The organism is Halanaerobium polyolivorans (assembly GCF_020711195.1).
Classification (GTDB): domain Bacteria; phylum Bacillota; class Halanaerobiia; order Halanaerobiales; family Halanaerobiaceae; genus Halanaerobium; species Halanaerobium polyolivorans.
Genome location: NZ_JAJFAT010000003.1, coordinates 1 through 57,671 on the forward strand (window position 1 = coordinate 1; position 57,671 = coordinate 57,671).

A 57,671-nucleotide genomic window follows, 5' to 3' on the forward strand; every position below is an offset into this window, starting at 1 on the left:
AGCAATAAAAGCATTAGCTTTTTAAAAAATATATAAGGGAGTCTTATCTCATTTCCAAAAGTTATTTGACACAATCGGATGATTTTTTGGTTTGCAAAAAAAAGTTGAGTGCTATATAATTATGATAATTAAAATTATCTTCAAATTAATTATCTAAGCAATTAAAATGATATAGATTTTGATAAATCAAGAAATATTTATACAGGAGGTTAATAAATGAGTACTTTAATGTATAGTTTTTTGGCTGGAATTTCAACTTCGCTTGGAGTTTTTGTCTTGATAATTTTTGGTGAACCAAGTAAAAAAGTATTATCTTCTCTACTGGGATTTGCCGGAGGTATTATGCTGGCTATTTCGGTATTTGAATTAATGCCAGAAGCTGTGGAACTTGGCTCACTTAGCATAGCTTTAATTGGATTTTTATTGGGTGCATTAATGATGTATGCTTTAGATATATTTGTTCCTCATTCTCATCTTTCTTCTTCTGAAAAACTAGATGTAGAAAATCCAGAAAAATTAAAGGTTAAAGATCCAATGTTAAGAACAGGTTTTTTGATCTTTTTAGGAATAGCCCTTCACAATTTGCCCGAAGGTCTGGCGATTGGGGCAGGATTTGAATCAAGTCCAGAAGCAGGTATTTATATTGCAATGGCTATAGCTCTGCATAATATTCCTGAAGGACTTGCAATAGCAGGACCTTTAAAATCTGGAGGAAGCAAAACATTAATGTTATTTGCATTTACTTTATTTGCTGGTTTGATGACACCTTTAGGAACCATGATTGGAATGTTTATATTTAATGTTTCACCAATATTTGTTGGTGGCTCACTGGCATTTGCAGCTGGAGCTATGGTTTATATAGTAAATGACGAATTAGTGCCTCAATCTAACAATATGCACAGTCATTTTGCCAATGCAGGGATGATCAGTGGCTTGTTATTAGGCTTTACAATACTATAATTAGCTAAGAATATTAAAGGGCTCCTCATGCTGAATAATTTTACTTTGCAGGAGTCTTTTTTCTTTCAAAATACTATTTTCGGAGGTATGGTCATGGGGACTGTAACTTATAGTTTATTAGCAGGTCTATCAACTTCAATTGGAGCAGTATTATTAATATTTTTCGGTAAACCAAGTGAAAAAATCTTAGCTGTTTTAATTGGTTTTGCGGCTGGTATTATGACAGCAATTTCTGTATTTGAGCTTTTACCTGAAGCATTAGAATTATCATCTATAACTAATGCTGTTTTTGCCTTTGTTTTAGGTGCTCTATTAATGTATGCTTTAGATAAATTTCTACCTCATTCTCATCTATCTTCTTCTGAGCATTTGGTAACAGAAAATCCGGAAAAATTAAAACTTCAGTCTCCATTGATGAGAACAGGTTTTTTGATCTTTTTGGGAATAGCCCTCCATAATTTACCGGAAGGCTTGGCGATTGGGGCAGGATTTGAATCAAGTCCAGAAGCAGGTATTTATATTGCAATGGCAATTGGTCTGCATAATATTCCTGAAGGACTTGCAATAGCAGGACCTCTAAAATCTGCTGGTGCTTCTAATCTCAAAATATTGTTTTTCACCTTATTTGCAGGACTGATGATACCACTGGGAACTGTAATTGGCCAATTCTTCTTTAATATTTCTCCCCTTTTTGTAGGAGCAGCTTTAGCTTTTGCAGCAGGGGCTATGCTTTATATAGTAAATGATGAATTAATACCACAATCTAATAATATACACAGTCATTTATCTAATTTTGGAATATTATTTGGAATACTACTTGGTTTTACATTATTGTAATTTTTAAATTTGACTTCTTGACAAAGTGAAATTTATAATATATACTTAAAAAAATTAGAGATGAGAAGAGCCCAGCTTAGTAGAGATGAGATTTAGTTGAGATTAGATTAGCAGATAGATTAGTATAAACCAGGCTGTGGGAAAATAGCGTGGTTTTAGTTTTTTTTATTTTAGATTATTAATTTAATTATTTAAAATAATTATATATTTTAGGGGTTATTAGAGCTATTTTCGCGAACCTTATAATTCTTAAACTAAAAATATCTATCTCTAACTCAAAATTTTAAATTTTAAATTCTACGGTCAGGCTTATTATAAGCTTTGGCCGTTTTTTGTTTTTAAATAGATTGGGTTCTTGTCCAAGGAGGTAGAAATGATAACTTTAGAAGAATTTTTAACCCAGGCAGAAGAATATGATCTGATTCCGATTTATGAAGAATTTATAGCTGATACCGAAACACCTATTTCGCTTTACAAAAAGTTGGCTGCTGATAAAGATTACTCATATCTTCTGGAAAGTTCTGAGAATGATCGCTATTCTTTTATTGGTTTAGAGCCTGCTGCTGTATTTAAGAATTATGAAGATCATTTTGAGATAGTAAAAGCAGATAAAATTGATAAAGAATATGATCAAGACCTGATTTCATATTTACAGGCTTATCTAAAAAATATTAAGGTTTATGAAAATGAAAAATTGCCCCCATTTTCAGGTGGTTTTGTTGGTTATTTCAATTATGAGATGATAGAAAAATGGGAAGATATATTCCATTCTGAAAAAGACAAAACACTGTTTAAAGATGATAAAGCATTAAGTGTTTTGGTAATGACAAAAATAATTTTAGCTTATGATCATCTGCATAATACTGTTAAGATAATAAATAATCTCCAGCTAGATGAAAATATGGGCTTAGCAGATAAGAAAAAATTATATGCTCAGGCTCAGCAGGAACTTAAAGATATCAAAAACAAAATAAAAAATACTAAAAGCACTCTAGCAGCTGTTGGTGAAAAATACAGCAGTGAAAAGGCTGAATTGATATCAAACACCAGTAAAAAAGAGTTTGAAACAATGGTCAAAAAAGCAAAAGAGCATATTAGACAGGGAGATATTTTTCAGATTGTTTTATCACAGAAATTTTCAATAGAAAATGATCTGCCACCCTTTAAAATTTTTCGTGCTCTGCGCTCGGTAAATCCATCCCCTTATTCTTTTTATTTAAATTTCCCTGAAACAAAAATTATTGGGTCTTCACCGGAGGTTTTAGTCAGGGTTAGAGATAATAGAGTTATGACTCGCCCTTTAGCAGGGACTAGAGCCAGAGGTAAAACTAAAAAAGAAGATTTAGAATTAGAAATGGATCTGCTTAATGATGAAAAAGAAAGAGCCGAACACACAATGCTGCTTGATTTGGGCAGAAATGATTTGAGCCGTATAGCTGCCCCCAGCAGTGTTGAAGTAACTGAATTGATGGAAGTTGAATATTATTCTAAGGTTATGCATATTGTCTCTCAGGTGGAAGCTGACTTGAAAGAAGGTTTAGACAGTCTTGATGTTCTTAAAGCTGTTTTCCCGGCAGGAACGGTTTCCGGGGCACCTAAAATAAAAGCTATAGAGTTAATTAATAACTTGGAAAAAGAAAACAGAGGAGTATATGCAGGAACTGTTGCCTATTTAAGCTTTAATGGTAATCTTGATAGCTGTATAACAATTAGAACTTTTTCACTAACAGAGGGAAAACTTAATCTTCAGGTTGGAGCAGGTATTGTTGCAGATTCAGATCCAGCTAAGGAATATCAAGAAACATTGAATAAGGGAAGAGCCTTATTTGATGCATTAAAAGTCGTCAGGGAGGATGGTATCCGTGATTTTAGTAATAGATAATTATGATTCATTTACCTATAATCTGGTCCATATTTTAGAAGAGTTTGATGAGGTAAAAGTTATCCGTAATGATAGAGTTTCAGTTGAAGATATAGCTTTAATGGCACCTGATAAGATAGTAATTTCTCCGGGGCCTGGTAGGCCTGATGATGCTGGAATCTCCAAAAAAGTAATAGACTATTTTAAAGATAAAATTGAAATACTAGGAGTTTGTTTAGGCCATCAATGTATAGCTGAAGTTTTTGGAGCTGAGGTTATAATAGCAGATGAGTTAGTTCATGGTAAGGTTTCAAAAATTAATAAAATTGCTGAAACCGAGCTGCTCTTTGCTGGAATTGAAAATGCTTTTCCTGCCACCCGTTATCATTCACTCTTAGTTAATAAGAATAATCTTCCTGAAGAATTAGAGGTTTTGGCAGAAACAGAAAAAGGTGAAATCATGGCAATTAAACATAAAGATTATCCTGTTTATGGTGTGCAATTTCATCCCGAATCAATTTTGACAGAAGCAGGAAAAATAATTTTAGCAAATTTTTTAGAGCAAAAAATTAAGTAGGTAGTATAGAGGAGGAGAGAGAATGTTTAATAAACATTTAACAAAAGTAGTTAGCAGAGAAGATTTAAGTTTAGCTGAGATGGAAGATGCAATGGCCATGGTAATGGAGGGCAAAACAACTGACAGCCAGTTAGCAGCATTTTTAATTGCTTTAAGAATGAAAGGAGAAAGTATAGATGAAATAACAGGAGCAGCAAGTGTAATGAGAAATAAAGCGGCTCGAGTTAATACATCTGCTGGAAATTTAATAGATAGCTGTGGAACCGGGGGAGATCAAAAAGGCACCTTTAATATCTCTACAACTACTGCAATTGTTATGGCAGCTGGAGGATTAAATGTTGCCAAACATGGTAATCGCTCAGTATCTTCTCAAAGTGGAAGTGCTGATCTTTTAGAAGCACTTGGAGTAAAAATAGATTTAAGTCCTGAGGCAGCAGCTAAATGTCTGGATGAAATTGGTATCTCATTTTTATTTGCCCCCTATTTTCATAAAGCAATGAAATATGCGGTTGGTCCTCGTAAAGAACTTGGTTTAAGAACTATTTTTAATATTTTAGGACCACTTACAAATCCTGCTCAGGCAGAATATCAGATTCTTGGAGTTTATAAAGGAGAGCTTGTAATGCCGCTGGCCCATGTCTTAAAAAATCTTGCTTTAAAATCAGCAATGGTGGTCCACGGTGCTGGTGGAATTGATGAATTATCTTTAGCAGGTTTAAATAAAACTGCCTATTTAAAAAATGGAGAAATCAAAGAATTTAATTTTAGAGCCGAAGCAGCCGGTTTGGATTCTGCTCCAATAAGTGCAATATTGGGAGGTAAGCCAGAAGAGAACAAAAAAATTACTTTGGATATTCTGGATGGAAAAAAAGGTCCTAAAAGAGATGTAATACTGCTTAATGCAGCTGCTGCATTTTTGGTGCATAACAAAGTTTCTGATCTTAAAACAGGGGTTAAACTGGCAGCCGAGATTATTGATTCTGGAAAAGCAAAAGCTAAACTGGCAGAACTTATTCAATGCAGTAATTCGGTGCTTTAAAGATGATCTTAGATAAAATTATAAAAGAAAAAGAAAAAGAAGTTAAAGCATTGAAAAAAAGCAGGCACTCTTTAATAGAAAAATTAAAAGCTGAAGAATTGACTTTAATAGCCGAAATAAAAAAAGCATCTCCCAGCAAAGGTTTGATCAGAAAAGATTTTAAACCTGTTGAACAGCTAATGGCCTATCAAGCTGGAGGAGCTGATGCAATATCTGTTTTAACAGATCAAAAATTTTTTCAAGGAAGCAATCAACTTTTAGAATCTTTAAGAAAATTAACAGAACTGCCGATTTTACGCAAGGAATTTATAATTGATCCTATTCAGGTTTATCAAAGCTTTTTTATTGGGGCTGATGTTATTTTATTAATTGCAGCAGTCCTGGATTTAGAGCAGCTAAAGGAACTATTGGCTACTGCTGAAAAATTAAAACTTGAGGTAATAGTAGAAGTTCATAATGAAGCAGAATTAGATATGGTATTGAATACTGAAGCAGAAATTATTGGTATTAATAATCGAAACTTAAATAATTTTGAAGTGGACTTAAATACTACAGCAAAATTGCTTAAATTACTGCAGGAAAAAACACCGCGCCAAAATTATTATATTATCGCTGAAAGTGGAATAAAGAGCGCTGCAGATATAAGTTATTTAAAAGAGCTTGGTGTAGATGGAGTCTTAATTGGAGAAACATTGATGAAGGCTGAAAGTCCAGCAGCTAAAATAAAAGAATTGAGTCTAAGCAAAGGGGAATCTGATCATGACAGCTAGAGTGATGGTTAAAATATGTGGGATGACAAGAAAAAGTGATATAAACTTTGCTGTTAAAGCAGGGGTTGATGCACTTGGTTTTATACTTGCTAAAAGTCCCAGACAGCTTAATCTTGCTCAAGTAAAAGAACTTTGTCAAGACCTCCCCCCTTTTATCAGCAGGGTTGCTGTAGTTGTAAATCCTGATCTGAATGAATTGCAGCAAATAACAGCAGCCGGACTTTTTGACTATATTCAGTTTCATGGTGATGAGCCAGCTGAATTAATCACAAAAACAGAACTAAAAAAAATTAAAGCTATTTCAATTAATAAAGCAAAAGATTTACAAAAAATAAAGCTTTATAAAAATCTAGTTGATTATTTTTTATTCGATACTAAAATTGGAGATGAAATTGGGGGTACAGGTAGAAGTTTTGATTGGTCATTATTGAATGATGAGGCTCTGCAAGCTAAATTCATTTTAGCAGGTGGACTAGGGCCTCATAATATAGAACTTGCTTTAAAAAGCTTAAAGCCTGCAGCTGTGGATTTAAATAGTCAGCTGGAAATTTCTCCAGGGATTAAAGATCAAAAATTAATTGAAGAAAGTCTAGTTAAAATAAGAGCTTTTGAAAAAAATAATTATTAAACTAAGTAAAGGATTTAAAGACTGGAAAGGAGTAATTAGCATGGAAAATCAAGCAATAAAAATGCAAAGAAAGACTGACTTAAATAAGGGCTATTTTTCTCAATTTGGGGGGCGTTTTGTTCCAGAAACTTTAATGCCTGTTTTAGATGAATTAGAAGCGGTTTACAATCATTATAAAGATGATAAAGAGTTTAAACAAGAGTTAAAGTCTCTTTTAGCAGATTACAGTGGTAGACCGACCTCTTTATATTATGCTGAACAATTAAGCAAACATTATGGAGGAGCTAAGATATATCTAAAAAGAGAGGATTTAAATCATACCGGTGCTCATAAAATTAATAATACCTTAGGTCAGATTCTTTTAGCAATAAAAATGGGTAAGCAGAGAATTATTGCAGAGACCGGGGCCGGTCAGCATGGTGTTGCAACTGCAACTGTTGCTGCTAGATTTAACTTAGATTGTGAAATATATATGGGAGCAGAAGATATGGAAAGACAGGCTCTTAATGTATATAAGATGGAAATGTTAGGAGCCAAAGTAACTGAAGTAAATTCTGGCACTCAAACCCTTAAAGATGCTACTAATGAAGCTATTAGAGATTGGGTAAGGAATGTGGAAGATACCCATTATATAATTGGCTCTGTAGTTGGTCCCCATCCCTATCCTGTAATGGTCAGGGATTTTCAAAGAATAATCGGTGATGAATGCAAAAAACAAATAATTGCTAAAGAAGGAAGGCTTCCTGATTATATTTTAGCCTGTGTTGGTGGAGGAAGTAATGCAATGGGAATATTTTTTCCTTTTGTTGATGACAAAGAAGTTAAAATGATTGGGGTTGAAGCCTCAGGTAAGGGAATTGATAGTGGTAAACATGCAGCTACTCTTTCTGCAGGAAGGGTGGGAGTCTTACATGGTAGCAAATCATTTTTGCTGCAGGATGAAGATGGTCAGATAATTCCAGCCTATTCAATTTCTGCCGGTTTGGATTATCCAGGTGTTGGTCCTGAACACAGTCATTTAAAATCTATTGATAGGGTAGAATATCATTCGGCTACTGATCTGGAGGCTGTTAAAGCATTTAAATTATTATCAGAAAAAGAAGGAATAATTCCAGCTCTGGAAAGTTCTCATGCCCTATCTTATTTAGAAAAATTAGCCCCTCAGCTTTCTGAAGATGAGATTATTGTTGTTAACCTTTCTGGTCGGGGCGATAAGGATATTAATAATTTTAAAAAGATCAAGGAGGCAGAGAAAAATGTCTAAAATAGCAGCTCAATTTAAGGATAAAAAAGCTTTAATAACTTATATTAGTGGAGGAGACCCCAGTTTAGAGATGACCGAAAAATTAATTTATCGGCTGCAGGAAGAAGGGGTAGATATTATAGAAATTGGAATTCCATTTTCTGATCCATTAGCAGATGGTCCGGTAATTCAGGAAGCTTCACAAAGGGCATTGAAAAATGGATGTACTTTAAAAAAACTAATTGAGATGCTGACAGATATTAAAGATAAAGTAAAAGTTCCCATAGTTTTAATGGGTTATTATAACTCGGTTTTAAATTATGGAGAAAAAGAATTTGTAGAGGCAATTAAAAAAGCAGGGGTTTCAGGAGTTATTATACCGGATTTGCCGGTTGATGAAAAAGCTGATTTAGCTTATTACTTAAAAGAAGCTGCTTTAGATCAAATCTTATTAGTTACTCCCAATACATCAGATGAGCGATTAAAAGAAATTAGTAATTCGAGCTCTGGCTTTCTTTACTGTGTGGCTCTGCTGGGAACTACAGGTGATGCTAGAGGCCCATATCCTCAATTAGAAAGTTATTTAAAGAGGGTTAGAAAAACAGCTGGAGATATCCCCCTTGGTCTCGGTTTTGGAATTGATGGCCCTGAAAAAGTCAAAAAATTTATCGATTATCCTGATGGGGTTATAATCGGTAGTGCCTTAATTAAAGCTATAACAGCTGGTGAAACAGAAACAGAAAAGTTAGAGAATGCAGGAGAATTCGTAAGAAATATAAAAAAAGTTTTAGCTAATTATAAATAATCCTTGACAGAGCTATATCAGAGTGCTATACTTTGACAGATGGAGAAAAAAACGAGTTAGAGTTCCATCGTTAAAAAATAGGAGGAATTTATTTAATGATTTACACAGGAACAGTTAAGTGGTTTGATGGGAAAAAAGGTTTTGGCTTTATTGAAAGAGAAGATGGAGACGACGTGTTCGCACACTTCTCAGCTATCGAAGAGGAAGGTTTCAAAAACCTTGACGAAGGACAGGAAGTAGAATTCGAAATCGTAGAAGGCGACCGCGGCCCACAAGCTGCTAATATTGTAAAGTTATAAAGCAAATAAAAGTTTTATAATAGAATTGAAAGCCCTGAATACTTTTTCAAGTGCTCAGGGCTTTTTTGCGCTGATTTTGCCAAGAAAAAAATTAAAATAATGGTTGACATGAGATATTTATCATGCTAAACTGTATTAGATGGAAAACAAAATATAAGTAACAATTCCATCGTGAAAATAGGAGGAATTATTTAAATGATTTACACAGGAACAGTTAAGTGGTTTGATGGGAAAAAAGGTTTTGGCTTTATTGAAAGAGAAGATGGAGACGACGTGTTCGCACACTTTTCCGCAATTCAAGAAGACGGTTTCAAAAATCTTGAAGAAGGTCAAGAAGTAGAATTCGAAATCGTAGAAGGCGACCGCGGCCCACAAGCTGCTAACATTGTAAAGTTATAAAGCAAATAAAAGTTTTATAATAGAATTGAAAGCCCTGATTGCTTTTTTAAGTAGTCAGGGTTTTTCTGCTTTAAAGCTGCTCTGGGCAGCTTTAATAAAGAATCAATTTTATATATTTTGATCAAAAAATAAGGAAGTTAAGTTAACTTTATAAGAGAAAGGATTTTAAAATGAGTAAAAAAGAAATAATAAATTTAGCAGTAATTGCTCATGTAGATGCTGGCAAATCAACCCTTGTTGATGCTTTTTTAAATCAGAGTGGTGTTTTTAGAGAAAATGAAGAAGTTGTAGATTGTGTTATGGATAGTAATGATCTTGAGCGGGAACGGGGAATCACAATTTATTCCAAAAATTGTGCTATAGAATATAATGGAGTTAAAATCAACATTGTAGATACTCCAGGCCATGCTGATTTTTCATCTGAAGTTGAGAGAGTTATTAAGGCGGTAGATTCTGCAATTTTGATTGTTGATGCTGCTGAAGGTCCAATGCCTCAAACTAGATTTGTCTTAAAAAAATCTTTAGAAAAAGGCATAAAACCAATTGTATTTATCAATAAAATAGATAAAAATAATCAAAGAGCTGAAGAAGTTCGTGATGAAATTCTTGACCTGTTTATAGATCTTGCTGCTGATGATGAACAGCTTGAATTTCCTGTGATTTATGGAATAGCAGTTGAAGGAAAAGCATTTTATGATTTAGATGGAGATAGTGAAGATTTAAGCCCCTTATTTGAAACCATAATAAAAACTGTGGATAGCTATCCCGACTTAGATGATAAAGCTTTAAAAATGCAGGTTTATGATCTGGCCTATGATGATTATTTAGGTAGAATTGGGATCGGCAGAGTATATCAGGGAACTATCAGAGATGGCCAGGAAGTTTCTGTTTTTAAAAGAGATGGTTCGATTGAAAAAGCTAAAATAAGCAATTTAAAGGTTTATCATGGTTTAAGTCAAAATAATGTAGAAGAAGCTAAAAGTGGTGATATAGTATCAATTGCTGGTATAGCTGATATTTCGATCGGAGAAACCCTTTCTGAACCAGGTAAGGTTGAGGCAATGCCTATGATTGAAATAGCTGAACCTACTCTTGCCATGTACTTTTTGGTAAATGATTCTCCCTTTGCTGGCCAGGAAGGTGAATACCTGACAACAAGACATTTAAAAGCAAGGTTAGAGAGAGAACTTGAAGTAAATGTCGGTTTAAGAGTTGAGAAAGCAGAAAATACTGAAGCATTCAAGGTTTCAGGTAGAGGAGAATTACACTTATCTATTCTTTTAGAAAATATGCGGAGAGAGGGATATGAGGTCTCAGTTTCCAAACCGGAAGTTTTGATGAAAGAAATTAATGGCAAAAAACATGAGCCAATAGAAAAGGTAATGATTGAAGTTCCAGAAAAATATTCTGGAACAGTAATCAACAAACTAAATCAGCGCAAAGGAATTATGCAGTCAATGTTACCAGATGGTAGTTATCTTCATTTAGAATATCTAGTACCTACCCGTGGTTTAATAGGTTTTAGAAGTGAGTTTATCAATGATACTAGTGGAGAGGGAACCTTAATCCGTTCTTTTTCTAAATATGAAGAGTTTAAAGGTGAAGTTCCCAAAAGGCAAAATGGAGTCTTAGTTTCCAATCAAATGGGTACTGCTATGGGATATGCTCTCTCTAATTTAGAAGAACGAGGTGTACTATTTATAGAGCCGGGAACTAAAGTCTATGAAGGAATGATTATTGGGCTTAATAATCGGGATAATGATTTAGCAGTGAATGCCTGTAAAAATAAAAAATTAACCAATGTTAGGGCTTCAGGTTCTGATGATAGTATAAATCTTTCTCCAGCTAAAAAATTCACCTTAGAACAGGCCTTAGAATTTATTGAAGATGATGAGTTGGTAGAAATAACTCCTGAGGCAATTCGCCTTCGTAAAAAAATCTTAAATGAAAAAATGCGGCTGAGAAATAGTAAATAAAAAAATTATAGTTAAAAATTGTTAAATCTCAAGCAGGAATTAAGGCTTTTTAATAGAAAAGTAATCTATAGAAGCTTAAAATTAATCTATAAATTTATATTAGCTTTATATGATATAATTTATATTCTTGACAAAGTTTGCTAAATAATGCTATAATTCTACTAGTAATAATTATCTATATTAAGAGTACAATGGTTGCAGGTTCAGCTTGTGACCGTTTACTATAAATCAAAGTTGCATAAATCAATAAGGAGGAATTTAAAAAATGGGTTATTATGATCTCAACAAGTTAGAAAACACTGGTGATGACAAGACTGCTCTGGAGAAAAAGCATGTTCCTTATATTCAGGCACCTGATCAGGTAAAAAAAGGTGAGACTTTTGAAGTAACAGTTACTTTTGGTAAGGAAATTGACCATCCTATGGAACCTGGTCATTACATTCAGTATTTTGATCTTTATGCAGAGTATTCAAGTCTAGCTAGAGTGACATTTACTCCTCATATGAAAGCTGAAGCAACTTTACAAGTTAAATTAGAAGAGTCAGCTAAGTTAAGAGTTTATGCTTTCTGTAACCTTCATGATCACTGGGAAGGTTATGTAGAAGTAGAAGTAGTGGAGTAGTAGTCTAAAGCTTAATATTTTTAACTAGGGGCCGTCTTTTTATCAAGGCGGTTCTTTTTTTTATCTTTTGCTTTTCTTAATCTTTTGATACAATATATATATATTTAATAAATTATAATAGAGTGGTGATTAAAATCAAGCAGAGAAAGATCGCAGTTGTAGTTGGAGGGGCCAATCTAGATATCAAAGGCTATAGCAATAATTATATTAGATATAGTTCCAGTCCCGGCTATATAGAAGAAAGCCCAGGTGGAGTAGGGAGAAATATTGCCGAAGATCTTGCCTTACTGGCTAAAGATGTTTATTTACTCACGGTTTTGGCTGATGATCATAATGGTGATTTTTTGGCAGATATAACTGCAGCTTCAGGTGTTAATTTAGACCATATTAAAAAAATAGCTGCCGATAAGATTCCAAGTGGCCGCTATTTAGCCCACCTTGATCAATCTGGAGATTTAATGGGGGCAGTTGCTGATATGAGAATTTTGGCAGAAATTGATTTGGATTATTTAAAAAGCAAAATAGAATTGATTGCAGGAGCTTCAATTTTGATCTTAGATACAAATTTAAAATTAGATGCTGTAAGATATTTACTAAATTTTTGCGAAGATAGTAGTATAATTACTTTAATCGATGCGGTTTCTGTTGAAAAAAGCTTAAAATTAAGATCACAGTTAAAAAAAATAGATTATCTTAGGGCTAATCTTGATGAAGCAGAGATTATTTTTTCTATAAGAGAAATAAATGAAACAGTAAAAACAAAGAATTTAAAAGGAAGACTTAAAAAATTAAATGAAGTATATGCTGAATTGGATATTTCTACTGTTGTTATCATCAGTCTGGGAGCTAAAGGTTGTTATCTATTAGCCAAAAAAGAAGGCAAGCTTTATCATAAACTTTTTGCAGCCGAAAAAATAGCTAGAGAAGATATAGTAGAAAGTACCGGAGCTGGTGATGCTCTAACTGCAGGTATAGCTGCTGCTTTAATGGAAGAAATGGAAGTCGAAGCAGCAATTAAACTTGGTATAAGAGCTGCTTCAATTACCATCCAAAGCAAATATAGTTCAAATCCTGAGCTAAAAAAATTAAATAATCATTAAAGATGGAGGTAGATATCATGAATCAATTAAATAAATATCTTGATATTAAAAAAGATGTTGCAGAAGCTCTGCAACATAATGAGGCAGTAGTTGCTTTAGAATCAACAATTATTGCTCATGGAATGCCTTATCCTGAAAATATCAATACAGCTTTAGAAATAGAAAAGATTATTAGAGCCAAAGGTGCAGTACCTGCTACTATAGGTATTATAGATGGCAGAATAAAAATCGGTTTAAGCAAAAAAGAAATTGAATTTCTTGGCCAGTCAGATCAAGTTGTCAAAGTAAGCAGAAGAGATCTGCCCCTGGTTTTGGCAGCAAAAAAACATGGGGCAACAACTGTTGCTGGGACCATGATTGCAGCTGAGTTGGCAGCAATAAAAGTTTTTGTAACAGGTGGAATTGGTGGTGTTCACAGAGGTGCTGAGAAAACTTTTGATATTTCTGCAGACCTAGAAGAATTAAAAAAGACCTCTGTTGCAGTTATTGCTGCTGGAGCAAAATCTATTTTAGATATTGGCTTAACCCTGGAAAAATTAGAAACATATGGAGTTCCAGTCCTCTCTTATCAGACAGATGAATTTCCTGCTTTTTACAGCAGGCAGAGTGGTTATCAATCTGATTTGGCACTGGAATCTGCTAAAGATGCAGCAGATATTATGCTGGCAAAATGGGAAGTTGGGCTGGAAGGTGGAATATTAATCGCCAATCCGGTTCCAAAAGAATTCGAAATCGATTCTGAAATTATAGAAGCAAAGATCGAGCAGGCACTTAATGAGGCTGAAAAGAAAGCTATAAAAGGCAAAGAATTAACTCCTTTTTTATTGGATAGAATTAAAGAAATTACCGGTGGAGATAGTTTAGAGACAAATATTGCCCTTGTCAAAAATAATGCTGCAGTTGGAGCTGAAATTGCAGTAGAATATGCTGAGCTAATCTGATTGATCGAAAAAGAAAAAAATACTTATTAATACCATTTTTTGCAAAAACTATGTGAGTATGATAACATATCATACTAAACCATGATTAAACTGAAATTTGGGAAGTGAAAAAGTGAGAAATTATATTATAAAAAGAATTTTACTTGTTATCCCTGTAATTATTATTGTTGCTTTAATAGCTTTTTTTATAACAAATCTTATGCCTGGAGACCCTGTTAGAGTTATTTTGGGAAACTTTGCTACTGAAGAACAGGTAATTAGATTAGAGCAGGAATTAGGTCTTGATCAGCCACTGATTATTAGATTTTTTAGCTGGTTAAGTAGAGTAGTTAGAGGAGATTTTGGCAATTCAATTTATTTAGATGCTCCTGTTTCAGAAATTCTGTTAAGTAGAATTAAACCAACCTTTATGATTGCTGTATCATCACAGCTGCTTGGTTTGGTTATGGGCCTCACATTAGGGATAACAGCTGCAGTTAACCATAAAAAAATATTGGATCAATTATCTATAGGAGTTTCTTTGCTGGGGATTTCTATACCTAGTTTTTGGCTCTCATTGATTTTGATCTATATATTTGCAGTTAGATTAGGCTGGCTGCCTGTTAGTGGTTTTAGTTCTTTTTCAGAAGCTGGATTGGGTGCTTTAAGGTATCTGATACTTCCTTCAGTTACCCTGGCATTTATGCAGGCAGGATTGATTGCAAGGATGACCAGAAGTGCGATGCTTGATACCTTAAAACAGGATTATATTCGTACTGCCCGCAGTAAAGGTCTTTCAGCTAAAGTTATTGTTTTAAAACATGCTTTTAGAAATTCATTGTTCCCGGTTATTACTGTTATTGGACATAGTTTTGCCGTTTTGCTTGGTGGTACCTGGATAATTGAAACAATCTTTGTGATACCTGGCACAGGCTTTTTGGCAATAAATGCAATTATGAGAAGAGATATTCCTGTTATTCAGGCCTGTATAATTTTTGTTGCATTTATATATATAATCTTGAATTTACTGGTTGATTTAAGTTATGGTCTTATAAATCCTAAAATAAAGTATAATTAGAGGTCGATAAATTTGTTATTTAATAAAAATTCACGTATATTTAAAGAACCTTATATAATTACAGCTCTTATCATTTTATCAATTATGCTTTTTCTAGCTATTTTTGCTCCTTTTATAACAGAATATAAGCCTAATGCCACAAATCCACGCAATCGCTTACAGCCACCTTCTTCAGAACATTTTCTTGGCACTGATGAATTTGGCAGGGATGTTTTCACAAGAATACTTTATGGGATCAGGGCCTCACTTCAGGTTGGTTTTTCAGTTGTTATTTTAACCCTAATCTTTGGAGTTTTTATAGGTGTGCTTTCTGGTTTTTATCCTAAATTAGATCGAATAATTATGAGAATTTTAGATGGGATGATGGCCTTCCCCGGGATAATTATTGCTATTTCATTGGCGGCTATCTGGGGTGGAGGAAAAATAAATATAATTTTAGCTTTATCTTTTGCTTATTTCCCGAAAATGGCTAGGATTGTTAGAAGTTCTGTTATTTCAATTAAAGATTTAGAATATGTAGAATCAGCTAGAGCAGTAGGAGCTGGTGATTCCTATATTATATTTAAATATATATTGCGTAATGCAGCTTCACCAATTCTTGTTCAGGCTACCTTTAATTTTGCCCTTGCTATACTGGATGAAGCAGCTTTAAGTTTTTTAGGAGTGGGTATTATGCCTCCTGCTCCCAGTCTTGGTGGAATGATAACAGATGCAAGAAGTTTTATGACCGTAGCACCATGGTTGATTATTGCCCCAGGTTTAATGATTATTTTTTCCGTCTTAGCTTTTAATCTCCTTGGTGATGGTCTAAGGGACTTTTTAGATCCTCATTTAAGAGGTAAAATTAATTAATGAAAGAGGTGTTAATCTTGAAAAAATCAATTTTCATAATTACAATTCTATTATTGATAATGATGACTTTTAGTACAGCAGCTCAAAATGAGACAGAGGGAGTATATGGAGGCAGGTTAAATGCGGCTTTAAAAATGTCTGCTCCCCATCTTGATAGTGATAATTCTACTGATTCACAGATTACTGCAATGATGAACCATGTTTATGAAGGCTTATTTGAATTTGATGAGAACCTTCAGCTTCAACCTCATCTGGCTGAAAGTTATAGTGTTTCAGATGATGGTAGAGAATATATTGTTGAACTTAGACAGGATGTAATGATGCATAATGGAGAAAAAATGGATGCAGATGATGTATTGGCTTCATTTGAGAGATGGGTGAATATCAATGGGGCCGGCAATCTTATCAAACCATATTTTGATCAAGCCGAAAAGTTAGATGACTATAGGATTAGATTTAAATTTGAGGAACCATATGCACCATTCTTAAATATTATGGCATCACCAGTTTCCAATCAAAAATTTGTAGTGAGAGCTAAAGAAATAATTGATGTATTTGGTGATAATGTGATCAACCGCCATGTAGGAACTGGTCCTTATCAGGTAAAAGAATGGATACCAGATCAAAATCTAAGCTTAGTTAGATTTGAAGATTATTCACCAAATCAAATGGAAGCCTCATTTTTCGCTGGTAAGCGGACTCCATATTTAGATGAGATAGTACTGAATTTTATTACTGATGCTCAGGTTCGTGTTTCTGGTGTTCAAACAGCCCAGTTTCATTTTGCAGAAGAAGTTTCAAGAGACCAATACCAACTCTTTGAAGCTGATGCAAATATTAATACCCAGATTATTTATCCAGATCAGATGGCTGTTTTTGTGACCAATAATGGAATAGCTCCTTTTGACAATAAATATGCCAGAAAAGCAATGGTTTATGCTCTTGATTTAGAAGAAATGGGCTTTTCTATGGTCGGTAATCCAGATTTTTGGCGCTTAGAACCTTCTCTGCATGAAGAGGGTAACCCCTGGTATGCCGAAAATGTAGGTGAGGGTATATATAATGTATATGATCCTGATAAAGCTAGAGAATTATTGGAAAAAGCAGATTATGATGGTACACCTCTGGTGATTTTAAGTGGTCAGGATAGTCAAGTAGAAAGACAGGGAGCTATCGCTATTAAAGATCAGCTTGAAAGAATAGGTATTGAAGTTGAATTACAGCTTTTTGATAGACCAACTGTAGTTGAAAGAAGATCAGAGCTAGAAGGATGGAATATTCATCTTTCCTCATTTATTAAGACCGTACCTGATCCCCAGATCCATCAGGGATGGACAGGCACTAATAAATGGATAACAAATTGGAATTCTGAAGAATCAAGAGAAATGGATGCAATTTTTGAGAGAATGGTTAGAGAAGTTGATTATGACCAACGCTATCAAATAGTAGAAGAATTTTATGAAAAAATGTGGGAGACTGTACCCTATTTCAATATGCTTGATTACAGTCGACTTCATATCACAAGGGCAGAACTTAAAAATTTTGAACCTGCCTGGCAGACATTTTTCTGGAATACTTGGCTTGAAGAATAAAAATATATTATAGCAAATAAAAAAGCACCAGCAGCTGCTGGTGCTTTGTTTTTAATCTACTTGAGGAATTTTATAATCGATCTTGGAAAAGAAGTTACCCAAAATAATTGAACTGATAATTACTAAGGGAAGAGAAACCCCTATTCTAATTGCTGTAAATTTAATTCCTAAGATTGAAGCTTCCATAATACTCATTGGTATCATTACAAGTGAGGCAGCAGTTACATAGGTGAATATAGAAGAATAATTTGCCCCTTTGTGATAAAGACTATTAGCTACTGGAAAGGCAACAAAGGTTCCACCCACTGTGGTTGCTGCCAGTAAAATTGCGTAAATATACTTTTTAAAACCAGAAGTATTACCAAAGTTATTTTCGATTGTCTCTCTACTAACCCAGACATCAAATAATCCTATTAAGACAAAGGCTGGAGGTAAAATTGCGATCATATCTCGAGCAAAAATCATAAAGTTTTCACCAATTCTTTCCCCAAGTTCAAAATCTATAATATATGAAACTAAAAGAAAAGCTGTAAAAAGACTAAATAAAATATAGTTAGTTGTATTTTTGTTTTTAGTTTTATCCATTATATTAACACCTCTCCATAAAGAATCCCGGTTGCCAGTGCAATAAGAGCTGAAATTAGAAAACCGGCTATATTTCTCCAAATAGTTGCTTTAATCCCGAAGAATTCTTTTTCTACCGGATAAGTTGCGACTCCAACCAGCATCAAAGTTGTAATAAAAGCAGCTACAACCATATAATTAACCCCTCGCGAAACCAATATACCTGCCAGTGGATAAGCTATAAAGCCCGGCATCATTGTTATAGAACCGATAATCAAACCTAAAATCAAACCAACAAATGGAGCCTGTCCACCCAGGTAGTTAATTATAAATTGATCAGAAATTAAAAGAATAAAAGATAAAATAATTAAAAGTTTAAGATAGGTTCCCAGTATTTTGCTGAATTTTTTCCAGCCGACCTTTAATCCCTGAATAGTTTTTTCTTTATTTGATACAAATGAAATTATTGTTGCTATACCTGCGATATAATAAAGTGTGTACATTAATATTCCCTCCTTTAATACCCCTTACGGGTATCTATGTAAATATCATATGATTAAAATGCTTGAAAAAAAGTTAAGTGCTTAACAAATTACAATAATATTTACTTTTTTTTTACATCAGCACTTAAATACTATATAATTATAAGGTAAGTTAATCTTGCAAAAGTGAAGTTAAAAATATATACTTGTGATAGTATTAATTTACTATTTATAAGTGATATAAACTCAGAAGGGGGAATTAATATGTCTGAAAAGAAAGAAGAACTAAGAATTAGGTTGGATATTAATAACATATTTGAAGAGATGGTAGGGTATGAAGGTTTAAAACTTGAAGAATTAGAAGAGTATAAGGCTGAAGCAGAAGCTGCAAAAGAGAATATTTTAAAAGCTGAAGCAGAAGGTAAGATGGGTTTTATGGAGCTTCCCTATAAACAAGAAGAAATAATCAAAGAACTTAAAGCAACTGCTGAAGAATTAAAAGACAAATTTGATAATATAGTAATTTTAGGGATTGGTGGCTCTGCTTTAGGTAATATTGCAGTTCAAACTGCTATCAATGATCCTTATTATAATATGTTTGCAGAAGCAAGAAATGGTTATCCACGTCTTTTTGTAAGTGATAATGTAGATCCAGATGGTATTAAAGCAATGGTTGATAAACTGGATATTGAAAAAACCGTATTTAATGTTATTTCTAAATCAGGTAGTACAGCAGAAACTATGAGTCAGTTCTTATTATTAAGAGATCTGGTTGCAGATGCTGTTGGAGAAGATAAGGTTGGCGAACATTTTATTGCTACAACAAGTAAAGATTCCGGTTATTTAATTGAGATTGCCAAAAGAGAAAATATGAAAACCTTCCATATCCCAGATAATGTTGGAGGAAGATTTTCTGTTTTAACTCCAGTTGGTCTTTTGTCTGCTGCCTTTACTGGGGTTGATATTGAGCAGTTACTTGCTGGAGCTGCCTATATGGATAAAATATCTAGAGAAGCAGATTTCTGGGATAACCCAGCTTTAATAAATGGCTTAATTCATTATCTGTCCTATAAAAAAGGTAAGGTTATGTCTGTAATGATGCCATATTCTGATCGTTTAAAAGATCTAGCTGATTGGTATAGACAGCTTTGGGCGGAATCACTTGGTAAAGAGGTTAATAGAGATGGAGAAGTAGTTAATGTAGGACCTACTCCAATCAAAGCATTAGGAGCAACAGATCAGCATTCACAGGCCCAGTTATATATGGAAGGTCCTTATGATAAAATTGTTACCTTCCTTGAAGTAGAAAACTTTGAAAATGAGCTAGAGATTCCTGCTGCTTATGAAGATTTAGCTGGACTTGGTTATTTAGGTGGACATTCTTTTGCCGAACTGATAAATACCGAGAAAAAAGCAACAGAACTTGCTTTAAATAAACGTAAGCGAATGAATCAAACTATTTATGTTCCAGAGGTAAACGAATTTACTTTAGGTCAGTTATTCTACTTTTTCGAATTCCAGACTGCTGTAGCTGGGGAATTATTTGATATTAATGCTTTTAACCAGCCAGGAGTTGAATTAGGTAAAAATTATACTTATGGAATTTTTGGTCGTGATGGTTATCAAGCTAAGAAAAAAGAATTTGAAGAATCTGCTGAACACAAAGAAGATTTAATACTATAAATTAATTTAATCAAAACACAGAGCTATAATATAATAATTCCACCTGAGAATAGATAATTTTTAGGTGGAATGCTCTGTGTTAAGATATAGAGTATGGTGGGGATTATTAATGGTTGAAGAAAAATTTGCTGAAAAAAATCTTAATAAGGAAAAACTATTTCAAGATTTTAAACCCCGATCAAAAGTACAGCTTGAAACTGTAAAAGATATTCAAAGAGCTATCAAAGATTTAGGAACAGAGCTGCCTGAAAAAATTATTAGTTATCAGGCAATTGAAAGAGAAGCAGGAGAATATTATTTATTGACAACTGCTAGTGAAGATTTACTTCCTCTAAGAGAACACTTAGAAAATAACTCTTTTAATTTTAAAAAACTGCTTAATGAATTTAAAGCTGTTTTTGAACTTTTAGAAGAACTGGATTTAGAGCAGAAAAAACTTTGTTTCAGTGATGGTCTCAATGCAGCTAATTTCTGGTATGATCCTCAAAAAGATAAAATATATTTAATGCCTCAAATTTTTGTTGATTTAAAAAGAAACTATGGTAGATATGATTTTGCTGATCAGGGCAAAGATTATTTTAGACCACCAGAAATCATTGCCGGAGAAGCCTGGCAGGATAAAGCCTATGTTTTTAATTTAGCAGCTGTCTTTTATTATTTTATAAGTTCTAAAAAAATATTTAATGATAAAGATACTGCTAAGGTATTAAATAAGATTCAGAGTGAAAAAATAATGGAGATTGATCGCTTAATACCAGAAATTCCCGAAGCAGTAAATCAACTATTTAAAGAAATGCTGCAAAAAGAAGCTGCTCAGCGACCTGATTACAGTGCAGTTATTAAAAAACTACAGTCATTAGAGCTTGATTCAAATAAGAATTTTGATTTAAAATCTTTTCAAGCAAAGAATACTAAAGCTAGAGATAATCTGATTGCTAAAAAAAATAAAAAAGATAATATTAAACTTTTTTTCCGGCTGAACTGGAAGTCAATAGCTTTTTTTGCTGTGCTTGGGCTAGCAATATTATATAGTTTAAGCTCAGGACCACCGGCAAATGTGACTGAAGAAACAACTGCAGAAGAAGTTGTTGAGTATTTTTATGCTGGTATTGCATCAAAAAATATCACTTTAATTAATGAGAGCAGTGAGATAGATTTAGGTAGAATGCAGAGAATTATAACTGAAAGTCATGTTATAGAAAGTATGCAGGCAGCTTATGGTGATCCAGAAGCAGAGCCTGAAGATGACCAATCAGTTTACAGCCTGGAAGAATTTGAATTTAGAGAAATATCGGCAGCTGAAGAAAATTATATTTTTGAGGCAAATTATAAATTTAGTTTTAGAGATGAGGATGGAATTTATTCTTTTAATCATCAAGATCGACTTTATTTAGAGAAAAGAAATCAAATTTGGACTATTGTTGAGATTGAAGGCAACTTTAAAGAAATGATTGAGGGTAACTTTCCCTGGAGGGAATAAATTATGAATGAAAATAAAAATTTCAAAAAAATTTCAGCTAATTTAGTTAACTGGCTAAAAGACAGGGTAGCTGCTGCCGGTGCAGATGGTGCTGTAGTAGGGCTTAGTGGTGGTATTGATTCTGCTGTTACAGCTAGATTGGCTCAAAAAGCTTTTGCTGATAATGTTATGGGGATAATTATGCCCTGTAATTCAAGTAGTGAAGATAGAGAAGATGCCCTGCTTTTTGCCAATAAATTTGGCTTAGATTATATTATAACAGACCTCTCAGGTGTTTATGCTCATCTTTTAGATGAGCTGCAAAAGAGTGGGATTAAAGGTAATAAAATGGCAGAGATTAATATTAAACCTCGTCTCAGAATGACTTCTCTCTATTATTATGCAGCTTCTTTAAATTATCTGGTTATTGGAACTGATAATAGAAGTGAATTAAAAATAGGTTATTTTACTAAATATGGTGATGGTGGAGTTGACCTTGCTCCTCTTGGTTCTTTAGTAAAACATGAGGTAAAAGCATTGGCCAGAGAGTTAAATATACCAGAGAAAATCATAAATAAAAAGCCCAGTGCTGGACTCTGGAGCAATCAAACTGATGAAGATGAAATGGGCTTTAGTTATCAAGAATTAGATCAATATATTTTAAGTGGTGAAGCTGAAGCGGAAACAAAAGCAAAGATTGAAAGATTAGCTCAAAAAAATCAACACAAAGTTAAAGCAGTTCCTATTCCTGAACGATCAGATATATTTGACGAATAATTACTCTAAAAAGTGAGGAATTTAAGTGAAAAAATCATTAGTTTTTCTATTAACTATCAGCATAGTTTTTCTTTTGCTTTCTGGTCTCAGCCAGGCTCAGGAATATCCTATCTATTATGAAGATGATTTAGGTAATGAAATAATAATTGAAAAAGAAGTTGAAGCTATAATTTCTTTAGCCCCAGGGACAACCGAAATAATATATGCTTTGGGTTTAGAAGATAAGCTGCTTGCCGTGAGTACTGCAGCCAGTTATCCCGAGGAAGCTCTGGATAAAGCTACAGTTGGGACAATAGATGAGCCCAATGTTGAGTTAATTATTTCCTTAGATCCCGATCTTGTGATTGCCGAATCGGTAACCAAAAAAGAAGTTGTGGAAAGATTATCAGAGCTGGGTATTCAGGTTGTTGGTTTTAATCCAAGAAGCATTTCTGATACCATAGAGATGATAAATGATATTGCTTTATTGACTTCTACTCAAAATAGGGGTGAAGAAATAACAGGAGCAATGCAGGAAGAATACAAAAAAATAACTTCTCTAGTAGAAGCAAAATTAGAAAATGAAGCAAGACCAAAGGTTTTTTATGAAATCTGGTCTGATCCACTTTATACGGCAGGTAAAAATACTTTTATTGATAGTATGATCCATGATGCCGGCGGCTACAATATTGGTAGAGAAGCTCAAGGTGCATGGCCGCAGTTTAATATAGAAAGTCTGATTGCTATGGATCCTGATGTTTTCATCAGTAGTGAACACAGCAGTCCAGGTGGGGTAAGTCTAGAACAGTTGAGGTCAAGACATTTATTTAGAGAAATTTCAGCCTTTCAAAATGAGAGACTATATATAGTTGATCAGGATTTAGTTAATCGACCTTCACCTAGAATTATTGAAGGTTATAAAGAATTTGTTAGAGCCTTATTCCCTGATTTAGAAGCTGAGATTGAAGATTGATTATTTATTTGGCAGTTTAAAAAAACCTTTTTTAGAAGAATATAAGCTAAAAGAATAAGACTAAGAGGTGAATTGATATGAGTTTAGCAGATTTTACAATCGAAGATTTTACGGAAATTGATGGTGGACAGTCGATCGGAAAAGTTGCAGTACTGCTTTCAATGGTTAATGATGAACATGACAAAAATATTATCGAAGCTTATAAAAATGAAGGCTATGAAGCAGTAATTACTAGAGCAGGTGGTAAAGGCTCTAAGTTGAAAGATAAAGTTTTAAGAAACTGTTTAGGTGCTGCAATTAAAGGTGGAGTTATTACAGAATCGGTACAAGACCAAAGAATTTTAACCCGCTGTGTTGAAAGAGCAATGATTGATTTTGAAAAACCACTTTCAGGTATTTCAGGAGCAGGCATAAAAATCGGAATAGTAAGTAAGGCTCCACACCTGGCAGTTGCTCTTTATGGGAAACTCGGTATTCCCGGACTAGATGTTGATCATGAAATTTCAGGAATGGGGATTCATTATTATGGACTCAGCACAAAACATAAGTAATACCTGGCCTATGTTTAAAAGAATTTTTAAATATGTTTTACCATATAAAGGCAGACTGGCTTCGGGAATTTTCTCGATGCTGGTTCATGCCTTTTTAACTGTTTTTTTTGTAAGGGTTTTTCAGGATCTGCTGGAAACCATAATTACAGATATGGCAGCTGGTAGAGAGGGTATTATTAGATTAAGCTGGATTGCTGCTTTGATGATTTTGGTATATTTCTTAAAAGGAGTATCCTATTATGGACAGCACTATTTGGTTGCCTATGTTTCACAAAAAGCAGTTAGGGATATTAGAGATGAGCTCTATTTTAGATTGCAAAATCTTTCTTTAAGTTTTTACAGCCGCAACAAAACAGGAGAAATCATCTCAAGGGTAACAAATGATGTTTCACAGCTGCAGAGTGCTATTGTCTCAGGAGCAGTTAACACAATCTATAAGCTTTTTACCCTTGTTGGTGGACTGGTTTATCTGGTTTATTTAAACTATAGATTAACAATCTTTTTATTGGTTATGCTGCCTTTAATAACTTATGTGCTTAATATTTTCAATAAAAAGCTGCGTCGGGTTAGTAAAGAAGTACAGGTTAAAATTGCCAATGTTTCTGATGTTTTACAGGAGACATTATCTGCGGTAAGGGTTGTTAAATCATTTGGGAGAGAAGATTATGAATATGACCGCTTCAGCAGTCAGAATGAAGCAAACTTCCAGGCAAAAATGAAAAAGACCCAGTATGGAGCTATTTTAACTCCATTAATAGAATTTATTGCAGCCATTTCTTTTACTGCTATACTCTGGTATGGTGGTTATGAAGTAATGCAGGGCAGAATGAGAGCTTCTGAATTAATTGCCTTTTTTACCCTTTTGCTGACTATTAGTGATCCGCTTAGATCTTTAACCAAGCTCAGCAGTACAATCCAGCAGGCAGTTGCTTCAGCAGAAAGAATATTTGAGGTTATTGATAAAGAAAATATTATTGAAAAAGATAAAGAAAACAAGGTTATCTTAGATGAGGTAGAAGGTGAGGTTGTTTATGATAATATCAACTTTTCCTATGATCGGGATGAGATAGTATTAAAAAATATCAATCTTTGTGCTTCACCTGGAGATATTATTGCCCTTGTTGGTCACAGTGGTGCAGGTAAAACCACAATGGTTGATTTGATTCCTCGTTTTTATGATCCTATATCAGGGAGAATGAGGCTTGATGGCCATGATCTTAGGGATATAAATTTAGAGAATCTGCGCAGTTTTATTGGGATTGTTCCCCAGGAGACCATCTTATTTAGTGGGACATTAAGAGATAATATTAAATATGGTGATCTTGATGCAGATGAAGAAGCAGTAAAAAAAGCTGCTGTAGCAGCAAATGCTCATGATTTTATAATGGAATTTCCAGATGGTTATGATACAATGGTTGGAGAAAGAGGAGTTGGCCTTTCAGGTGGTCAAAAACAGAGAATCTCAATTGCCAGAGCTATTTTAAAAGATCCTAAAATCTTAATCTTAGATGAGGCAACATCCTCACTTGATGCAGAATCAGAGGCATTAGTTCAGGAAGCTTTAGAACATTTGATGGAGAATAGAACAACCTTTATTATTGCTCATAGACTTTCTACAATCAAAAATGCTGATAAAATTATAGTTTTAGAAAATGGAGAAATTGTTGAAAGAGGTAGTCACCAAGAACTGCTTAAAAAAGATGGTAAATATGCTTCACTTTATCAGGGACAGTTTATTGAAAAATAAAAGAGGTGAAATCTTTGGCTGAAAAAAAGAAAAGCTTGCAGGATAAGTTGATTCCATCTCTAGCCTATAATTTGCTTAAATTAAGCAACCTAAGTATTAGACTTGAAGTTGAAGGCTGGGAAGATATAGCTGAAATATTAGATCAAGAACAGCCCATAATTTTTTCTAGCTGGCATGGTAAGAGCTGGATTCCTGCCTATTTTTTACGTGATCTAGGCATTTACGCTTTGACCAGTCTCAGTCGTGATGGTAGTTATATGACAGGAGTGCTGGAAAGCCTGGGCTGGAAAACTGTGCGGGGCTCAAGCAGTAGAGGAGCCAGCCGCTCTTTGCTCTCACTTTATAGAAAACTAAAAGAGGGAGAAAATACAGCTTTAACTATAGATGGACCAACTGGCCCTATTTATGAGGTTAAATCAGGGATAATCTTTTTATCAGAAAAATCAGGTGCCTTGATCGTTCCGGTAGGAGTAGATGCTCGCTGGAAAAAGAATTTTAATAGCTGGGATAATTATCTATTTCCCTTACCATTTACTAAAGCTGCTCTCATTTTTGGTAAAGCTTTTAGCTTTGATAAAGAGCTTGAAATGGAAGAAAAAAAAGCTATTTTAAAAGAGAAGATGGAAAAAGTTAATCAAAGAGCAGCAGAACTTGTTCAAGTTTAGCTGGTTGATTTAATTTAGCTCTTATTTTTAAGAGCCTGGAGGTTTTAGTGATAATATGAAGGATAATTTGAAGTCATATTTAAAAAGAGTTATCAAAAAAGAAGAGACTGGAAAATTAGCTTCAGTGGTCAGATTTATATTGAATCTTTTATCGTATATTTATTCAGCTGCCAGCAGATTGAGAGCCTTTGCTTATCGTAAAAAATTGATGCCTAAAAAAGAAGCTTCTGTACCTGTAATCAGTATTGGGAATATAACAACTGGTGGAACGGGTAAAACCCCTTTTACTGCCTTTTTACTGGATAAATTAAAAGAAAAATATTCAATTGCTGTTATCAGCCGAGGCTATGGCGCTTCTAAAGATGTTGATGAGCCATTTTTAATTAAAGCTGGAAGTAATATTTATGCTGATTCTGCTCAGGCCGGAGATGAACTTTTTATGCTGGCTAGAAAGACTGATAATGTTATCTTTATTCGTTCTGCAGATAGGTATCAGGGTACAGTGTTAGCTGAAGAAAAGGGAGCAGAGCTTATTATTCTGGATGATGGTTTTCAGCACTATCAACTGCAAAGAGAAGTTGATGTTGTTATTATTGATGCTGAGGATCCTTTTTCTAATCGTAAAGTATTACCGGCAGGATTATTAAGAGAACCTTTTTCTGCTTTAAAAAGAGCTGATATTTTTCTCTTAAATCATACAGAAAATGTAGAGCACTCAAGAATTGAAGCTCTTAAAAAAGAGATCAATAAAAAGAGTCCTGCAAATAGGGGGGTCTTTGCTGCAGAGACTATTTCGGAAAAATGCATTTCAGTTGCAGGAGAGGCCGTCAATGAGGCGAATTTTTTAGAGGGGAAAAGGGTTTTTGCCTTTTCAGGTATAGGTAGTCCCGAGGCTTTTAAAAGAACAATTGAGAGTATTAGTGGTAATTTAGTTAGCTATAGAGTTTTTAAGGATCATTATAATTACCAAAAAGAAGATCTTTTAACCCTGGTTGATCAGTATGAAGCTTCAAAAGCTGATATTATATTGACAACTGAAAAAGATGCGGTAAAATTATTTGATTTTGGAGATATGATTGGTGAATTACCCTTTTATTATTTAACTATTTCAATGCAGCTAGATGACAGCAAAAAACTTCTGGAAGCTGTAAATGAGAAAATTCAGCAGCAAAGAAATAAATAAGAATTTGAGGTGTTATTATGAATGATTTTAAAACTGCAGCAGTTATACCGGCCAGATATGATTCCACTCGTTTTCCTGCTAAGGCACTGGCCAAAATAGCGGGAAAAGAAATGGTTGTTCGGGTAATGGAAGCAGTTCAAAAATCAAAGCTTATAGATGAGGTAATTGTTGCTACAGATGATAAAAGAATCAAAGCTGTAGTTGAAGCAAATGGTGGTAAAGCAGTTATGACATCTTCTGAGCATCAGACAGGTACGGATAGAATAGCTGAGGCTGCAGAAAATATTGATGCAGATTTAATTGTCAATGTTCAGGGTGATGAGCCTTTGATAAGTCAAGCAACTATTGCCCAAGCAATTAAACCTTTTCAGGATGAAGAAAACTTAAAAATGAGCACATTAAGACGCAGGCTTGATTCCACAAAGGCTGCAGATCCTAATATTGTTAAAGTAGTTGTTGATAAAGATGATTATGCAATTTATTTTTCCCGCTTCCCGATCCCCTATTATAGGGATCAAGAAAGAAAAGACAAAGAATATTTTCAACACATAGGGCTTTATGTTTATAAGCGTGATTTTTTGCTCAAGTATTCTGCAATGAATTCTACAAATTTGGAAAAAGCTGAGTCCTTAGAACAGCTGCGGGTTTTAGAAAATGGTTTTAAGATTAAAGTTGTAGAAACCGAGACAAAATTGATTGGTGTTGACCGTAAGGAAGATATTGAACTGGTAGAAGAAGAACTTAAAAAAAGAAATAGAACATAGAGGTGTAAAAAAATATGGTGAAAAAAGTAAAGCTTAATGATGAGATAATTTTTGGGGATTCTAAAAGTTCTTTTGTGCTTTTAGCTGGGCCCTGTGCTATAGAAGAGGAAGAAAGAGTATTTAAAATTGCAGAAGGTATTAAAGAGATAACATCTAAGTTGGGAATACCCTATGTTTTTAAATCTTCTTTTGATAAAGCAAATCGTTCTTCTATAGAATCATATCGTGGTCCTGGAATAGATAAGGGTCTGGAAATTTTAAATAGAATTAAAAAAGACTTAAATTTAGCTGTGATTTCTGATATCCATTTACCAGAACAGGCAGAAAAAGCTGCAGAGGTATTGGATATAATTCAGATTCCTGCTTTTTTATCAAGACAGACTGATATGCTTGTTGCTGCAGGTAAAACAGGCAAGATTATTAATGTAAAAAAAGGTCAATTTTTGGCTCCCTGGGATATAGAGCAGGTTGTTAATAAGATTGAAAGTACTGGTAATGAGAAGATATTACTTACCGAAAGAGGAGTTTCATTTGGCTATAATAATCTGGTAGTAGATATGCGCTCTCTGCCAAGGATGAGAAAAACTGGTTATCCGGTTGTTTTTGATGTGACTCATTCTGTACAACTTCCTGGTGGTGCTGGAGACAGTTCTGATGGGGAAAAAGAATTTGTCCCTTATTTAATGAGGGCCGGGCTTGCTGCTGGAGTTGACTCTCTCTTTATGGAGGTTCATGATAATCCAGCTGAAGCAAAAAGTGATGGAGCTAATATGATTCCACTGGATAAACTGGAAAAAATATTAAAACAGGCACTTGCAATTGATTCAGCAGTTAAAAATTGTCCAGAAATTGATGATATTTAAAAAAATATAAATTAGGTGAATAAATAATGAATAAAAAAGATATCAGTAAAGAAAAATTAGCTTCTGCTATGGATAAAGCTAAAAATGTACTTGAAGTTGAAGCAGAGGCTGTACTTAAAATAAGAGATAATCTTGATGGCAGCTTTAAAGAAGCTATGAAATTAATTATCGAATGTCCAGGTAGGGTTGTTTTTACCGGAGTTGGTAAAGCTGGTTTAGTTGCTAAAAAAATGGCTGCTACTTTTTCTAGTACCGGTACATCTGCTTTTTTTGTCCATGCTGGTGAAGGACTGCATGGTGATTTAGGTATGATTAAAAATGGTGATGTTGTGATTGCGGTTTCTAATAGTGGTGAAAGTGATGAAGTTATTAATCTGCTTCCTTCTTTGAGGAGGATCGGAGTAAAATTAATTGCACTAACTAGTGATAATGATTCAACTTTGGCTAATTATGCAGATTTAATTTTAGAAACAGATGTGATCACAGAAGCATGTCCGCTTAATCTGGCTCCAACAGCAAGTACTACAGCTGCAATAGCTTTAGGAGATGCTCTAGCAATTGCTTTATCAACATATTATGGTTTTACTCAGGAAGACTTTGCCCTTTATCATCCAGGTGGTTCACTGGGTAAAAAGCTTTTAACAAAGGTTAAAGATGTAGTTGAAATAAGAAAACAAAATCCAATAGTAAAAACTGATACTACTGTAAGACAGGCTCTCTTTAAAATGACCAATACCAGAATGGGATCTACCTCAGTAGTAGATGAAGAAGGTAATTTAAAGGGTATAATTACTGATGGTGATATAAGAAGACTATTAGAAAAGTCAGCTGATTTTATTGAGAGACCGGTTAAAGATTATATGACTGTTGATCCAGTTACAATAAGCAAAGATAAACTGGCAGCTGAAGCACTGCAGATTATGGAAGAAAAAGAAATTAATGATCTACCAGTAGTTGAAGCTGGAAAACCAGTTGCTATGCTTAACTTCCAGGATTTACTGCGAGCAAAAGTATTTTAAAATTTTTATTAACTAAAAGAGGTTTAATATGATAGATAAAATAACAATATTTTCATACAATTTATTTAGATTTATAACCCTTAAACTACCAAGAAAATGGGCCTACTTACCGGGCAAATTGATTGCTTATCTGGCTTATCTATTGACTCCTAAAAGAAAGAAACTGGCCCAAGAAAATATAAAAAAAGCTCTAGATATTTCAGATAGAGAAGCTAAAAAAATCACTAAAGATGTTTATATGAATTTAGGCTTAAACTTTGCCGAATTTTTAATGGAAGATCAGTTCACAGAAGCAGATATTGAAAAGATGGTAGAGTTTAATAATTTAGAATATCTAGACCAGGCTTTAGAAGAGAATAAAGGGGTTATCATTTATTCAGCTCATCTAGGAAATTGGGAGCTTTTAGGGGCTTTGCTGGCTATTAAAGGCTATAAAATTAATTCTATAGCAAAAGAGCAGAAAAATTCTTTGTTTGATCAGAAAATTAATAAAATCAGACGAGGAATAGGAATCGGTATCATTCCCAAGGGTTTAGCTGTAAGACAGGCTTTTAAAGCTTTAAAGAAAAATGAGATTGTAGCCTTATTAGCTGATCAAGATGCTAGAAGTAGAGGTTGGAAGCTTAATTTTTTTGATAGGCCTGCTTCTGTATTTATTGGGCCGGTTCAATTTGCTCAACGAACAGGGGCTCCAATTGTACCGATGTTTTTTCATCGGCAGGGCTGGTTAAAACATGAGTTGATCTGTTATCCACCTATAAAAATTGCTGCTGATAGTTCTGAAGCGGAATTAAAGGAAGAATTAAAAAAGTTACTTGAATTAACAGAAAAAGAAATAGAGAAATCACCTGAAGACTGGATGTGGCTGCACAGACGCTGGAAAAAATATAATTAGCCAATAATATTATGGGGAGGAAAGTTATGTACTTATTATATAATACAATATTATCAATTTTGACTGTTATTTTACTTCCCTATTTTTATTATAGAAGTAGAAGTAATGATGAAAAATTAAATTTAAGAGAACGTTTTGCATTTTATAATCATAATCTTGATTTATTATTCCCGGCAGATGAAGTGATATGGATCCATGCTGCATCTGTTGGAGAAACTCTTGCTGCTCAAAATCTAGTTGAAGAAATTAGAGCTGACCATCCTCAGGCCAAAATTATTTTTTCTAATATGACACCAAGTGGTAAAAATATTGCCAAAAAGAAGATTGCAGCAGCAGATTTGATAATTTATTTACCCTTTGATCTAAACTGGGTTGTTAATAAAGCAGTCAATATTTTTAAACCCGATTTATTTATAATGATAGAGACTGAGCTTTGGCCTAATTTAATTAAGGCTTTAGATGAACAGGGAACTCAAATTATCTTAGTTAGTGGTAGAATAAGCGATGATTCTTTTGATAAATATAAATACTTAGGTAATTTATTAGAAGATATGCTGCAGAGAGTTGATATTTTCAGCATGCAGCATCAGGAAGCAGCTGACAAAATCAAAGAATTAGGTGCACCAGAAGACCATCTTTGTATAAATGGTAATTTAAAATATGATCTTCAAATTAATCCACCTTCAAAAGAGGAATATCAGTCTAAACTAGAACTATTTAATATCAATTCAGACAGCAAAGTAATTATAGCTGGAAGCACTCATCAAGGTGAAGAAGAAATCATTTTAGAGCTATATAAAAAATTATCAGCTCAGTTTGATGATCTCAAGATTTTACTCGCTCCTCGCTATGTTGAACGAAGAGAAGAAATACTTGATTTGTGTCAGCAAAAAGATCTTCATGCAGCCCTTTATTCTGAGCTAAAAAAAGGTGAAGTTCTGCTTGGTAGGAATACTGATATAATCATTATTGATACAATGGGAGAATTATCTGAACTTTATTATTATGCTGATCTAGTTTTTATCGGTGGTTCATTGATAAATAGAGGTGGGCATAATGTGATTGAGGCAGCTGCAAGGGCAAAGGTTGTATTATTTGGAAGCAGCATGTATAATTTTAAAGAAGAAAGAGATTTTCTTTTAGAAAATGAAACTGCTTTTGAAGTGAAAGACTTAGATGACTTTTTTGAAAAAAGCTATCAACTATTGGCCAATGATAAATTCAGAAAAGAAAGAGCTAAAAAAGCAGCAAATTTAATTGCTGAAAATCGCGGCTCGGTCAGGAAAAATTTGCAGTTAATTAATGTCTTATTAAATTAGGAGTAGATTATAATGCTTGATGATAAAGCAGATAAAATATTAATAATAAGATTAAGTGCCATTGGTGATGTTATTCATTCATTACCAACAGCATATGCAATTAGACAAAAATATCCAAATGCTCAGATAGACTGGTTAGTAGAAGATAAAGCTTTTCCATTAGTCAATATGAATCCATATTTAGATAATGCTATTATCTTACCTAGAAAAAAATGGAAAAAAGAAATAAAAGATAAAGGTATTATCCATACTATAAAAGAATTTTGGTCTTTTTATAAAATGATGAGAAATAAAAATTATGACATCAGCCTTGATTTACATGGGCTTTTTAAAAGTTCTTTTAGTGCTTTTTTAATAAAAGCTGATTTGAGAATGGGACCTGCTGATGGCAGAGAATTAAGTCAATTTTTCTATCAAGCAAAAATTGACTTAAAGGACAGCAAATTACATAAAGTAGAAAGAAGTTTACAGCTTGCTGGAGCACTTGGAGCTAATACAGAATTAGTCAATTATGGCCTTAAAATAACTCCGGTGGTTAAAAGTAGAGTTAGTAGATTATTTGAAATGGAAAAAATAAATCATAATAAACGCTTGATCATTTTAAATCCTTTTACAACCTGGGAATCAAAAAACTGGTTTTTAGAAAGATATTTTGGATTAGCAGATGAATTAATAGAAGAAGGTCATTATGTGATCTTTACCGGTTCAAATTCTGATAAAGAAGCAATTGAAAAATATGATGGCAAAAAAGACTCTTATAGTAATCTTGCTGGAAAGACAGATTTGCAGGAATTAACAGAAATATATAATAGGGCAGATCTTTATATTGGAGGAGATACTGGTCCTACTCATTTAGCTGCTGCAGTTGGATTAAAAGTTATTGCCCTTATGGGACCAACTGATCCTGATACTCATGGTCCTTATGGCGAAGGACATACAGTAATTCAGGATAATAGTTTAAAATGTATTCGCTGTTGGGATGAACAATGCAGCCGTAATATGCAGTGCATGAAGTCAATTACTGTAAATCAGGTAATGCGTATAGCAAGAAAAAAACTAGATAAAATGAAGTTAGAGGATGGTGTTAATGAGTCAAATTAAAAGAATAGTAGTAATTGATTTACTCTATTTGGGAGACCTAATTTTTGCGCATCCTTTTTTTGCAGAATTAAGAAGTCTTTTTCCTAAGGCAAGAATAGATTTGATTGCTAATAGTAATTTTGCCGAGATTATGAGAGTTAATGAGAATATTGATAATGTTTATAGTTATAATAAAAGCTGGAATTTTATTAAATCAATTAAATTTGCTAGAAAAATAAAGCAAAACAATTATCAATTGGCATTAAATATTCACGGCAACTGGAGAACTGCTCTGCTTTTGAAAATAGTTTCTGCAGATCAATCAATTGGTTATGGGTCTAAAGGTAGAGGAATTTTCTTAGATAAAAAAATTGATGATAAGATTAGTTCACATATGATAGATTATTATCTTAAATTTGCAAATGAATTAAAAAATAATTTTGAGCAGATAAATATAGAAGAAACTTCAACTAACAAATTCCCGGTTTTAAAAGTTGAAGGAAAATATCTTGCTAGTGCAGAAGAAAAACTTAAAAAATCAGCAATAAAAGAAAATTTTATTGTTTTAAATACTGGTGGAAGCTGGCCAACAAAACGCTGGCCTAAAGAATATTGTGCAGAACTGGCTGATTTATTGGCTGAGAAAAACTATGATATTTTATTTGTTGGTGGTCCTTCAGATACAGAAAGAGTAAATTATATTATTGATAAAATTATTAAAAAAGATAATATATATAATCTCTGTGGTGAGACTTCTCTATTAGAACTTGCAGCTGTGCTTAAAAAAGCTAGCTTGATGATAAGTGGAGATACTGGCCCCGTTCATGTAGCAGCTGCTGCAGGAACAGATACAGTCACTATTTTTGGTCCATCTGATGAAAGAAAATATGCTCCTAGGGGTAAAGGAAATAACATAATAATAAAAAATGAAGGTTTAGAATGTAGGCCTTGTGGTGAACATGAATGTCCATTAAAGCATTTTAAGTGTATGAAAGAAATCAAAGCAGATAATATTATTGAATCTATTCAAAGCAAGGATCTGATATAATGAATAACATTACAGCTTTAGTATTGACATATAATGAGGAAGAGAATATAGATGATTGTTTAAATTCAATCAATTGGCTTGATAAAGTTATTGTAATAGATTCTTATAGTGATGATAAAACACAAGAAATTTCTAATTCATTTGCTAATGTCGATTTCTACCAGAGAGAATTTGATGATTTTGCATCACAGAGAAATTTTGGCTTAGAGAAAGTTAGTACTGATTGGGTATTTGTTATAGATGCTGATGAAAGAGTTACTAATGATCTTAAAGCTGAAATTGAAACTTTAGCTGACAACCCAAAGGTTAATGGATATGAAATTGCTAGAAAAAACTATTTTTTAGGCAAATGGATTAAGTATTGTGGCTGGTATCCTGATTATACTTTGCGATTATTTAGAGCAAAATTTCGTTATGAGGGTTTAGTCCATGAATCTCCAAATATAAACAATAATATAAAAAGTTTAGAAAATGATTTTATTCATTATACATACAAAGATCTTGAAAGTTATATAGCTAAAATGAATCACTATACTACCTTAGATGCAGAAAAAAAATATAATAAAGGGAAAACAATTACTCTAAGTTATATATTATTTAGACCTTTTTTAGAATTTATTAAAAAATATATATTCAAAAAAGGCTTTTTATTGGGTAGTCAGGGATTGATTTTATCTATTTTATCATCGTATTATCAATTTTTAAAAAGCATTAAATTATGGGAATTAAATAAATTTAAGGATGATAAAAATTGAAGAATATAGTTTTTCTAAATAGTTGTCCAGTCTGGGGTGGTGGTGAGAAGTGGACTTATACTACTGCCAAGATTTTTAATGAAAAAAAAGACTACAATATCTATATCGCTACTGCAAAAAATACTGAACTGTTCAAAAGAGCAGAACAGGCAAATATCAAAACTCAAGAAGTTAAAATAAAGAGTGGTATAAGCTTTTTAAATCCATTAAAATCCTATAGTTTTATAAAATTTTTGAAATCAAAAAATATAGATATTATGTTCTTAAATATGTCTCAGGATTTAAAATTTGGAGGAATATGTGCTAAGATTGCAGGTTTAGATAGAATTGTTTATAGAAGAGGTAGTGCTATTCCTATCAAAAACAGATTTTATAATAAGTATTTACTTAATGAATGTGTGACAGATATTATTGCCAACTCAAAAGCTACTAAGGAAACTATTTTAAGGCATACATCGCAGTGGTTAAATGAAGATAAAATTAAAATAATTTATAATGGTATTGATATAAATAAAATTGATCAGGCTGCAAAAAAACCATTAAATTTATATGATGAATTTAATATAGAAAAAGATAAAACAATAATAGGAAACATAGGGCGTTTAAACTATCAAAAAGGTCATGAGTTTTTAATTAAAGCAGTTCAGATAGTAGCTAAAAAAAAGAATGATTTTGTGGTTTTGATTGTTGGTAGTGGAGATAGAGAAAAAGAACTAAAAGAGTTAGTAAAGAAAAAGAATTTAAATGATTATATAATATTTACTGGTTTTAGGGATGATGTATATAATATTTTACCTGGATTAGATTTTTTAGTTCATACTGCCCGGTGGGAAGGATTTGGATTTGTGATAGCAGAAGCAATGGCAGCAAAATTACCTGTTGTCAGTACTGATGTTAGTAATATAGCTGAGATAGTTATTGATCAAGAAAGTGGATATTTAGCAGAAAGTGAAAATCCAAATGATATTGCTAATAAAATTTTAAAGATGATTGATGAAGAGAACATCGAAGATATGGCTGAAAAGGGAAGAGAAATAATAGAGAATAATTTTACTATGGAAATAATGATTAAAAATCTTGAATTATTTTTATAAATAATTAATTTACAGAGGAGCATAAAATGGATAATATTATTAATAAAAAAAAGATAGTAAAATATACTTTTCTTGCAGGAATTTATATTTATGCTTTTGGTTCACATATGGGGAGAGCTTTTATTAGTACTGGTACCGGGTTAATTATTTTAGCTTGGCTAATGAAAATAATTTTTATGAAGGATATTGATTTTAATAAAGATGTTAAGTATTGGCCAATAGTTGGGCTTTCAATTGTCTTAATATTATCTACAGGTGCCTTTTGGACATCTTTAGGAACAGGAACTACCTATAGTATTTTATTACCATTAGCTATTTTGAATTTGCTCGAAGACGAAAAAACTATATATAAAGTACTAATAATATCCTTAACCATACTAACTATTTCTGGCTTTGTAGCCAATTATCAACATTTAGTTGAGGGAGTTAGACGTGCCGAAGGATTTGCTAGATTTTCTATAACATCTGCAAATGTTTCTGTCATGGGTATTGCGCTATTGTTACCATTGCTATTTAAAAAAAATAATAAAAAATGGCAATATATTGTCTTGTCTATAATGATTTTTTCTTATACAACTGCGGCTATATTTTCTTTAACTAGGGCAGCTTATATTGCCTTAATTGCAGTAATATTTTTGTTTACCTTAATTAAAAAACCTAAGATTATTATTTTATTATTAATTTTAATGATTTTAATAATATTTTTTGCTCCTAGTAATTATCAATCGCGATTTTTATCCTCATTTAATCTGGAAGATCAATGGATTCAATCTAGATTAGTTATGTGGAGAGCATCAATAGATGCTGTAATAGAAAATCCAGTAAGAGGTGTAGGATTTAAAAACTATAGTGAATATTTCTATAATTTAGATTACACAGATCGTTCAAGATCAAGTCCTCATAATAACTATTTTTTCTTTTTGGCTTCAACAGGTATACCAGGTTTCTTAATATTTGTTTATTTAAATTATTATTTAATTAAGCTATTCTTTACTTCTTATTTAGAGCTTGATGAAAAGGAAAATAACTTAGTGAAAAATATTTTTTTAGGTATAACTTTATTTGTTATTTCATTCCTTATAATGGGGTTAACAGAAACTAATATTACAGAATCACAAACAAGAAACTTTTTTTGGGTAGTTGTAGGATTAGGTTTTTCTTTGAGATATCTTAAACTAGATAAAAGTAGGCATGATAAAAAGCTTAAAATTAGATAAATGAAATTTAGCAAATAGAACTTTTTAGAGGAGATTATTATGAAATTTCAACAATTTTACAAAAAGATTATTCGTAAAAGTAAATTTTTTAGTTACTATTGGGAAAAAAAATATTATAAAGCAAGAAAAGAAAAAAGCATAAAAAAAATAATTAAAACAATTAACAAATTAGATTTATATGAAAGAAAAAATATAATTTGCCCTAAAATAAATAGAGTAATCTGGATCAAAAATAATTTATTAAATTCTTTTTTGTTTAGTCCTAAAACGAACAAAGCCATTGAAAAAAACGATTTTTATAATAACTTCTTAAGGCCTGGAGACTGGGATATGTATAAAAAAGACATTTTTCCAGATTATTTAAAAATTGAAAATGAAATAGGATCTATTGGTTTTAGAACAGTGGTTCAATTATTTGAAGAGGGTATTAATTTTCACAATACAGATGAGTATAAAGCTTTCAAAGGAAAAATGAACGAAAAAAAATTAAAGAACAGATTTCTTAAATATAAAAAATTATTCAAAGATATTAAAAACAATGGTTATAAAAGTCAAATAGAACTAGGAGAAAGTTTTAAAGGGCGAAAAATCTATGATGAAATTAGAATTGCTATTGATAGAAATGGTGAATTTAACTATATATGTAGTAGTGGTAATCATCGCTTGGCTATTGCAAAAGTATTAAGAATTGATGAAATACCTGTAATTGTTGATGGTATTCATAAAGATTTTATTAAAGATTCAAGCCAAGATTTATTGGTGGATATTAATAATGCTCTTGACAAAATTAATCTTCGTTAAAACCAACAATAAAAGGTTGCTATTATTAAGAAAAAAATAAAAATTGATGAATTTCAAAGGAAGTAAATATAATGGATAATTCTTTTATTTCATATAAAAATAATAATATAGATATTTCAGTTAAAACAAGTATATCTCCAGAATGGATAGAATATTTTATCAATAAATTTGGAGATCAGAAAGAAATAGAAAATGGAGAAACTATATATTATTTAAGAAATAAAATAATTAAAGTATTTGACCCGATTTTGGATAGGGATATTGTTATTAAAAGTTTTAAGCTAAATAAAGTATATGATCAGTTACGTTTTAGATTTCTTGATTCTAAAGCAGAAAGATCTTTAAAAGCTGCTAGAGAATTAGAGCAGCTTAACTTAAAAACTCCTTCTCCAATTGCAGTTATAGAAAAACGAGGAAAAACAAAAGAATTATTATTTAGTTATTATATTACAGAATATATTGACTATGATTTTAATATGCTTGAGATTGCAAAAAACTTTAAACATCCTGAAAGAGACAAGTTAAAAAAATTGATGCCTCAATTGGGAAAAGAGGTTAAAATAATGCATGAGCATGGTTTAGTACATAATGATCTTCATGCTGGTAATATTTTAGTTAAAAATTTTGATAATAGACCTCAGTTCTATTATATTGATTTAAATAGGGCTAGATTAAAAGAGAGTCTATCAGAAAAAGATAAGATTAATGATTTAAAAAGACTTAAATTTAATGAAACTGAAAAAGAAATATTTTTTAAAAATTATTCGTCAGATAAATGGTGTTATTATAAAAATGAAGTAGCAAAAGCTAGAAAAAAAAGACGTAAATTTGTTAAAACAAAACATAAAATTCGTTCATTTTTTGGCACAAGAAAAGATTAATTAACATTTTAATCTTAAAATTCAGGAGGAAATATGCGGGTTAAGAAAATAGGCAAATATCATGTAAAAAGCAACAAAAAATCTTGGAGAAGGGCAGTCAAAGGACTTGCTTTTCAAAGAATAGATTCAGAGCAGACTTTTTTACCTGAATCTTTAGCTAAAAAAATAATATTTTTTTTATCAGAAGTAAAAATCTATAAAATTTTTAAAACTAAAAATATAAGCATATCTTTTGATCATGATTTTGATTTATTAATAGATAATGGAAAAGAAAAAATAGTTGCTTTTGATTTCAGCAAAAATATAATTATAAAAAAATATAGAGACAATGAATTATTTGATAAAAATTATAAAATAAGAAATATAGTTGAGGTTAAAGAGCTTTCTCCTTTAATAATTGAATGGAATTATGAAAATTGTTCTTATAGAGAAGAATTGGTTAAAGGAAAGCGATTAAATAAAGGTAATATTATAAAAGGGAAAAAAGTTATTCAAGAATTATGGCCTAAATTATTCACTTTACATAAAAATTATTCTTTTAAAAAGAGTATCGATTTTGCAAATGAAAATGTTATTCCAAATACTAAAGAAATTTTAAAAAGTTTAGGTATTAGTAATTGGTGGCAAGAATCTAAAGAAGTTAATGCAGAATTTGGTTTTGTTCATGGGGATTTAAAACAAAGTAATATTATTATATCTGATAATCAAGCAATAGTGATTGATTGGGATGAATACTTTCAAAAAGCATTAATATTTACTGATATATTTTATTATTTATATCGTTTGACTTTAAGAGTAAATGCCAAGAAGGTTTTTAATATTTATTTTGATAATAAAGATTGGTTATTAAAACCGTTAAATTATTATGATAAGTCTTTAATGAGAAGGAATTTAGTTTATTTTATTTATTGGTTAAATAATCGATATAATTCCAAAAAAAGATTTAAAGAGAGAGAAAAAATGATTAATTTCATTAAGGAAAGTAAAATGATATTTGAATTATAATTGGAATTGACATTTAAGTTGGAGGTATAACTTTGCAGTTATTTTTGGTAATAATTATGGGTACATTTGGGGTAATGGGTGGTGCTTTAGTAGCGCCTGGCTTGCCTACTATTGGAGCAGCATTTGGAGTTGAAGGTGGAACTGTTGGCCTTATTCTAAGTGTTTATACAATTTCAGCTGCTTTTAGTTTACCTATACTTGGTTATTTAATTGATAGATTAGGCAGGAAAAAGGTAGGTTTAGCCTGCTTAATTATAGATGGTAGTTTTGGTTTGTTAAGTGTTTTTTCTCCATCTTTTGGCCTGCTTTTATTATGTCGCTTTTTTCAGGGCATAGGCGTTGCTGGTTTAATCCCAGTTGCAATGACTATTATTGGAGACTTATATGATGGAGATGAAAGACTTAATATCATGGGTTATCTAACAGGAACCTTATCTTTGGGAGCTGTTGTTATTCCTCTCTTGGGAGGATTTTTAGTTTATATTGACTGGCGTTTACCATTTGTTGTTTATGGATTTTCTTTGTTCTTAGCAGTTTTTTTCTACATCTTTATTCCAGAGACTGCTCCAGCATTGAAGGATAATCCAGATAAAGAAGCATTGGAAAACCGAGATACTTCTTTAAAAAAATATATTTTATCATTAGTTGAGGTTTTAAAAATAAGGAGTATTGTTGAGATTTTTGGTTATGCTTTTATCACCTATTTCTTGCTTTATACGGTTGTTACTTTTGTGCCTATCTTTTTAAATAATTTTCATGGGTTTGGAGAAAATATTGCTGGAATAGCTTTATCAATCCAGGGAATGTTTTCTGCTATTATAGCTTCGCGGGCAAAGCTTTTTAAAAATATTAGATGGAAGTTTAAGGTTGGAGGAGGTTTTGTTCTTATCGCATCTGCTTTATTATTATTTCCCATTTGGGCGCAGGGAAATATTCTGGTTTTATTGAGTGTAGTCATTTTTGGCTTAGGGATGGGGCTTTTAAGTCCGGTTGTATATGATAGAGCTACTGACCTGCCACCTAAAGAACTTTCTGGTTCTGTGATAGCACTTTTTAATACCATGAAATATATTGGTATGAGTACCTCACCTGCTTTATTAGGATTATTAGTAAATTTCATTTCCATACAGGCAATGTTTTCTCTTGTTGGTGTGGTAGTTTTAGCTGGTACTCTAATTATGTTGATCAGGACAGCAGCTCTTAATTAAATTAGTATTTTAAATCATATTCTTTGAGTGTTTCTTTATCAACCCTCATCCTAACTGTTTTCTTAGGGTCAACAACCTGACTTATCTGTAGATCACAAGCAATACTCATCAGCATTGCAAGTTCATTATTACTTAAAGGTAATCTTTCATTTAAGAATTTAAACATATTATCACTTGCTTTTTGGGCTGCATGGTCTAAACTTACTTCTGATGCTATAGTATAAAAAGCATCATCTGTTTCTACCATAGGATCACTGAGCTCTTTATCCTTTATTAGATCAACCTTAACTGTTACTTCACCAGCAATTTCTATTCCGGTTACTACAACCTCTCCATCTCCCATTGCTGCATGAAGATCTCCCATAGCAAGCATTGCACCTGGAACTCTAACCGGGAAATATAATGTTGCTCCTTCTGTTATAACCTTGGTGTCCATATTACCTCCATGAGAGTCTGGAGTACCACATGGTACGGCATCTTCATCTTTGCCGGGTGAAGTTCCTATAACACCAATCATTGGGTTAAGATCAAATTTAATTTTATCATTAAAAATAGCTTTTCCAGCTTCTATGGGTATTATTTTAGTTTCTGATTCACTAATAAAATTATCCATAAAACCCATATCAGGTACTGCAACCATTACACCCTGATCATTTATCTCGATTTTTTCTACCTCTACTTTTAAAGTATCCCCTATTTCAGCTCCTTCAATTTCTAAAGGTCCAGTTGCAGGATTGATAGTTGACCAATCAGTCGACTCAAAAAGTGTTTCTTCATCACGTATTTGATTGCTAAAACAGTCTTTGGTCTCAAAAACTACCCTATCACCTGGTTTACAGCTTGCAGCAGCTTCATTTTCAGCTGACATTTCATAAACAGAATCTTTTGCTTCAATCTTCATTTAAAACCCACTCCCTTATTATGTAGTAGTTAAAAAATTAAATTAAAACTTTTTTGGAATATTTCTGCTTAATTTGATAAAATTTAATTATAAAATTAAGAATATTCTTATTAAATTATAGCATTTTTTAAGCTCTTTTTAAAGAATCAAATTGTGAGCTAAGTAGAAAAGGATTTGGAGGTATAAAATGAAGTTAAAAAAAGAAAGAAAAAAGATAGTTGAATATGGCAAAAAACTAATTGAAAATGGTTTAACAAAAGGAACCGGAGGTAATTTAAGTATCTATAATCCTGAAGAAGGTTTAATGGCTATCAGTCCCAGTGGAATTGGATATTTTGAAAGCACAATAGAAGATGTAGTTGTGATGGATTTAGCAGGTAATATCGTTGAAGGAAAACGGAAACCTTCCAGTGAATATGAACTGCATCAGATATTTTATCATAAAAGAGATGATATCTTTTCAGTAGTACACTCCCATTCTATCTATAGCACCACTATTTCAATTTTAAGAGAAGGTCTGCCTGCTGCTCATTATATGATAGCTTTGGCAGGTAAAAATGTTCGTTGTGCTGATTATGCCACTTTTGGGACAACAGAGCTGGCTGAAAATGCCTTTAAAGCAATGGAAGACCGTTATGCAGTCATCTTAGCCAACCACGGTTTATTAACAGGCTCAGACTCAATAGAAAATGCTTTTAATATTGCTGAAGAGGTAGAATTTGTTGCAGAAACATATTATAGGGCCAGATCAATTGGTGAACCGGTAATTTTATCAGATCAAGAAATGGAAAAGATGCTGCAAAAATTTAAAAGTTATGGGCAAAAAAATAAAAAAAGATAGCCTACTGGCTATCTTAATCTCATTTGGTACCCTCAAGGGGATTCGAACCCCTGCCGCCAGGATGAAAACCTGGTGTCCTAGACCCCTAGACGATGAGGGCATTTATTTATTAACTGCAATAAATATAATAGCATAAGATTCTAAGGGCGTCAAGGAATTTTAATAAAAAATATAATTATAAATTTTCGCTCAATTGTAGAGCTTTTAAGTTCTCTAATAATTTTATAAGAGGAGTTAAATAAATTATATAGAATATTGTATTTAGACATAATATTAATGAGCATAATTTAATAATCAAATAAATAGAGGTGTAAAAATGGGGAAAATGCTTGATGATTTTGTAGATAAAGAACTTGTTTTAGCCCAGGGTTGTACTGAGCCTGGCGCTGTTGCCTTTGCAGTGGCAGCTGCCTCAGAATACAGCCGGGGAGAGCTACAAGAAATCATAATTAAACTGGATGGTTTTGTCTATAAAAATGGTATGTCAACCGGTTTGCCCGGGATAAGCCATCATTATGGCAATAAAACTGCGGCAGCATTAGGATATTTTGCTGAAGATGCTTTAGAACGCAAATTAACTATTTTAGCTGATTTGGAGGATAAACTGGATTCAGCTTTATCTATTATAGATAAGGTGAGATTTGAAGTCTTGGAAAATCATAAACCGGTTTATGTGGAAGTTTTAATAAAAGCTGATAATCAGGTAAAAGCTTTAATAGAAGGTAATCACGATGATTTAAAAGAAATAAGGGTTGATGGCGAGCTTAAATATCAGGCAGATTTAGAAAATAATTCTGAACACCAGGACAATGAGCTTGACAAAAAGTTAAAAGCTATGGATATTTTTGCTTTGATCGATATTGTTGAAAAAGAATTTAATGAATCTCATTTGAAATTTTTAAAAGATGGTTTAAAATTAAATTCTGATATTGCCCTGGCAGGTAAAGAAGGTTTAGGCTCTGGAGTTGGTAATAAATATAGAAAAAGAAAAAGCTTTAATGAAATAAATAAAATAGCAGCTATGGCAGCTGATGGGACTGGAGCAAGAATGGCCGGAGTACCTTCACCAGCTTTAGCCTCTTCTGGAAGTGGAAATCAAGGTATTTTTATATCTTTGGTTACTTATCACAGTGCTAAACTATATTTTGATAAATCTGAAGAAGAAATTTTTAAGGCTACTATGCTTGCTCATTTAGTTGGTCATTATGCTAAAATATATATTGGGCGTTTATCCTCATTATGTGGGCTTTTTTATGCTGCAGCACCAGGTGTGTTGGCTGCTTTACTATATTTAGCTGATAAAAGTGATAAAATAGAATATGGAATAAACAATTTAATTAGTGATGTAAGTGGGGTTTATTGTGATGGTGCTAAAGGGAGTTGTGCTTTAAAATCAATTTCAGCTGCAGAACTTGCTTTAAGACACTTTGATTTGATTGAAGAGGATATTAATTGTCATCTTCCCTCTGGTTTTATTAATTGTTCTTTAAAAAAGACTTTTGCAAATTTAGCCGAGATATCTCATCCAGCAGAGAGCACAGTTAATAATACACTTTTTAAAGTCGTTGAAAAGAATAGATGTTAAGCTAAAATTTTGGAATTGGAGGAATAAAAAATGAAAATTGCAGTAATTGGTGGTGTAGCTGCAGGAACAAGTGCAGCAGCTAAAGCAAGGAGAACAGATCCTGATGCGGAAATAGTAATTTTTGAAAAAGGTAAAGAGATTTCTTATGGTGGATGTGGATTACCATATTATATATCTGATATTATAGCTGAGCGTGATAAACTTATTGCTTTTACAGATGAAGAATTTGAAGCTAAATATGGGGTTGAGGTTCGTATAGAACATGAGGTCAGAGAAATCGATAGTCATGAAAAAATGCTCTATTATACTAATCTGGCTTCCGGTCAGGATGGAGCTTATCAATATGATAAGTTAATTATTGCTACAGGAGCTTCTCCGATTAAACCTCCTTTTGAAGGTTTTGAAAAAGATAATATTTTTGTACTTCGTTCTGTTGAAGATGGTGATTTAATTAAAGAAGCGGCAAATAGAGAAGGGACAAAAAAGGCAGTAATAATTGGAGCTGGATTAATTGGTTTAGAAATGGCAGAAGCCTTTACTGAGATGGGTTTAAAGACAACAGTTATTGAGCTGCAGCCTCAGGTCTTACCTCCTTTCAGTCAGGAAATGGCCGAGTTAGTAGAGGAAGAACTGCGAAAAAAAGGTGTAGATTTAGTTTTAAATGATGGAGTTGCTGCTTTTAAAGGGGGAGAAAAACTAGAAAAGGTAGTTACTGAAAGCGGTAAAGAAATTGAAGCAGATCTGGCCCTTTTATCAATCGGAGTTAAGGCTAATTCTCAACTAGCAAAAAAAGCAGGAATAGAGATTGGGGAAACTGGAGCAATCAAAATTAACGAAAAAATGGAGACAAATCTTAAAGATATTTATGCTGCTGGTGACTGTGCGGAATCAAAAGATTTGATTACAGCTCAAGCTGCCTGGATACCACTTGGTTCTACAGCTAATAAGCAGGGAAGAACTGCTGGTGAGAATGCTGCAGGTGGTTCATATAAACATCGTGGTATTTTAAAAACTGGGATTACCAAGGTTTTTGATTTAACAGCAGCCAGAACAGGATTGAGCAGAGAAGAAGCAGAAGCAAATGGTTTTGAAGTTAGAGAAGTTAAAATTAAAGCTCGTAATCATGCCGGCTACTATCCAGGTGTAGATATAGTGAATATAAAGGGTGTATTTGCCAATAAGGATGGCAGATTACTGGGAGCAGAAGTGATCGGTGGAGAGGGCTCTGATAAAAGAATTGATGTTTTAGTAACTGCAATTCAAGCAGGAATGACTGCAGCAGATTTATTCCAATTGGATTTAGCATATGCACCACCTTATTCTTCACCAAAAGATCCAGTAGCTATTTTAGGTATGGTTGCTGAAAAGAAATTATAGTAAGTTAAAATTATTAAATCAAGCTGATAAAATTAGTAGAATTAATAGGAGTGAAAATTATGGCTCGTCCTACCAAAGATCGTATTATTGAACAATTACCGGAAATAAAATTTTTCAAACCGGCTGGTGTACCAGCTAAAAAGTTAGAAACTGTTGAAATGACTATGGAAGAAGTAGAAGCACTGCGTTTAAAAGATGTTAAAGGTCTTACCCAGGCTGAAGCTGCAGAAATAATGAAGGTCTCTAGGCCTACCTTCCAAAGGGTTTTAACTTCAGCTAGACAAAAAGCGGCAGATGCTTTAACTTGTGGTAAAGCTATCCGTTTTGAGGGTGGAGACTATAGAGTGGTCCGGCCAGGCCACTGTCCAAAATGTGGTGAAAAACATCAGGGACGTAAAAAACATCACCATGGCCATGAAAATAAAAAGAAAAACTCCAAAGATAAGAAAAAAAATAAATAAAGTTTAGAGGGAGGTTTTTAATTATGGATGTTAATGTCGATTGGCAGGGTGGCCTGGAGTTTTCCAGTGATCTACCTTCAGGTTATGAGCTTACTGTTGATGCTTCCGAAGAAGCAGGTGGTAATAATAAAGGACCAAGACCAATGGAACTTTTATTAACAGGTCTAGGTGGTTGTACAGGGATTGATGTAGTTTTAATCTTAGAAAAGATGAAGGCTGAACTAGAAGATTTTAAGCTTGAGATCAAAGCTGAAAGGGCTGATGAACCACCAAAACGTTTTACAAAAATTCATTTAAATTACAAGTTTAAAGGTAAAAATTTAAGTGAACGCAAAGTGGAAAGAGCAATCAATCTATCAGAAACAAAGTATTGTTCTGCCAGCAGCTCCTTAAATGCTGAAATCACATCAAGTTACGAAATTGAAAATACCGATTAAGATATTTGCTTAATACCCGTTTGTATACGGGTATTTTTTCTTTTATATCTATTTTATTGCAGGATAAAGTTAAATCTCATTGAATATATAAAGTGAGATTTAATTTAATGAGGGGGATTGATAATGATAAATTTAGACTATAATAGCCAAGGCTTAGAAAAAGCAGTTGAGCAGGCAAAGGAAAATAATATTATTTTACCCACTTTTGCTCAAATGAAAGATCCAGATTTGATTCCTGATCTAATCAAAGAAAAATTAAAAGACATTGGTCTTTGGGATATTAACAGCTATAATCTTTTTCGGATCAGCTGGAAAAATGAGCCCCAAAAAGAGGGTGGACTTTATGATGGAGTCAACTACATAGAATTCCCCTCAGAATTAACAGGAGTTAAGGCCAGAATTTTCGCAATTGTTGGAAAGTGGTTCCCGACAGGTGCCCATAAAGTTGGAGCTACATATGGCTGTTTGGTACCTCAGCTGGTCACAGGACAATTTAATCCCGCTTCAAGTAAAGCGGTGTGGCCTTCAACAGGTAATTACTGTCGAGGTGGTGCTTATAACTCTCAGTTATTAGCCTGTGATTCTATTGCAATTTTACCAAGAGGAATGAGTAAAGAAAGATTTGAATGGCTGGAAAAAGTTGCTGGAGAAGTAATAGCTACTCCAGGTACAGAAAGCAATGTTAAGGAAATATTTGATAAGGTCTGGGAATTAAAAAAGACAAGGGATAATATTACAGTTTTTAATCAATTTGAGGAGTTTGGCAATCATCTCTGGCATTATGAGGTAACAGGGGCAGCAATGGAAGAAGTTATAGAAAAAGAAAAAAGAGAAAATGATAATTATTTTGCTTTTTTTGCTACTTCAGGTTCTGCTGGGACCCTTGGAGCTGGAGATTATTTAAAGGATCAATATCCCAAGAGCAAAATCGCAGTTGGTGAGGCACTACAGTGTCCAACAATTTTAAGCAATGGTTTTGGAGCCCACAGAATAGAAGGGATTGGAGATAAACATATTCCTTGGGTGCATAATGTAAAAAATACCGATATGGCAGTAGCTATTGATGATGAGAGAACAATGTCTTTACTCCGCTTATTTAATGAAAAAGCGGGGAGAGAATATTTACTTGAACAGGGTATTCCTGAAGATTTTATTGCTAAAATTGAACTGCTGGGTATTTCTGGTATAGCTAATTTGGTTGGAGCAATTAAAATGGCCAAATATTATGAACTAGATGAAAAGCAAATGCTGATCACAGTTTTAACTGATTCACTTGAATTATATAGTTCAAGACTGGAAGAAATGCGAGCAGAACAGGGAGAATATAGCAGAGAAGATGCTGTAAAAGATTATCACCGTTATTTAAGAGGTATAACTACTGAAAACACCTTAGAGATGGGTCTTGAAGAAAGGCGCAGAGTTCATAATCTCAAATACTATACCTGGGTTGAACAGCAGGGGCGCAGTTCAGAAGAATTAGAAGCTCAGTGGTATGATTATGATAATTACTGGGGTGGTATCCACTCTCAGGCTGAAGAAATAGATAAATTAATTATTGAGTTTAATCAAAAAACAGGACTGCTGGATAAATTGAAAAATTCTTGAAGAAAAATTAATTATCGATGGGAGTGAAAAGTGTGGAATATGTAGAAGGACTTCACTGTATTAAATGTGCTAAAGAATATGAAGCAGATCCAGAACGCTATCTCTGTGATGATTGTGAAGATGGTATTTTAGATCTTGATTATGATTATGCAAAAATCAAAAGAGATTGGTCAAAAGAAATATTAAAAAACACCTCTGAGCAGAGGATTTGGCGTTATGCTCCCCTTTTACCTATAGAAAAGAATACTGAAAAGCCTAAATTGGCTGTTGGTAATACTCCGATTTATGAGAGCAGGGTTTTGGCTGATCAATTGGGGATAAAACAATTGATCATTAAAGATGATGGTTTAAACCCAACTGCATCTTTAAAAGATAGAGCATCAGCTATGGCGGTGGTTAAAGCACAGGAAGCAGGCGCAGTAACTGTTGCCTGTTCATCAACAGGCAATGCAGCTTCTTCACTGGCTGGAAATATTGCTTCAATGGGTGGAAGAATGAAATCAGTAATTTTTGTTCCTGATCGAGCTCCTGCCGGTAAATTGGCCCAACTTTTAGTTTATGGAGCAGATGTAGTTTCTGTTCAAGGCAGCTATGAAGAAGCTTTTTATCTATCTGCAGCAGCTATTGATAAATGGGGCTGGTATAACCGTAATGCAGCAATTAATCCTTATCTTGTTGAAGGTAAAAAAACCGTTTCTATAGAGCTGGCTGAACAACTTAACTGGCAGATGCCAGACTGGTTGGTCTTTTCGGTTGGAGATGGTTGTACAATTGCTGGAGCTTATAAAGGGCTTTATGATCTAGCTCAGCTTGGTTTTATTGAAAAAATGCCCAAATTGCTGGGAGTACAAGCAGCTGGATGTGCCCCTATTACAGAGGCATTTAAAAATAATGAGGAATTAAAAGTAAGTCAGGAAAATACTATTGCTGACAGTATAGCTGTTGGTAAACCCCGTAATTGGCTTAAAGCAGTGCGAGCTGTCAGAGATTCTAAAGGGGATATGATAAATGTTAGTGATCAAAAAATACTGCAGATGATGAAAACCCTGGGTGAAAAAAGCGGCATCTTTGCTGAACCAGCTGGGGCAGCAGGTTTAGCAGGTCTAAAAAAAGCAGCAGAAATTGGTCTGGTCAAAAAAGAAGAAAGTGCAGCAGCTGTGATAACTGGTAATGGACTTAAAGATATTAAAAATGGCAGAAAAGCAGCTGGAAATCCAATTGAAGTCGAAGCAGATCTAGATAAATTAACCCAAGTATTTAAGGAAATGGGTGTGGTATAAGATGAGTGCTAATAAGATTCTTGGGCAGAGAATTCGGAATAAGAGAAAATCTAAAAACATGAGCTTAAATGATGTAGCCCAAAAAATAAATAAAACTTCCAGTTATTTAAGTCAGGTTGAGCGGGGCTTGGCTGAGCCATCAATTACTGCTTTACGAGAAATTGCCCGAGCTTTAGAAGTTCCAATCTTTTATTTTTTGATTGAAGAAGAAAGTAATAATGCAGTAGTAAGAAAAGAAGCAAGAAGGATTTTAAATTTTCCTGGTTCACAGCTTACCTTTGAACTGCTTTCACCTGATTTAAATCGGGAGATGGAAGTTATTGAAGCCTGTATGGAGCCAGGAGCTGAGACTTCGGAAGAACCACTAAATCATTTAGGAGAAGAATGTACAATAGTTTTAGCAGGTAAAATGCATATAATAATTGGTGATAAAGAATATAAGTTAAAAAAAGGAGACAGTATCTATTATAAGGCCAGTCTTCCTCATAAAATCAAGAGTGTTGGCAGTGAAGAGCTGCGCTTTATTTCAGCTATTACTCCTCCAAATTTTTAAAATATTCTTTATAAGATGTTTCAGTTAATAATTATGGAGGTGTTAAAATATTGATAGAATTCGATAAAGTTTTAGCAAAAGCAGAAGAATATAAAGCAGATATTAGTGCTTTTTTAAGAGATATGATTAGAATTCCCAGTGAAAGCTGTAATGAAGAAAAAGTTATTTTAAGAATTAAAGAAGAAATGGAAAAGGTCGGCTTTGATAAAATTGAAATCGATGAAATGGGTAATATATTAGGTTATATAGGTAGTGGTGAGCATCTAATTGCCATTGATGCTCATATCGATACAGTCGGAATTGGTGATCAATCTCTCTGGGAATATGATCCTTATCAAGGTTATGAAGATGAAGAAATAATTATCGGTAGAGGAGCCAGTGATCAAGAAGGTGGAATGGCTTCAATGGTTTATGCAGCTAAAATCATCAAAGATTTAGATTTAGAAGATGATTATACCTTACTGATAACCGGCACAGTTCAGGAAGAAGACTGTGATGGTCTCTGTTGGCATTATTTAATTGAAGAAAAGGGCATCAGGCCTGAATTTGTAGTTATTACAGAACCATCTTCCTGTAATATCTATCGAGGTCATCGGGGAAGAATGGAAATTAAAGTTACTACTCATGGAGTCAGCTGTCATGGTTCTGCTCCTGAAAGAGGGGACAATGCAATTTTTAAAATGGCCCCTATTTTAAATGAGCTCAAAGAATTACATCCTAAATTAACTCCCCATCAGTTTTTGGGCAAAGGAAGTTTAACTGTTTCAGAAATATTTTATAGTTCTCCTTCGCGCTGTGCGGTTGCCGATGGCTGCAGTATTTCTGTTGATAGGCGTTTAACTGCTGGAGAAAGCTGGCAGTTTGCCTTAGAACAGATCAGAGAGTTACCTGCAGTAAAAGCTGCTGAGGCTGAAGTGGAAATGTATGAATATCAAAGACCATCATATAGCGGTTTTGTTTATCCTATGGATGCCTATTTTCCAACCTGGTTGATTGAAGAAGAACATCCTCTCTGTCAGTGTACAGTTGAAACATATAAGCAGCTATTTAAAGAAGAGGCACTGGTTGATAAATGGACCTTTTCTACCAATGGGGTTTCGATCATGGGAAGACATGGAATCCCCTGTATTGGATTTGGCCCAGGTCATGAAGACCAGGCTCATGCTCCAGATGAAAAAACCTGGAAATCAGAATTGGTTAAAGCTGCAGCCTTATATGCTGCTCTGCCAAAACTATATGTAGAAAAATATGCTGAAGAAATGCCCGAACAAACCGATAATTTAGTATAGATAAAAAAGAGCTAACTATATAAACTAGGAGGATTTATAAATGGAAACACAATTGAAGGGAAAAGATTTTATTACATTAGAAGAATGGACAAAAGATGAGATAGATACACTGCTTGAAGTTTCATTTGACTTAAAAAAGAAATTTGCAATGGGAGTTCCAACTCCTTATTTAAGAGATAAAACTGCCTTTTTAATGTTTTTTGAGCAGTCAACCAGAACCAGAAATTCCATGGAAGCTGGTTTAGCACAATTGGGGGGCCATGCTAATTTTTTAGATACAAGTACAATGCAGGTTTCTCATGGTGAGGTTGCTAAAGATACTGGAGTAATTCTCGGTAGTTATGGTCATGGTTTGGCCTGTAGAAATTGTGTTTGGGAAGTAGGAAATAAATATCTGCGTTCACTGGCAGAACATGCAAAAGTTCCGGTTATGAATCTCCAGTGTGATCTTTATCATCCCATGCAGGGTCTTGCAGATTTGATGACTATCATTGAAAAGAAAAAAGAGAGCAGAAAGCTAAAGGTTTCAATTATTTGGGCATATGCAACCAGTCATAAAAAACCTATTTCTGTTCCTTTAACTCAGAGCTTGCTTTTCCCTCGCTATGGAATGGATGTTACCCTTGCCTATCCTAAAGGTTATGAGATGCCGGATTGGGTAATAGAACAAGCAAGAAAAAATGCGGAAGCTAATAATGGTCAATTCAAGATAACTCATGACCAGGAGCAGGCCTATAAGGATGCAGATATTGTTATTCCTAAAAACTGGGGAAGTTGGGTTAGCAATCAAGATGATGCTGTAATAGATGATTTATTAGAGGCTAATAGAGATTGGAAGTGTACTGAAGATTTGATGGCCTTAGCAGATGATGATGTTATGTATATGCATGCCTTACCTGCTGATAGAGGTAATGAAGTAGAGGATTCTGTTATCGATGGCCCTCACTCTATAGTCTATACAGAAGCAGAAAATAGGCTGCATACAGCAAAAGCAGTAATGACTTTAACTATGGGAGGCAAATAAATCTTAAGCAAATAAAGGCTCTGTATACATATATAATCGTCTTTTTCTAGCATTTAATTGCAGGAATTTACAAATTTTAATCTAATAACTTATTTAAGAATAAAAAAGGAGTAGATTAGGATGGAGAATCAAGCTAGAAAAAGAGATGTTGATATTGAAGCTAAGGGTTTTTATGGTTTAGAAGCTAAGTTACCTTTAGGCCAGACATTATTGTTAGGACTTCAACATATGCTGGCTATGTTCGTAGGAATAATAACTCCACCATTAATTATTGCAGGAGTAGCAGGTTTAAATACTGCTGAAACCGGTTTTTTTGTCAGTATGGCTTTAATGGTTTCGGGGCTTACAACATATATTCAGGTAACTAAAATTGGTCCGGTTGGTTCTGGTCTTTTAGCAGTCCACGGTACAAGCTTTACTTTTGTGCCGATGGCTATTGCTGCAGCCAGCCAGGGTGGAATTCCTCTGGTCTTAGGAATGGGTTTAGCCACCTCTCCAGTTGAAATGATTTTAAGTCGTTTTATCAAACAGACCCGCAGTTTGTTTCCCCCTGTGGTAACTGGTACAGTTGTAATGTTAATAGGACTTGGTTTAATGGAGGTTGGTATCACCGATTTTGGTGGTGGAGCTGGAGCAGAAAATTATGGTGCTCCACAGAATTTGCTTTTAGGTTTTTTTGTGCTGACAATTATTATTGCTGCTAATCGCTTTGGCAAAGGGCTAATTAAAGTTGGAGCAATAGCAATCGGTTTAATTGCCGGATATATAGTTTCAATTCCTCTTGGCCTGATTGATTTAACTGAAGTTTTTAATGCAGGTTGGCTTACCATTCCAACTCCCTTTAAATATGGGATTGCTTTTGAATGGGGCTTGCTTGCTCCCTGGATTATGGCTTATATAATTACTACTGTAGAGTCCATAGGTGATCTTACAGCTGTGGCTGAGGTTTCCGGTGAAGATGTAGAGGGAGAAAAACATGTTAATCGGCTTGGAGGAGGAATAATGGCTGATGGTGTAGGAAGTGCTTTAGCAGCGGTTTTTAATTCGATGCCTAACTCTACTTTCAGTCAGAATATTGGAGTTATTCAGCTGACTAAAGTTGGCAGTAAAGTTGTAGGGATAGCTGTAGCTGGAATCTTATTCTTATTGGGACTTGTACCTAAAATAGGAGCTTTAGTAAGTGTGATGCCTAATCCGGTTTTAGGAGGAGCAACAATAGCTTTGTTTGGAATGGTGGCAACCTCTGGTATGAAAATTGTGACTAAAGGTGGGCTTACAGATCGCAAAATATTTATTTTATCAATAGCATTAAGTTTTGGACTGGGAGTTACCTTTAGACCAGATGTAGTAGAACAGCTGCCCGGAATCATGGCTACCGTTTTCTCTTCTGGCATCACTGTTGGAGCAATAATTGCAATTATCTTAAACTTAATCCTTCCCCAAGAGGAGAGAAAAGTCTGTTAATTTAAAATACATTGTTATATAATAGAGTTAAAATATGGACTTTCTTCATTTTGACATTTCTCAGCTGGGAAAATGCTTTTTTTAAAAGCAAAAATGAAGAAAGTCTATCTGTTTAATTAACTTTATTAAATTATCTGGAGGTGCAGTAATGGCTTTTAAACATGTCAATAAAGGTGTCAAAAGAGTAGATGCTTATGAAAAAGTCACCGGAAAAGCTAAATTTGGGGCTGATTTAGAATTTGCAGATCAACTTTATGCTAAAGTATTGAGAACAGAGTACCCACATGCTCGAATTATAAATATAGAAACTGCAGAGGCAGAAAAAATGCCGGGTGTAAGGGGAGTTTTTACAGCTGCCGATATTAAGAATAATCTTTTTGGAGTTATAGTAGAAGACCAGCAGGTTTTGGCAGCAGATCGAGTTGTTTTAGCTGGAGATGGAGTGGCAATGGTTGCTGCAGAAAGTGAAGCAGAGGCAGCCGCTGCACTTGAAAAGATTAAAGTAGAATATGAGGAATTAGAAGGCATTTATGAGCTTGATGAGGCTAGAAAAAAAGATTCCTTAAAAATACATCCTGAAAAAGATGATAATCAGGTAATTCACCATCCACTGCGTAAAGGTGATGTGGAAAAAGGTTTTGCCCAGGCGGATATTATTTTAGAAAGAGAATATTCAACTCAGCTGATCGAACACAGTTATCTTGAGCCAGAAGCAGTGGTAGTTGTGCCAGAAGATGAAAACCACCTTGTTAGTATTTATGGTTCTATTCAGAATCCCTATGCTACAAGAGCTGCTGTAGCAACTGTTTTGAGAGCAGAGCTGGCTGAGGTAAGGGTTATTCAAAATCATATTGGTGGTTCTTTTGGGGGTAAGGATGAGGTTGTTTCTGCTATGGCTGCCAGGGCTGCAGTGATGGCCCTAGCAACAAAAAGACCTGTTAAGATGGTCAACAGCAGAGAGGAATCCTTTACTGAAAGCTATAAACGTCATCCCTATCAATTAAAATATAAGGTCGGGGCCACTAAAGAAGGCAAACTAACAGCAATGGAAATAGAAGCAGCTGCAGATAGTGGTGCTTATGCCTGTCAAACCCCCTTTGTAACCTGGAGAAGTGTTGTTCAGGCTACTGGGCCCTATGAATTAGATCATGTTAAAACTGATACCTATGGCTATTATACAAATAATCCTTATACAGGTGCAATGCGTGGTTATGGTTCTCCTCAAATTATTTTTGCTCAGGAATCTCTAATGGATGAATTAGCAGAAGAACTTGGGATGAGTCCTGTAGAACTGCGTAAAAAAAATATCTATCGTCAGGATTCAATTACTGCCAGTGGCCAAAAATTATCTGGACATACCGTAAGTTTAGAAGAGGTTATGGATAAGGCTATGCAGGCAATTGATTATCAAGCAAAAAGAGAAAAATACTCTCTAGCTCAGCCAGATGATAAAAAAAGAGGAATAGGACTTTCCATTAGTTTTAGAGGTTGTAGTCTGGGAGCTGAAGCTGTAGATGCAGCAGCATCTTTAATTCAGATTAATAAAGATGGTAGTGTTGCAGTCTATAGTGGGCTGGCAGAAAATGGCCAGGGCTTAAAAACTATATTTTCACAAATTGCGGCAGAAGTACTGGGCATAACTTTAAATGAAATAGACTATATGGAAGTTGATACAACATTTACTCCAGATAGCGGCTCAACAGTAGCTTCAAGAGCTACTTTAATCGGCGGTAATTCTATCAAAAATGCTGCGGAGAAATTAAGAGATCGCATTTTAGATTTTGCTGCTCAAAAATTTGAGCTTGCTAAAGATAAATTAAAATTAGAAGCCGGCTTTTTATATGATCAAGCTTCCAACCGTCTGGCTCTCTTTTCTGACCTGACAGCAGAAATGATCAATAATGGAATTCTGCTTTCTGCTTATGGTTGGTACAAGGGTCCTCCCATATCCTGGGATGAAGAAAAGGGCTGTGGCAATCCATATTTTACCTATGTCTATGGCTGTCAGATTGCGGAAGTTGAGGTTGATACAGGCACAGGTGAATTAACCGTACTAAACATGGCAGCTGCCCATGATGTTGGTAGGGCGATTAACCCTAAAAATGTAAAAGGACAGATTTATGGTGGGGTTATGATGGGTCTAGGCTATAGCATTATGGAAGAGGTAGAAGTAGAAGCCGGCCAGATCAAAGGCAAAAATTTTCATGATTATATGATCCCTACTATTAAAGATATGCCTGATATTGAAGCTGTGATAGTGGAAAACCCTGATCCAGATGGTCCTTTTGGGGCTAAATCAATTGGAGAACCAACACTAGAACTTGCTAGTGCTGCTATTGCCAATGCGGTTGCCCATGCATCAGGCAAAAGAATTCGTTCTTTACCTCTTAATTTAGAACGGGTTTTAATTGGTAGAGCCCTCTCTAAAGGAGGTTGTAAATAATATGGTAGAATATCAACTCTTAAGAGCAACTAGTCTTGTTGAAGCTCTAGAAATACTGGCTGAAAAAGATAATGTGGAATGTCTGGCAGGTGGAACTGACCTGCTGGTTGATCTCCATAAGCAGGATTCAAAATTTGATCAAATAGATTATGTGCTCGATATCTCTTCACTTAAAGAATTAAAAGGTATTAACTTAGGTGATAAAAAAGCGGTAATTGGCAGCTTAACAACCCATGCTGATTTAATTGAAAGTGAAGAAATCCAGCAAAAACTGCCTTTTATTGCAGAAGCAGCTAAAAGCATAGGCTCAACTCAGATCAGAAATAGGGCTACAATTGGTGGTAATCTGGTTAATGCAGCTGCCTGTGCAGATTCTTTTTCACCTTTGATTGCTCTCGAAGCTGAAGTTGTTTTAGCTTCGCGAAATGGAGAGCGAAAATTGTCAGTCAGAGACTTTGTTAAGGCACCATATAAAACTGCTTTAAAAAAAGATGAACTATTAAAAGAAATAGTTTTTGAGCTGCCTCAGGGTAAATATTACAGCAGCTATCAAAAAATTGGGCGGAGAAAAGCTTTAAGTATATCGAGAATTTCTTTAACCCTACTTGGAGAAGTAAAAGTTGATAAGGTTTTTAAAATCCAGGTTGTTTCTGGTGCAGCTACCCCTTCACCAGTGCCTTTTGCAGAAGTAAACAGCTATCTTTTAAATAAAAAATTAGCAGATATTGATCCTGTAGAGGCAGGCAGATTGGCTGCAGAAGAAATGGTAGAAATAACAGGTGAAAGATGGTCAACCCCTTATAAAAGACCTGCTTTGGCAAAATTGGTTGAGAGGGCAGTT

At 33.7% G+C, this 57,671-nt stretch carries 56 protein-coding genes and 1 tRNA gene (1 of these 57 running past the window's edge); 53 read left to right on the forward strand and 4 right to left on the reverse strand.

The window, feature by feature from the left end; translation table 11 throughout:
• Window positions 1-216: 216 nt before the first annotated feature.
• The 18 genes from LJ207_RS02770 to LJ207_RS02855 all read left to right on the forward strand — a co-directional run bounded on the left by LJ207_RS02770 (window position 217) and on the right by LJ207_RS02855 (window position 17,558).
• Window positions 217-960, forward strand: coding sequence for a ZIP family metal transporter (locus tag LJ207_RS02770; RefSeq protein WP_229343888.1), 744 nt, complete (start codon window positions 217-219; stop codon window positions 958-960).
• Window positions 961-1,053: 93 nt separating this feature from the next.
• Entirely contained in the window at window positions 1,054-1,797 is a 744-nt protein-coding gene (locus LJ207_RS02775; RefSeq protein WP_229343889.1) for a ZIP family metal transporter, read from the forward strand.
• Between the two features lie 373 nt (window positions 1,798-2,170).
• Window positions 2,171-3,679, forward strand: coding sequence for an anthranilate synthase component I (gene trpE, locus LJ207_RS02780; RefSeq protein WP_229343891.1), 1,509 nt, complete (start codon window positions 2,171-2,173; stop codon window positions 3,677-3,679).
• Window positions 3,660-4,235 carry an anthranilate synthase component II gene (locus tag LJ207_RS02785; RefSeq protein WP_229343893.1) on the forward strand — a complete coding sequence of 192 codons (576 nt, stop codon included), beginning with the start codon at window positions 3,660-3,662 and terminating at the stop codon, window positions 4,233-4,235. Before trpE ends, LJ207_RS02785 begins: the two co-directional genes overlap by 20 nt.
• A gap of 22 nt (window positions 4,236-4,257) precedes the next feature.
• Window positions 4,258-5,274 (forward strand): anthranilate phosphoribosyltransferase, encoded by a 1,017-nt coding sequence (gene trpD, locus LJ207_RS02790; protein WP_229343894.1) that lies wholly within the window; start codon window positions 4,258-4,260, stop codon window positions 5,272-5,274.
• Window positions 5,275-5,276: 2 nt separating this feature from the next.
• Window positions 5,277-6,044, forward strand: a complete 768-nt coding sequence (gene trpC, locus LJ207_RS02795; protein WP_229343896.1) for an indole-3-glycerol phosphate synthase TrpC — start codon at window positions 5,277-5,279, stop codon at window positions 6,042-6,044.
• Window positions 6,034-6,672: a phosphoribosylanthranilate isomerase gene (locus LJ207_RS02800; RefSeq protein ID WP_229343898.1), complete on the forward strand. Its 639-nt coding sequence runs from the start codon at window positions 6,034-6,036 to the stop codon at window positions 6,670-6,672. Before trpC ends, LJ207_RS02800 begins: the two co-directional genes overlap by 11 nt.
• A 40-nt stretch (window positions 6,673-6,712) precedes the next feature.
• Window positions 6,713-7,936: a tryptophan synthase subunit beta gene (gene trpB / locus LJ207_RS02805; protein WP_229343899.1), complete on the forward strand. Its 1,224-nt coding sequence runs from the start codon at window positions 6,713-6,715 to the stop codon at window positions 7,934-7,936.
• Window positions 7,929-8,720, forward strand: coding sequence for a tryptophan synthase subunit alpha (gene trpA, locus LJ207_RS02810; protein ID WP_229343901.1), 792 nt, complete (start codon window positions 7,929-7,931; stop codon window positions 8,718-8,720). Before trpB ends, trpA begins: the two co-directional genes overlap by 8 nt.
• 95 nt (window positions 8,721-8,815) lie before the next feature.
• Window positions 8,816-9,019, forward strand: a complete 204-nt coding sequence (locus LJ207_RS02815; protein WP_013406635.1) for a cold shock domain-containing protein — start codon at window positions 8,816-8,818, stop codon at window positions 9,017-9,019.
• A gap of 198 nt (window positions 9,020-9,217) precedes the next feature.
• Window positions 9,218-9,418, forward strand: coding sequence for a cold-shock protein (locus LJ207_RS02820; protein WP_202943528.1), 201 nt, complete (start codon window positions 9,218-9,220; stop codon window positions 9,416-9,418).
• A 170-nt stretch (window positions 9,419-9,588) separates the two neighbouring features.
• Window positions 9,589-11,394: a translational GTPase TypA gene (gene typA, locus LJ207_RS02825; protein ID WP_229343903.1), complete on the forward strand. Its 1,806-nt coding sequence runs from the start codon at window positions 9,589-9,591 to the stop codon at window positions 11,392-11,394.
• Window positions 11,395-11,659: 265 nt separating this feature from the next.
• A complete protein-coding gene (locus LJ207_RS02830; protein ID WP_229343905.1) occupies window positions 11,660-12,016 on the forward strand; it encodes a class II SORL domain-containing protein in 357 nt (118 codons plus the stop codon).
• 125 nt (window positions 12,017-12,141) lie between these two features.
• Window positions 12,142-13,116 (forward strand): carbohydrate kinase family protein, encoded by a 975-nt coding sequence (locus LJ207_RS02835; RefSeq protein WP_229343907.1) that lies wholly within the window; start codon window positions 12,142-12,144, stop codon window positions 13,114-13,116.
• 17 nt (window positions 13,117-13,133) lie between these two features.
• A complete protein-coding gene (locus LJ207_RS02840; protein ID WP_229343909.1) occupies window positions 13,134-14,057 on the forward strand; it encodes a pseudouridine-5'-phosphate glycosidase in 924 nt (307 codons plus the stop codon).
• Window positions 14,058-14,169: 112 nt separating this feature from the next.
• Window positions 14,170-15,114: an ABC transporter permease gene (locus tag LJ207_RS02845; RefSeq protein WP_229343910.1), complete on the forward strand. Its 945-nt coding sequence runs from the start codon at window positions 14,170-14,172 to the stop codon at window positions 15,112-15,114.
• A 12-nt stretch (window positions 15,115-15,126) separates the two neighbouring features.
• Window positions 15,127-15,966, forward strand: coding sequence for an ABC transporter permease (locus LJ207_RS02850; RefSeq protein WP_229343912.1), 840 nt, complete (start codon window positions 15,127-15,129; stop codon window positions 15,964-15,966).
• 8 nt (window positions 15,967-15,974) lie between these two features.
• Entirely contained in the window at window positions 15,975-17,558 is a 1,584-nt protein-coding gene (locus LJ207_RS02855) for an ABC transporter substrate-binding protein (RefSeq protein WP_229344181.1), read from the forward strand.
• Window positions 17,559-17,609: 51 nt separating this feature from the next.
• On the opposite strand, the gene LJ207_RS02860 is transcribed toward LJ207_RS02855, so the two are convergent.
• Both LJ207_RS02860 and LJ207_RS02865 read right to left on the reverse strand, forming a co-directional pair.
• On the reverse strand, window positions 17,610-18,143 hold the full coding sequence (locus LJ207_RS02860) for a permease (RefSeq protein ID WP_229343913.1): 534 nt from the start codon (window positions 18,141-18,143) through the stop codon (window positions 17,610-17,612).
• Window positions 18,143-18,625: a hypothetical protein gene (locus LJ207_RS02865; RefSeq protein WP_229343915.1), complete on the reverse strand. Its 483-nt coding sequence runs from the start codon at window positions 18,623-18,625 to the stop codon at window positions 18,143-18,145. Before LJ207_RS02865 ends, LJ207_RS02860 begins: the two co-directional genes overlap by 1 nt.
• A gap of 243 nt (window positions 18,626-18,868) precedes the next feature.
• Between LJ207_RS02865 and LJ207_RS02870 the strand changes: the two genes are divergently transcribed.
• The 22 genes from LJ207_RS02870 to LJ207_RS02975 all read left to right on the forward strand — a co-directional run bounded on the left by LJ207_RS02870 (window position 18,869) and on the right by LJ207_RS02975 (window position 41,570).
• Complete coding sequence (locus LJ207_RS02870) at window positions 18,869-20,287, forward strand: glucose-6-phosphate isomerase (protein WP_229343917.1); 1,419 nt, start codon at window positions 18,869-18,871, stop codon at window positions 20,285-20,287.
• Between the two features lie 76 nt (window positions 20,288-20,363).
• Window positions 20,364-21,767, forward strand: coding sequence for a serine/threonine-protein kinase (locus LJ207_RS02875; protein WP_229343919.1), 1,404 nt, complete (start codon window positions 20,364-20,366; stop codon window positions 21,765-21,767).
• Between the two features lie 3 nt (window positions 21,768-21,770).
• Entirely contained in the window at window positions 21,771-22,523 is a 753-nt protein-coding gene (gene nadE / locus LJ207_RS02880; RefSeq protein ID WP_229343920.1) for an NAD(+) synthase, read from the forward strand.
• 25 nt (window positions 22,524-22,548) lie between these two features.
• The gene (locus LJ207_RS02885) at window positions 22,549-23,475 is read left to right on the forward strand and encodes an ABC transporter substrate-binding protein (protein WP_229343922.1); all 927 of its coding nucleotides are present in this window, start codon (window positions 22,549-22,551) and stop codon (window positions 23,473-23,475) included.
• Window positions 23,476-23,552: 77 nt separating this feature from the next.
• Window positions 23,553-24,026: a HutP family protein gene (locus LJ207_RS02890; RefSeq protein WP_229343924.1), complete on the forward strand. Its 474-nt coding sequence runs from the start codon at window positions 23,553-23,555 to the stop codon at window positions 24,024-24,026.
• A complete protein-coding gene (locus LJ207_RS02895) occupies window positions 24,001-25,773 on the forward strand; it encodes an ABC transporter ATP-binding protein (protein WP_229343926.1) in 1,773 nt (590 codons plus the stop codon). The genes LJ207_RS02890 and LJ207_RS02895 overlap by 26 nt, the downstream gene beginning before the upstream one ends.
• Before the next feature lie 5 nt (window positions 25,774-25,778).
• On the forward strand, window positions 25,779-26,438 hold the full coding sequence (locus LJ207_RS02900) for a lysophospholipid acyltransferase family protein (RefSeq protein WP_229343928.1): 660 nt from the start codon (window positions 25,779-25,781) through the stop codon (window positions 26,436-26,438).
• A 55-nt stretch (window positions 26,439-26,493) separates the two neighbouring features.
• Window positions 26,494-27,621, forward strand: coding sequence for a tetraacyldisaccharide 4'-kinase (gene lpxK, locus LJ207_RS02905; protein WP_229343930.1), 1,128 nt, complete (start codon window positions 26,494-26,496; stop codon window positions 27,619-27,621).
• A gap of 17 nt (window positions 27,622-27,638) precedes the next feature.
• A complete protein-coding gene (gene kdsB / locus LJ207_RS02910; protein ID WP_229343932.1) occupies window positions 27,639-28,385 on the forward strand; it encodes a 3-deoxy-manno-octulosonate cytidylyltransferase in 747 nt (248 codons plus the stop codon).
• Window positions 28,386-28,399: 14 nt separating this feature from the next.
• On the forward strand, window positions 28,400-29,248 hold the full coding sequence (gene kdsA / locus LJ207_RS02915) for a 3-deoxy-8-phosphooctulonate synthase (protein WP_229343934.1): 849 nt from the start codon (window positions 28,400-28,402) through the stop codon (window positions 29,246-29,248).
• Between the two features lie 26 nt (window positions 29,249-29,274).
• Complete coding sequence (locus tag LJ207_RS02920; protein WP_229343936.1) at window positions 29,275-30,267, forward strand: KpsF/GutQ family sugar-phosphate isomerase; 993 nt, start codon at window positions 29,275-29,277, stop codon at window positions 30,265-30,267.
• Window positions 30,268-30,295: 28 nt separating this feature from the next.
• A complete protein-coding gene (locus tag LJ207_RS02925) occupies window positions 30,296-31,162 on the forward strand; it encodes a lysophospholipid acyltransferase family protein (RefSeq protein WP_229343938.1) in 867 nt (288 codons plus the stop codon).
• A 26-nt stretch (window positions 31,163-31,188) separates the two neighbouring features.
• The gene (locus tag LJ207_RS02930; RefSeq protein WP_229343940.1) at window positions 31,189-32,481 is read left to right on the forward strand and encodes a 3-deoxy-D-manno-octulosonic acid transferase; all 1,293 of its coding nucleotides are present in this window, start codon (window positions 31,189-31,191) and stop codon (window positions 32,479-32,481) included.
• Window positions 32,482-32,493: 12 nt separating this feature from the next.
• On the forward strand, window positions 32,494-33,582 hold the full coding sequence (locus LJ207_RS02935) for a glycosyltransferase family 9 protein (protein ID WP_229343942.1): 1,089 nt from the start codon (window positions 32,494-32,496) through the stop codon (window positions 33,580-33,582).
• Window positions 33,569-34,609, forward strand: coding sequence for a lipopolysaccharide heptosyltransferase II (gene waaF / locus LJ207_RS02940; protein ID WP_229343944.1), 1,041 nt, complete (start codon window positions 33,569-33,571; stop codon window positions 34,607-34,609). The genes LJ207_RS02935 and waaF overlap by 14 nt, the downstream gene beginning before the upstream one ends.
• Window positions 34,609-35,364, forward strand: a complete 756-nt coding sequence (locus LJ207_RS02945) for a glycosyltransferase family 2 protein (protein WP_229343945.1) — start codon at window positions 34,609-34,611, stop codon at window positions 35,362-35,364. The genes waaF and LJ207_RS02945 overlap by 1 nt, the downstream gene beginning before the upstream one ends.
• Window positions 35,361-36,458, forward strand: a complete 1,098-nt coding sequence (locus LJ207_RS02950) for a glycosyltransferase (RefSeq protein WP_229343947.1) — start codon at window positions 35,361-35,363, stop codon at window positions 36,456-36,458. The genes LJ207_RS02945 and LJ207_RS02950 overlap by 4 nt, the downstream gene beginning before the upstream one ends.
• Window positions 36,459-36,484: 26 nt before the next feature.
• Window positions 36,485-37,675: an O-antigen ligase family protein gene (locus LJ207_RS02955; protein ID WP_229343949.1), complete on the forward strand. Its 1,191-nt coding sequence runs from the start codon at window positions 36,485-36,487 to the stop codon at window positions 37,673-37,675.
• 39 nt (window positions 37,676-37,714) lie between these two features.
• A complete protein-coding gene (locus LJ207_RS02960; protein WP_229343950.1) occupies window positions 37,715-38,476 on the forward strand; it encodes a ParB N-terminal domain-containing protein in 762 nt (253 codons plus the stop codon).
• A gap of 71 nt (window positions 38,477-38,547) precedes the next feature.
• The gene (locus tag LJ207_RS02965) at window positions 38,548-39,357 is read left to right on the forward strand and encodes a lipopolysaccharide kinase InaA family protein (protein ID WP_229343952.1); all 810 of its coding nucleotides are present in this window, start codon (window positions 38,548-38,550) and stop codon (window positions 39,355-39,357) included.
• Window positions 39,358-39,390: 33 nt separating this feature from the next.
• Window positions 39,391-40,362 carry a phosphotransferase gene (locus tag LJ207_RS02970; RefSeq protein WP_229343953.1) on the forward strand — a complete coding sequence of 324 codons (972 nt, stop codon included), beginning with the start codon at window positions 39,391-39,393 and terminating at the stop codon, window positions 40,360-40,362.
• A gap of 32 nt (window positions 40,363-40,394) precedes the next feature.
• Entirely contained in the window at window positions 40,395-41,570 is a 1,176-nt protein-coding gene (locus LJ207_RS02975) for an MFS transporter (RefSeq protein ID WP_229343955.1), read from the forward strand.
• A 1-nt stretch (window position 41,571) separates the two neighbouring features.
• Here the strand turns inward: LJ207_RS02975 and LJ207_RS02980 are convergent, their stop codons facing one another.
• A complete protein-coding gene (locus LJ207_RS02980) occupies window positions 41,572-42,471 on the reverse strand; it encodes an acetamidase/formamidase family protein (RefSeq protein WP_229343956.1) in 900 nt (299 codons plus the stop codon).
• Between the two features lie 187 nt (window positions 42,472-42,658).
• Here LJ207_RS02980 and LJ207_RS02985 point away from each other — a divergent pair, with 187 nt between their 5' ends.
• Window positions 42,659-43,312: an L-fuculose-phosphate aldolase gene (locus LJ207_RS02985; RefSeq protein WP_229343958.1), complete on the forward strand. Its 654-nt coding sequence runs from the start codon at window positions 42,659-42,661 to the stop codon at window positions 43,310-43,312.
• Between the two features lie 24 nt (window positions 43,313-43,336).
• Here the strand turns inward: LJ207_RS02985 and LJ207_RS02990 are convergent.
• Window positions 43,337-43,412 (reverse strand) — tRNA-Glu (locus tag LJ207_RS02990).
• Window positions 43,413-43,628: 216 nt separating this feature from the next.
• Here LJ207_RS02990 and LJ207_RS02995 point away from each other — a divergent pair.
• The 12 genes from LJ207_RS02995 to LJ207_RS03050 all read left to right on the forward strand — a co-directional run.
• Complete coding sequence (locus LJ207_RS02995) at window positions 43,629-44,897, forward strand: L-serine ammonia-lyase, iron-sulfur-dependent, subunit alpha (RefSeq protein WP_229343960.1); 1,269 nt, start codon at window positions 43,629-43,631, stop codon at window positions 44,895-44,897.
• A 30-nt stretch (window positions 44,898-44,927) separates the two neighbouring features.
• Window positions 44,928-46,274, forward strand: coding sequence for an FAD-dependent oxidoreductase (locus LJ207_RS03000; protein ID WP_229343962.1), 1,347 nt, complete (start codon window positions 44,928-44,930; stop codon window positions 46,272-46,274).
• 59 nt (window positions 46,275-46,333) lie between these two features.
• Window positions 46,334-46,735: a DUF134 domain-containing protein gene (locus tag LJ207_RS03005; protein WP_229343963.1), complete on the forward strand. Its 402-nt coding sequence runs from the start codon at window positions 46,334-46,336 to the stop codon at window positions 46,733-46,735.
• A 23-nt stretch (window positions 46,736-46,758) separates the two neighbouring features.
• Window positions 46,759-47,172, forward strand: coding sequence for an OsmC family protein (locus LJ207_RS03010; RefSeq protein ID WP_229343965.1), 414 nt, complete (start codon window positions 46,759-46,761; stop codon window positions 47,170-47,172).
• A 123-nt stretch (window positions 47,173-47,295) separates the two neighbouring features.
• Window positions 47,296-48,777, forward strand: a complete 1,482-nt coding sequence (locus LJ207_RS03015) for a pyridoxal-phosphate dependent enzyme (RefSeq protein ID WP_229343967.1) — start codon at window positions 47,296-47,298, stop codon at window positions 48,775-48,777.
• Between the two features lie 32 nt (window positions 48,778-48,809).
• Complete coding sequence (locus LJ207_RS03020; protein WP_229343968.1) at window positions 48,810-50,057, forward strand: threonine synthase; 1,248 nt, start codon at window positions 48,810-48,812, stop codon at window positions 50,055-50,057.
• Window position 50,058: 1 nt separating this feature from the next.
• Window positions 50,059-50,610, forward strand: a complete 552-nt coding sequence (locus tag LJ207_RS03025; protein ID WP_229343970.1) for a helix-turn-helix domain-containing protein — start codon at window positions 50,059-50,061, stop codon at window positions 50,608-50,610.
• 50 nt (window positions 50,611-50,660) lie between these two features.
• Window positions 50,661-51,899 (forward strand): YgeY family selenium metabolism-linked hydrolase, encoded by a 1,239-nt coding sequence (locus LJ207_RS03030; protein ID WP_229343972.1) that lies wholly within the window; start codon window positions 50,661-50,663, stop codon window positions 51,897-51,899.
• Window positions 51,900-51,939: 40 nt separating this feature from the next.
• Window positions 51,940-52,923, forward strand: coding sequence for an ornithine carbamoyltransferase (locus tag LJ207_RS03035; RefSeq protein WP_229343974.1), 984 nt, complete (start codon window positions 51,940-51,942; stop codon window positions 52,921-52,923).
• 120 nt (window positions 52,924-53,043) lie between these two features.
• Window positions 53,044-54,387 carry a nucleobase:cation symporter-2 family protein gene (locus LJ207_RS03040; protein ID WP_229343975.1) on the forward strand — a complete coding sequence of 448 codons (1,344 nt, stop codon included), beginning with the start codon at window positions 53,044-53,046 and terminating at the stop codon, window positions 54,385-54,387.
• A 148-nt stretch (window positions 54,388-54,535) separates the two neighbouring features.
• Window positions 54,536-56,830 (forward strand): xanthine dehydrogenase family protein molybdopterin-binding subunit, encoded by a 2,295-nt coding sequence (locus tag LJ207_RS03045; RefSeq protein WP_229343977.1) that lies wholly within the window; start codon window positions 54,536-54,538, stop codon window positions 56,828-56,830.
• Between the two features lies 1 nt (window position 56,831).
• Window positions 56,832-57,671, forward strand: partial view of an FAD binding domain-containing protein gene (locus LJ207_RS03050; protein ID WP_229343979.1) — the 5' portion only. 36 nt of this gene lie beyond the right edge of the window; the window shows 840 of its 876 coding nt (coding positions 1-840); it begins with the start codon at window positions 56,832-56,834; its stop codon lies beyond the right edge, outside the window.

Bases quoted from the DNA above. Each gene is read 5' to 3' on its own strand.
- trpC (WP_229343896.1), top strand. From the start codon at position 5,277: ATGATCTTAGATAAAATTATAAAAGAAAAAGAAAAAGAAGTTAAAGCA.
- LJ207_RS02815 (WP_013406635.1), top strand. From the start codon at position 8,816: ATGATTTACACAGGAACAGTTAAGTGGTTTGATGGGAAAAAAGGTTTT.
- lpxK (WP_229343930.1), top strand. From the start codon at position 26,494: ATGAAGGATAATTTGAAGTCATATTTAAAAAGAGTTATCAAAAAAGAA.
- LJ207_RS03045 (WP_229343977.1), top strand. From the start codon at position 54,536: ATGGCTTTTAAACATGTCAATAAAGGTGTCAAAAGAGTAGATGCTTAT.
- waaF (WP_229343944.1), top strand. From the start codon at position 33,569: ATGAGTCAAATTAAAAGAATAGTAGTAATTGATTTACTCTATTTGGGA.
- LJ207_RS02800 (WP_229343898.1), top strand. From the start codon at position 6,034: ATGACAGCTAGAGTGATGGTTAAAATATGTGGGATGACAAGAAAAAGT.
- nadE (WP_229343920.1), top strand. From the start codon at position 21,771: ATGAATGAAAATAAAAATTTCAAAAAAATTTCAGCTAATTTAGTTAAC.
- trpE (WP_229343891.1), top strand. From the start codon at position 2,171: ATGATAACTTTAGAAGAATTTTTAACCCAGGCAGAAGAATATGATCTG.
- LJ207_RS03035 (WP_229343974.1), top strand. From the start codon at position 51,940: ATGGAAACACAATTGAAGGGAAAAGATTTTATTACATTAGAAGAATGG.
- LJ207_RS02995 (WP_229343960.1), top strand. From the start codon at position 43,629: ATGGGGAAAATGCTTGATGATTTTGTAGATAAAGAACTTGTTTTAGCC.
- LJ207_RS02955 (WP_229343949.1), top strand. From the start codon at position 36,485: ATGGATAATATTATTAATAAAAAAAAGATAGTAAAATATACTTTTCTT.
- LJ207_RS02945 (WP_229343945.1), top strand. From the start codon at position 34,609: ATGAATAACATTACAGCTTTAGTATTGACATATAATGAGGAAGAGAAT.
- trpA (WP_229343901.1), top strand. From the start codon at position 7,929: ATGTCTAAAATAGCAGCTCAATTTAAGGATAAAAAAGCTTTAATAACT.
- LJ207_RS02890 (WP_229343924.1), top strand. From the start codon at position 23,553: ATGAGTTTAGCAGATTTTACAATCGAAGATTTTACGGAAATTGATGGT.
- LJ207_RS02935 (WP_229343942.1), top strand. From the start codon at position 32,494: ATGCTTGATGATAAAGCAGATAAAATATTAATAATAAGATTAAGTGCC.
- LJ207_RS02865 (WP_229343915.1), bottom strand. From the start codon at position 18,625: ATGTACACACTTTATTATATCGCAGGTATAGCAACAATAATTTCATTT.
- LJ207_RS02895 (WP_229343926.1), top strand. From the start codon at position 24,001: ATGGACTCAGCACAAAACATAAGTAATACCTGGCCTATGTTTAAAAGA.
- LJ207_RS02925 (WP_229343938.1), top strand. From the start codon at position 30,296: ATGATAGATAAAATAACAATATTTTCATACAATTTATTTAGATTTATA.
- LJ207_RS02965 (WP_229343952.1), top strand. From the start codon at position 38,548: ATGGATAATTCTTTTATTTCATATAAAAATAATAATATAGATATTTCA.
- kdsB (WP_229343932.1), top strand. From the start codon at position 27,639: ATGAATGATTTTAAAACTGCAGCAGTTATACCGGCCAGATATGATTCC.
- trpD (WP_229343894.1), top strand. From the start codon at position 4,258: ATGTTTAATAAACATTTAACAAAAGTAGTTAGCAGAGAAGATTTAAGT.
- LJ207_RS02970 (WP_229343953.1), top strand. From the start codon at position 39,391: ATGCGGGTTAAGAAAATAGGCAAATATCATGTAAAAAGCAACAAAAAA.
- LJ207_RS03000 (WP_229343962.1), top strand. From the start codon at position 44,928: ATGAAAATTGCAGTAATTGGTGGTGTAGCTGCAGGAACAAGTGCAGCA.
- LJ207_RS02840 (WP_229343909.1), top strand. From the start codon at position 13,134: ATGAATCAATTAAATAAATATCTTGATATTAAAAAAGATGTTGCAGAA.
- typA (WP_229343903.1), top strand. From the start codon at position 9,589: ATGAGTAAAAAAGAAATAATAAATTTAGCAGTAATTGCTCATGTAGAT.
- LJ207_RS03010 (WP_229343965.1), top strand. From the start codon at position 46,759: ATGGATGTTAATGTCGATTGGCAGGGTGGCCTGGAGTTTTCCAGTGAT.
- LJ207_RS02830 (WP_229343905.1), top strand. From the start codon at position 11,660: ATGGGTTATTATGATCTCAACAAGTTAGAAAACACTGGTGATGACAAG.
- LJ207_RS03025 (WP_229343970.1), top strand. From the start codon at position 50,059: ATGAGTGCTAATAAGATTCTTGGGCAGAGAATTCGGAATAAGAGAAAA.
- LJ207_RS02985 (WP_229343958.1), top strand. From the start codon at position 42,659: ATGAAGTTAAAAAAAGAAAGAAAAAAGATAGTTGAATATGGCAAAAAA.
- LJ207_RS02960 (WP_229343950.1), top strand. From the start codon at position 37,715: ATGAAATTTCAACAATTTTACAAAAAGATTATTCGTAAAAGTAAATTT.
- LJ207_RS03005 (WP_229343963.1), top strand. From the start codon at position 46,334: ATGGCTCGTCCTACCAAAGATCGTATTATTGAACAATTACCGGAAATA.
- LJ207_RS02980 (WP_229343956.1), bottom strand. From the start codon at position 42,471: ATGAAGATTGAAGCAAAAGATTCTGTTTATGAAATGTCAGCTGAAAAT.
- LJ207_RS02930 (WP_229343940.1), top strand. From the start codon at position 31,189: ATGTACTTATTATATAATACAATATTATCAATTTTGACTGTTATTTTA.
- kdsA (WP_229343934.1), top strand. From the start codon at position 28,400: ATGGTGAAAAAAGTAAAGCTTAATGATGAGATAATTTTTGGGGATTCT.
- LJ207_RS02860 (WP_229343913.1), bottom strand. From the start codon at position 18,143: ATGGATAAAACTAAAAACAAAAATACAACTAACTATATTTTATTTAGT.
- LJ207_RS02770 (WP_229343888.1), top strand. From the start codon at position 217: ATGAGTACTTTAATGTATAGTTTTTTGGCTGGAATTTCAACTTCGCTT.
- LJ207_RS03040 (WP_229343975.1), top strand. From the start codon at position 53,044: ATGGAGAATCAAGCTAGAAAAAGAGATGTTGATATTGAAGCTAAGGGT.
- LJ207_RS02920 (WP_229343936.1), top strand. From the start codon at position 29,275: ATGAATAAAAAAGATATCAGTAAAGAAAAATTAGCTTCTGCTATGGAT.
- LJ207_RS03015 (WP_229343967.1), top strand. From the start codon at position 47,296: ATGATAAATTTAGACTATAATAGCCAAGGCTTAGAAAAAGCAGTTGAG.
- LJ207_RS02775 (WP_229343889.1), top strand. From the start codon at position 1,054: ATGGGGACTGTAACTTATAGTTTATTAGCAGGTCTATCAACTTCAATT.
- LJ207_RS02870 (WP_229343917.1), top strand. From the start codon at position 18,869: ATGTCTGAAAAGAAAGAAGAACTAAGAATTAGGTTGGATATTAATAAC.
- trpB (WP_229343899.1), top strand. From the start codon at position 6,713: ATGGAAAATCAAGCAATAAAAATGCAAAGAAAGACTGACTTAAATAAG.